We start from the raw sequence: 56931 nt of genomic DNA on the forward strand, positions 1-56931 counted from the left end.
GGATTGTTGGTTCGACGTCACGGGTGCCTCCCGTGGGCATTCCCGCGCGAGCGCGCGAGAACCGACACCCTCGTTCTACCCCTGCCCCCGGGCGGAGCACCAGTGGGACGAGCGTGGCCCGGCGGAACCCGCCGGGCCATCGCTGCTCGTCGCCGGTGTCAGGTCAGCTTGATCTGCCGGTTGACGTCCTTGTACAGCAGGTAGCGGAACTTGCCCGGACCGCCCGCGTAGCAGGCCTGCGGGCAGAAGGCGCGCAGCCACATGAAGTCGCCGGCCTCGACCTCGACCCAGTCGTCGTTGAGGCGGTACACCGCCTTGCCCTCGAGGACGTAGAGCCCGTGCTCCATCACGTGCGTCTCGGCGAACGGGATCACGGCACCGGGCTCGAACGTCACGATGTTGACGTGCATGTCGTGCGACATGTCGTTCGGGTCGACGAACCGGGTCGTCGCCCAGGCGCCGTTGGTGTCGGGCATCGGCGTCGGCTCGAGCTCCTGTTCCTGCAGCGCGAACGCCTTGGGCGTCGGGTAGCCCGCCACCGGCTCGTAGGCCTTGCGCACCCACTGGAAGGTCGCCACCGCGTCGGACTCGTTGGCCACCGACCAGCTGCCGCCCGCCGGGAGGTAGGCGTACCCACCCGCCGTGAGGACGTGCTTCTCGCCCTCGATGACGACGTTCAGCGTGCCGGTGAGCAGGAACAGCACCGACTCGACGCCGCTCTCCGGCTCCGGCTCGGTGCTGCCGCCGCCGGGCGCGACCTCGACGATGTACTGCGCGAACGTGGTGGCGAACCCGGCGATCGGCTTGGCGAGGATCCACGCGCGGGTGTTGATCCACCCGGGCAGGTTGCTGGTGACGATGTCCCGCAGCACGCCACGAGGGATGACGGTGTACGCCTCCTTCACCACGGCCCGGTCGGTCAGCAGAGTGCTCTGCGACGGCAGGCCGCCCTCTGGGGCGTAGTACGTCGGCTCGCTCAAGTTGAAACTCCTGTCTTGATCGACGTTCACACGCTGCCGTGCAGTGCTTGCCGGGTGCGCCGCGGGGGCCAGCGATGTGTGACGTGGACAGCGTAAGGCCCCGGAACCCACCGGGACAGCCGTCCGAGGTCTACGTATACATCACATCCGGACTTCGCTGAACCGCGCTGAATCGGTTTGGCGGGGAGTCACTCCGGTCGCGGGCCGAAGCGCGCCCGGACGTCCTCGCGGTCGGCGAGGCGGGCGGGGAACCCGGGGCCGAGCTCTTTGGTGACGGAACCGGCCGTGAGCGGTTGCGCGCAGTGCTCGCAGACGACGACGCCGTGGGTGGCCTGCCCGCAGGTGTGCCGGGTGATCACCGGCGGCCCGGACTCGCCGGCCAGCCAGCGGTCGCCCCAGGCCATGATGGCCGCGAGCACCGGGTAGAAGTCCTCGCCCTTCTCGGTGAGGACGTATTCGTACCGGTCGGGCCGCTGCTGGTAACGCACGCGGTCGAGCAGGCCCTCCTCGACCAGTCGCTGCAGCCGGGCGTTGAGGGTGTTGCGGGCCAGGCCCAAGGACTCCTGGAAGTCGTCGAACCGCCGGATTCCGGCGAACGCCTCGCGCAGCACGAGCGGGGTCCACCAGTCGCCGATCAGGTCCATGGTCCGGGCGATGGAGCAGGGCCAGTTCGCCAGCGAAGTCCGCTTCATGCCGCCGATCGTAGTGGGTTGTCCTACTGGACGGACGTTGCTACGTTCCCAGTCAGTTGTTCTAGAGGACTAACTCGGAGCGGAGGACCGGATGAGCGCGGACGCCGAGCCCGGCGAGGTCACGATGCGGATCGATGGTCGGGTCGCGATCATCACCGTGGTCAACGAGGCCAAGAAGAACTCCTACACGCCGGCGATGATGGAGCAGCTGAGCGCGCACCTCACGGCGTTCGACGACGATGACGAGCTCTGGGCGGCGGTGTTCTGCTCGGCGGGCGAGCACACCACGGCCGGGCTGGACATGCCGAAGTTCTTCGGGCCGAACGCCACGGCGAAGCCGCGCCGGGAGGACCAGGTCGACCCCTTCGGGCTCGGCCGCCGGTGCCGGAAACCGGTCGTGGCGGCGGTGCAGGGCATCACCTACACCGTCGGGATCGAGCTGATGCTGGCCGCGGACATCGTGGTCGCCGCGGACACCGCCCGGTTCGGGCAGATCGAGGCCAAGCGGGGCATCGCGCCGCTGGGCGGCGCGCACTTCCGGTACCTGACCAGGACCGGCTGGGGCAACGCGATGTACCACCTGTTCCTGTGCGAGGAGTTCGACGCGCAGCGCGCCCTGCAGATCGGGTTCGTGCAGGAGGTCGTGCCGTTCGGCGAGCACGTCGACCGCGCGATCGAGCTGGCGAAGCTGATCTGCCGGAACGCGCCGCTGGGCATCCGGGCGACCAAGGAGGCGGCGCTGACCTTCGTCGATGCGGCCGAGCGGGCAGCGATCGCCGAAATCCCGCGAATTCGTGAGAAGGTGTTCGCAACCGAGGACTTCCGGGAGGGCATCCAGTCCTTCGTGGAGCGGCGCGCGGCCGAATTCCAGGGCCGTTGAGCCGAAGAGAACGACGCACTACCAGAAAGCGGGTCTGCTGCATGTCCACCGAGTACGCCCTCGACGGTCCCGTCGCGATCATCCGAATCGAGAACCCACCGGTCAACGGGCTCGGGCACGCCGTGCGCGAGGGGATCGTGCGGGATCTGCGCCGCGCCCTGGAATCCGCCGACGTCGAAGCCGTCGTGCTGACCGGCCGTCCGGGCTTCTTCTCGGCGGGCGCCGACATCACCGAGTTCGGGACGCCCAAGTCCGCGGCGGAACCGACGCTCGTGGACGTCATCGCCGCGCTGGACGCCGCCGGCAAGCCGGTCGTGGCGGCCATCGACGGCACCTGCTTCGGCGGCGGGCTGGAACTCGCGCTGGGCGCGCACTACCGGGTCGCCACGGCCGCCAGCAAGCTCGGGCTCCCGGAGGTGACGCTCGGGCTCGTCCCCGGTGCCGGCGGCACCCAGCGGCTGCCGCGCGCGGTGGGTCCGGCGGTGGCGGCCGAGATGATCACCGGCGGCAAGCCGCGTACCGCCAAGGCGCTCGCGGGCGTCGAAGGCCAGCGGTTGCTCGACCGGGTCGTGGACGGCGACGTGGTGGCGGCCGCGACGGCGTTCGCCCGCGAGATCGCCGCGGTGCGGCCGCTGCCGAGGGTCCGCGACCTCGCCGTCGGCGGCGTGGACGAGGTGAGCGCGATGCGCGAGCCGCTGCGCCGCCGCAGCCGCGGGTTCGAGGCGCCGCTGGCCGCCCTCAAGCTGGTGGAGCTGTCCGGGACCGCGCCGTTCGACGAGGCGCTGGCCGAAGAGCGCCGGACGTTCCTGGAGCTGATGGGCGGCACGCAGTCCGCCGCGCTGCGGCACGCGTTCTTCGCCGAGCGGGCCGCCCGCAAGATCCCCGATGTGCCGCGCGAGACGCAGCCGCGCCCGGTCGAGAAGGTGTCCGTCATCGGCGCCGGCACCATGGGCGGCGGGATCGCGATGAACTTCCTCAACGCGGGCATCCCGGTCGTCATCGTGGAAACCGGCCAGGAGGCGCTGGATCGCGGGCTGGGCATCATCCGCCGGAACTACCAGGCCCAGGTGGACAAGGGGAAGCTCGCGGCGGAGGTGCTCGAACGGCGGATGGCGCTGCTGACGCCGAGCCTCGACTACGCCGACGTGTCCGACAGCGACCTGGTCATCGAAGCGGTCTTCGAGGACATGGGCGTCAAGCGCGAGGTGTTCACCAAGCTGGACGCGGCGGCCAAGCCCGGCGCGATCCTGGCGTCGAACACCTCGACCCTCGACGTCGACGCGATCGCCGCGGTCACCGGGCGGCCCGGCGACGTGGTGGGCATGCACTTCTTCAGCCCCGCCAACGTGATGAAGCTGCTGGAGGTCGTGCGCGGCGCCGAGACCGCCGACGACGTGCTGGTCACGGCGATGTCGGTGGGGCAGCGGGTCGGCAAGACCGCCGTGGTGTCCGGGGTGTGCGACGGCTTCATCGGCAACCGGATGCTGGCCGAGTACCGGGATGCCGCGATGGCGCTGCTGCGCGCCGGGGCGTCGCCGGCCGAGGTCGACTCGGCGATCGAGGGCTTCGGCTTCGCGATGGGCCCGTTCCGGATGGGCGACCTGGCGGGCAACGACATCAGCTGGGCGATCCGCAAGCGCCGCTACGCGGAGCACCCCGACTCGCCGCGCGACGAGATCTCCGACGCGCTGTGCGAGCTGGGGCGGTTCGGCCAGAAGACCGGGGCGGGTTGGTACGACTACAAGTCCGGCAGCCGGGAGGCGATCCCGAGCCCGGTCGTCGACGAGCTGCTGACGTCGTACCACGAGAAGCACGGCACCCAGCGCCGCACCTTCGAGGCGGAGGAGATCGTGCAGCGCCTGGTCTTCGCGCTGGTGGACGAGGGCGCGCGGATCCTCGACGAGGGAATCGCGCTGCGCGCCTCGGACATCGACGTGGTGTACCTGGCGGGCTACGGATTCCCCCGGCACCGCGGCGGGCCGATGCACTACGCGAACACCGTGGGCACGGCGAACGTGCTGGCCGCACTGCGGAAGTTCCACGACGACGGCTGGGAGCCGGCGCCGCTGCTGGTCCGGCTGGCCGATGAGTCCGCGAACTTCGGCTGACGGCAGGTGACCAGGTGGGCCACTGTGGACTCGTCCACAGTGGCCCACCTGCTTTCAGCTCGCCTTGGCGAGGGGGAAGCCGGTTCCGGTCAGTTCCTCGGACAGCGTCCACAGCTTCTTCGCCGCAGCGGAGTCGCTGGCCGCGGCCGACCGGCTCACCAGCGTCGGACCGCCGCGCACCTCGAACAGGCCGTCTGGGCCAAGGTAGCTCGCGCCGGGCAGGTCCTGGGTCGCGGCGTAGAGCGTCGGCAGCGCGCCTGCCTCCGCGTCCTGCGCGACGATCCGGTTGCCGACGCGCATGAGCAGGCGTAGTGCCGCGCTCGGGGAATGGTTCTGCAGGTTCGTGGCCGCGTAGCCGGGGTGCGCGGCGAATGCCCGCACGGGCGAACCGGCCTCGGTGAGCCGCCGCTGCAGCTCCAGCACGAACAGCAGGTTCGCCAGCTTCGACTGGCCGTAGGCGCGCTGCGCGTTGTAGGCGCCGGTGAAGTTCGGGTTGTCGAAGTTGATACCCCGGACGTACCGGTGCGCCGTGGAAGCCACGGTCACCACGCGGTCGGTGACGCGCGGGAGCAGCAGGTTCGTGAGCGCGAAGTGGCCGAGGTGATTGGTGCCGAACTGCGTCTCGAACCCGTCCTTGGTGCGCCCCTCCGGCGGGATCATCACCCCGGCGTTGTTGATCAGCAGGTCGACGTCGCCGTCCCAGGAGTCGGCGAACTCCCGCACCGAGGCGAGGTCGGCGAGGTCGAGGCGGCGGACCTCGTGGCTGCCGGGGAGCGCGGCCGCCGCCTCCGCGCCCTTGGTGACGTCCCGGACGGCGAGCACCACGTGCGCGCCGGCCCTGGTCAGTGCGCGGGCCGTGTGGACGCCCAGGCCGCTGTTGGCGCCGGTGATGATCGCGGTGCGGCCGGTCAGGTCGGGGATCCGATCGATGCTCCAAGCAGGCATGGGCGCCAATGTAGTCACCGACAACAAAGTTGACAATGGCAACAATGCTGCCGGTGTCAACATCCACGGTAGGCTGCCGGTCATGGCTGGAGGTCGTTATCACCACGGGGACCTTCGCGCCGCGTTGCTGGACTCCGCCACCACCGCGCTGCGCACGCGCGGGGTCGACGCCCTGTCCCTGCGGGAACTCGCGCGGGACATCGGCGTCAGCCACGCCGCGCCGCGACGGCACTTCAAGGACAAGCGGGCGCTGCTGAACGCGCTCGCCCTGCGCGGGTTCGAGCGCCTGACCGCCGAGCTCGACGCTGCCGCGGCCACCGAGGGCCCGTTCCGCCGCAGGCTGACCGCGCTGGCCCGGGCCTACGTCTGCTTCGCCGTGCACGACGCGGAACTGCTCGAGCTGATGTTCGTCCGGAAGCACGCGCCGGACGCCTCCGAGGAGCTGGTCGCGGCGGGGCACCGGCTGGGAACGTCGATGCTCGCGGTCATCGTGGACGGTCAGCGCAGCGGCGACGTGCACGCCGGCGGGGCCGATGGCATCGGCCTGTCGGTGTTCGCCGGGCTGCACGGCTTCGCCAGCCTGGCGGCCAGCGGCATGGTCCCGGAAGAGGGCTCGGACGCCGCGCTCGACATCCTCCTCGGCGAGCTCCTCAACGGCATCGCGCCCCGCTGAACGGGGGCTACGATCACCGCATGAGGTTCGCGATCTCGATCCCGCAGTTCTTCGCAGACGGCGAGTTCGACGCCGCCGGCTTCGCCGGTTACCTGAGGCGGGTCGAGGAACTCGGCTTCGAAAGCGCGTGGACCCAGGAGCAGGTGCTGGGCACCATGCCGCAGCTGAGCCCGATCGAGACGATGACCTTCGCGGCGGCCTGCACCGACCGGCTGCGGCTGGGCTGCGCCGTGCTGGTGACCACCCTGCACAACCCGGTGCACCTCGCGAAGAGCCTGAGCACGCTGGACCAGATGTCCCGGGGGCGGCTGGAGATCGGCGTCGGCACGGGCGGCCGCGGCCGGATGTTCGCCGCATTCGGCGTCGAGCCGGAGCGTTTCGTCGGGCGGTTCACCGAGGGCCTCGAGCTGATGAAGCAGCTGTGGACGCGGTCGCGGGTGACCTTCGACGGCCGGTTCTGGCAGCTCGAAGACGCCGCGATGGAGCCCAAGCCATTCCGGAAGCCGCATCCGCCGATCTGGTTCGGCGGCAACAGCCCGGCGGCGCTGCGGCGCGCGGTCCGCCATGGCAACGGCTTCTTCGGCGCCGGATCGTCGCCCACCGAGCGGTTCGCCGACCAGGTCCGAACCGTGGCGGCCGCGCTAGCCGAGCAGGAACGGGACCCGGCCGACTTCCCGATCGCCAAGCGCGTGTACATCGCGGTCGACGACTCGCCGGAGCGCGGTCGGGAGCGGATGAACACCGAGCTGGAGCGCCTCTACGGCCGCCGCTCCGAAACCATCGAGGCCGCCGCAGTCGTTGGCGCCCCGGAGGATTGCGAGCGAGAGCTACGCGCGGTCGCGGCCGCCGGTGCGCAGCGCATCCTGCTCAGCCCGATGTTCGACCACGCCGAGCAGACCGAGCGCCTGGCGGCCGAGGTCCTGCCCCGGCTCGGCTGACGTCCCCGGTCACGACGCGGCGCGCACCAGGCGGAGCTGGCCGATCTCGGCGGCGTTCTTCATCAGTTCCGCGTTGACCCAGCCGACCGTGTGCGCCACGGTCATCTCGGGGTCGTTCTGCCAGGGGAACGACGCGACGGCGTCCAGGTCGGCGTCGGTGAACTCGTCCAGCACGGCGAGCCAGTCCGCGCGCAACCCGCGCAGCCAGTCGATGGCCGGCTGTCCGGCGCCGGGCCACTCGATCTCGGTCCGGTCGCGCGGCGGCACGCCCCGCGCGTGGTCGATGGTCACGCTCCACCACCAGCCGATGTGCCAGGTGATCCAGCCGATGGTGGGCACCGGGATGGGATCGGGCTCGGCGTCGGCCCAGTCCGGCACCCACGCCCCGTCCTCGCCCCGGCGCATCGTCCAGCAGTGCTTCGCGGGCTCCCAGCGGAAGTCCTCGGGGTCCAGCCGTTCCAGGTGGAACTCGAACAGCGACCAGGTCAGGTCGAACTGCCAGCGCAGCAGTTCGCGGCGGGATGCGGGCATGGGATGATCTTCGCATTACGCCCGGTCGGGGCGAAAGCGATTTTCCGATCGTCCACGATGGACGGTCGCTGGTGGTCAGGAGAACGGCGTGTGCGGCTTCTCCTGGAGCTCGCCGTCGATGGTGACCTCCACCCGCTCGTCGTAGAAGCAGGCGAGGCCGGCGACCTTCTGGCTCTCCGGCAGTGGCGTGCGGTAGGCCCAGACGATGTCGGGGTGTTCGGTGCCGTCGACCACCACGTGCCAGTACGTCGCGGTCCCCTTGTAGGGGCACTGGGTCCGCCGTTGCGACGGCCGCAGCAGGTCCATCCGGACATCGGCCAGCGGGAGGTAGTAGCGCGGCGGGAGGCCGGTCTCGAAGAGGATCTGCGGGCGGCGCGAGTCGGCCACCACGACGCCGCCGACGCGCACGACGACGTGCCGCGAGCCGGCCAGGATGTCGACCCGCTTGTACGGGTCGCGCGGGTGGACGTAGACGGGCTCGTCCTCCTCGAACCACTCGTCCATCGCGTCCCAGTCGATCCGCACCAGGCCCTGGGCGGGGGAGGAGTCCGGGAACCGGACGGCAGCGCCCTCGGCGGAAGCTCCGTCGACCAGCACGTCGTGGACGTCTCCGTCGCCCAGCAGGTCGACGTGGCGTGTGCCGCCGGTCGGGCGCAGCTGCGCCTGGACGTCCTCGGCCGGCAGGTAGTAGGTCGGGTAGTAGGGGTGCTCCCACACGAGCATCGGGTGCCTGGAGTCCGCGACGAGCCGCCCGCCGAGATAGGTGCGCACCCGCTTGGGTGATCGCTGGATCTTCGGCTGCTCGCCCGGGTTGTCGGTCATGGCGTCCTCCGATGCTCGCGCGTCTGGTACCTCCCATCCTGGCGCGCGGGCACGGCGCGGGCCACCACGCGTCTGGTCCTCAGTGGATGATCAAGTGGGTTGGACCGTTCGGGCGCAGCCGCCGGGGCCACTGTCCGCAGTCGGCCGGGCGCTCGGCGCAGCGTGCGACGAACGCCCCATTTCGAGGGTGCCCGGAAGGGTTGATCTCCGGCGCCGCCCCGGGCAAGCTGTTCGCGCAGAACGGGCGGGTCGGGGGCTCGGGCGGTCAACGCCGGGCATGCGTCCGAAAGTTGGCGGCACATGCCCTGGAGGCCCGAGGATGCTCACCCCCGACGACGTGCGCAACGTTGCTTTCGCCAGGAGCTGGCGGCGCAACCGCGGCTACGACGAGCGCGAGGTGGACGAACTCCTCGAACGCGTCGAGGCGACGCTGCGCGGGAAGCGGCTGGTGACCGCGCGCGACGTGCTCACGGCGCGGTTCAGCCCGGGCAGGCCCGGACGGTCCTACAAGAAGTCCCAGGTCGCCGAGTTCCTGGACCAGGTCGCGCTGACCCTGATGAAGCGCGAGGTGCGGGAGTCCGAGCGCCGCGAAAAGCAGGGCGGCGCGGTGAGCGAGGAGAAGACCGTGGTCCGGCGCGCGACCCCGGTCGTGGAGCCCGCGCCCCGGCGCGGCGAGGCCGTGCAGCCGGGGCGCGTCGAGGTGTTCAGCAGTTCGGCGGCGCAGCAGAACGTGCTGGACAAGGCCGAGGTCGATGCGTTCATGGATCGCGTCGAGGCCACCCTCCGCGGTGCCGACACGCTGACCGCGCAGGACGTGCTGGGCGCCCGGTTCAACCCGCCCGGGCCGGGCCGGCCGGGCTACCAGGAAGCCAGCGTCTTCGCCTTCCTCGTCATGGTCTCCACGATGATCAAGAACATGACCCCGCGGCAGCGGCCGCAGGCCGTCCCGGCGCAGCGGATGCCGATCGCCCGCGCCTTCCCGCGCGCGCTGGTGGCCGGGACTCCGCAGCTCACCCCGGAGGCGATCGGCAGCGTGGTGCTGCACGGTTCCGCAGGCAACGAGCACGGCTACGACGAGGACGAGGTCGATGACTTCCTGGACCGCGTCGCCGACACCCTGCGCGGCGCCGACACGCTGACCTCGCGCGACGTGCAATCCGTCGCGTTCCGCGCGCAGCCCGAGCCGGGCACCGGCTACGACCGGGCCGAGGTCGACTCGCTGCTGGACCTCATCGCGGAGCGCCTGGACGCCGACGCGCCGGTGAGCGCCCGCCGGAACGAGCGCTCACCGGGCTGATCAGCCGCGCAGCGCCTTGCGGGACAGCAGGTTGCCCAGGTACTGGGCCGCCTGCACCAGCACGATGATGATCAGCACCGCGATCGCGGTGATGCCCCACTCGAAGCGCTGGTAGCCGTAGGTGATGGCGAAGTCCCCGAGCCCGCCGCCGCCGACCGCGCCCGCGACGGCCGTCATGTCGACGACCGCGACGAACACGAAGGTGTAGCCGAGGATCAGCGGCCCGAGCGCCTCCGGCACCAGCAGGCCCACGATGATCCGCAGCGGGCTCGCCCCCATCGCGCGGGCCGCCTCGATGACCCCGGGGTCGATGGTCACCAGGTTCTGCTCGACGATCCGCGAGATGCCGAACGTGGCCGCCACGGTCAGCGCGAACGTGGCCGCGGTGGTGCCCAGCGTGGTGCCGACGACCTGGATCGTCAGCGGGCCGATCGCCGTGATGAAGATGATGAACGGGATCGGTCTGATGATGTTCACCAGCACGTTCAGCACCACGAACACGAAGCGGTTGGCGAGGATCCCGCCCGCCCGCGTGGTGTAGAGCAGGATGCCGAGCACCAGGCCGAGGAAGCCGCCGATCAGCATCGTGGCCAGCACCATCCAGATGGTCTGGCCGATCGAGGTGAGCAGCACCGGCCCGATCGTCGCCCAGTCGATGTTCACGCCACCAGCTCCTGCACCTCGGTGATCTCGCGGAGCTCGGCGATCAGCGCGTCGACGCCGTCGGCCGCGCCGTTGAGCTCCAACGTCAGCCTGCCCAGCGACTCGCCGCCGAGCTCCTTGATCCCGCCGTAGACGATCTCGAACCGGACGCCGTGCCTGCCCAGCGCGTTGGACAGCACGGCGCCGATCCGCCGGTCGTCGCGGATGCTCGCGGTCACCAGCCGGCCGTCGTGCCGGGCGCGCAGCCTGGCGAGGTTCTCGCCGTCGGGCTGGTCGTGCAGCACGGTTTCGACGAACCGGCGGGTGATCGCGGTCTTGGGCGCGGAGAACACGTCCACCACGCTGCCCTGCTCGACGACGCGCCCGGCGTCGAGCACCGCCACCCGGTCGGCGATCTCCCGGACCACCTCCATCTCGTGGGTGATCACCACGATGGTCACCCCGAGCTCGGTGTTGACCCGCTTGAGCAGGCGCAGCACCTCGCCGGTGGTCTCCGGGTCGAGCGCGCTGGTGGACTCGTCGGCGAGCAGGATCTTCGGGTTGGTCGCCAGCGCCCGGGCGATGCCGACCCGCTGCTTCTGCCCGCCGGAGAGCTGGTCGGGGTAGTGCCAGGCCTTGTCGGCGATGCCGACGAACCGCAGCAGCTCCGCGACCCGCTCCTCGCGCCGCCGCTTGTCCCAGCCCGCGATCTTCAGCGGGTAGGCCACGTTGCCGAACACGGTGCGCGAGCGGAGCAGGTTGAACTGCTGGAAGATCATGCCGATGCCGAGCCGGACCTCGCGCAGCCGCCGCTCGGGCAGGCCGGTGATGTCGGTGCCGCCGACGACGACCTGCCCGGCGCTGACCGGCTCCAGCGCGTTGATCAGCCGGACCAGGGTGCTCTTGCCCGCCCCGGAGTAGCCGATGATTGCGAACACCTCGCCGGCGTCGATGGTCAGGTCGACGTCCGCCAGCGCGGTGACCGCGCGGTCGCCGGAGCCGAAGGTCTTGCCGACGCCGCGGAACTCGATGAGCGGGGACCCCGTGCTCACTTGGCGGCCTGCACGGTCTGCGTGAGGTCGGCCAGGATGCCCTCCAGCTCGGCCTGCGGGCGGTCGACGAGCACCGACGTGCCCTTCGAATCGGCCTCGGCCTGCCCGGAGACGCGCTTGTCCCGGTAGATCTCGACGAGCTTGTGGTAGGTCGGGTTGTCCCGGTCCTCGGCGCGGACGACGAACGCGTTGATGTAGGGCGCGGCGGCCGGGCTGTCGGGGTCGTCGCCGAACAGCGCCTTGCTCGGGTCGAGGTCGGCGTCGAGGGCGAAGTTGTTGTTGATGATCGCCGCGTCCACCGACGGCAGCGACGCGACGGTCTGCGCGGCGTCGACCGGGGTGACGGTCACCTTCGAGGCCGCGGTGTCGATGTCGGCCGGGGTGGCGAGCACGGTCCCGCCGTCCCTGAGCTTGATCAGCCCGGCCTGCTGGAGCACCAGCAGCGCCCGCGCCTGGTTGGTGGGGTCGTTCGGGATCGCGACGGTGCCGCCCTGCGGGACGTCGGCGACGCCTGCGTGCTTGCGGGAGTACAGGCTCAGCGGCACGACGTAGGTCGAGCCGATCGGGGTGAGGGTGTCCGAATTGGACGCGTTGTAGTTGGCGAGGAAGAGCAGGTGCTGGAAGAGGTTCACGTCGATCTGCTTCTGCGACAGCGCCGGGTTGGCCTGGTGGTAGTCGCTGAAGTTGACCGTCTCGAGGTCGATGCCCTGGGCGGCGGCGAGGTCCTTGTAGGTCTTCCAGTACGACTTGCCGGCGTCGGTGACGCCGATGCGCACCTTGGTGCGGCCGGCCGCGGTGTCGGTCGAGCCGCCCTGCACCACGACGACCACCGCGACGACGGCGATCACCACCAGCGCGGCCAGGCCCAGCAGGACGCCCCGTCGCTTCTGCTTGGGCTTCTCCGGCAGCCCGAGGGCGTTGTTCTCGGGGGCGTTGTCGTTCTCGGACATGTCTTGCCTTTCGCGGTGTCGGCGCGCGGGAATCCGATGCGTGCGCGCCCTTCGGACGCCACGATGCAGCAGCCGGCCGAGGAACCCGACATCGTTTCATGATCTGGATTTTCGGGGCGCGATTTGCTGTTGGAGCCTGGCCGTGCTAGGCGGCCGCCTCGTCGTGACCCGCATCGCGCAATCGATCGAAAGGCCTGCTCGGGTGTCCTATACAGTCGTACAGTACGTCTGTACCATACGATCGTATGGGCAATGTTGAGAAGATCGAAAGCGGAGCTCGTGCCGCGCGCACGACCCTCGTCAGCGGCGTGGTTCTGGCGCTGATCGGTGCCGTGCTGTGGGCGACGACGGGCGGGGTCGAGCTGCCGGTCGTCTCGCCGAGCAAGGTCGGGGTCGTCCTGCTCGTGGTGGGCGCCATCGAGATCGTGGTGGGTCTGGCCATGGTGATCGGCCGGTCGACGCGCGGTCGGCAGGAGTGACAGCCGGGGACCGCGCCGCCGAGCGGCGAGCGCACCTGATCGGCGCGGTGCTCGACCTGATCGACGGGGGCGGGATCCCGGCCGTCAGCATGCGCGCGGTGGCCACCGCGGCGGGCGTGTCCCTCGCGCAGGTCCAGTACTACTTCCGGAGCAAGGACCAGCTCATCGTCGAGGCGTTCCGCCACATCTGCCGCGATGTGGAGGGGCGCGCGGCGGCGGTGGGTTTCGACGGGCCGGCCCGCTCGGTGCTGCGTGCGCTGATCGACCTCTGGCTGCCGGTCGACGAGCGCCTCAGCCGCGACGCCCGCGTGTGGCTGGCGTTCTCCGCCGAGGCGACCACGCGGCCGTCGCTCATGAGTTTCGCTGCGGAGGTGGACGAGGAGCTCCGCGAGGCGTTCGCGCAGATCCTCCGGCGTGCGAGCGGGAGCGGTGAGCTCAACCCGGCCGCCGACCCGGTGATGGCGGCGGCCGGGCTGCTCGCGGTCATCGACGGGCTCGTCGTGCAGTCGCTGGTCCTCGACGAGTCCGAGCGCGCGGGCTTCCTCTCCCCGCGCGTCGAAGCCCACCTGGACCTGCTCTTCCCGAAGGCGCAACGGAAACCGAAAAGGAGCAAGGGAACATGATCGTGCACCGTACTGGCGCACTCGCGGTGCTCGGGCGCGCCGCGCTCGGTCCGATCGCGATGGCTTTCGCGCTGGGTGTCGCGACGACGGTAGCGCCGGCGAGCGGCGACGACGGATTCGCCATGCGCCTCCTGCCTGCGGTGCTGACCAGTTTGATCGCGGTGCCGGTCGTCGTCCTGCTGTGGCGGCGGCGTGGCGGGCTGCGCGGGCTGGGGCTGACGGCGGACCTGCGCGGGCTTCGTGGCTTCCTGCTCGGGTGCGTCGTGACCGCCGGCAGCGCCGCCCTCGTGTTCGGCGGCGGGACCGCCGCGGGCTGGCTGCGCTGGACTGACCTGGATCCCGGGAGCCTGGCGGTCTTCCTCGCCACCAACGCGATCGTCGCGTTCCTGCTCGAGGCGCTGCCGGAAGAGCTGACGCTGCGCGGGTACGCCTGGTGCACCCTGCGATCGCGGTTCGGACGATGGGCGGCAGCCGTTGGCACCACGGCGATCTTCCTGGTCGTCCCCGCGGCATCTGCCCTCGTCGCGGCAGGAATCGCGGTGCTGGCCGGCGGATCGCCCGGCGCCATCGGTTGGGCGCCCGCGGGCGAGGATCCGGTGTCCTACCTGATCCTGCTCACCGTTTTCGGCATCGCGCTGATCGCCGCGCGCAGCGCCACCGGTTCACTGTGGACGAGCGTCGCGACCCACCTGACGTTCCTCACCGTCCAGCGCATCGTCCTGGACGGCGAACGCCGGGACGCGGGCTGGTCGGCCGAGATGACCACGCCCGACGCCCTGCTGCTCGTGCCCGCCTACCTGCTGCTCGCGGCCGTCGTCTTCCTCGGTGTCCGCCGGCTGGCCCGCCGCGGCCAGGTTTCCCGCCAGGCCGTCTCTGAGACGGTGTAGCGAACGGGGCGGGCCAAGGCCCTCCCTATCCTCCCGTCCGATGTGGACCTCCGGCGCCGGTGCGGAAATCCGTTGCGGCGCCCGGCCGGGTGGTCGTACCGTCTCCGCAACAGCGCACATGTGTGCGGTAATCGAACTTCTAGGAGGCGTGGTGGCTGAGGGTGGCTGGGATCTGATCGTGGTCGGGGCCGGTTCCGCGGGGTCCGCCCTGGCAGTCCGGGCCGCGGAGCAGGGGAGGCGGGTGCTGCTCCTGGAGGCCGGCCCGGACTACCGCTCTGCCGAGATGCCGGAGGTGTGGCGGTCGCCGAACCCGATGCGCGCGCTGCTGGATCCCGACGCCGGGCGGCACCTCGTGTGGCAGGGGCTCACCGCGGCGCGGACCGAGAAGCAGGCCCCGGAGCCGTTCTGGCGCGGCCGAGGGGTCGGCGGCAGTTCGGCGATCAACGGGCAGATCGCGATCCGCCCGCCGATGGCGGACTTCGAGGACTGGGCCTGCGCGGGATGCGACGGCTGGGCTCCCCGGGACGTGCTGCCGTACTTCGCGAAGCTGGAGGACGACGAGGAGTTCGGCGACGCCCCGTACCACGGGCGCGGCGGCCCGGTCCCGGTCTACCGGACGCCCCAGGCGGAGTGGGGAGCGGTGGACGCGGCGCTGCACCGGGCCGCGCTGGCGGCGGGGCACGGGTGGGCCGCCGATGTGAACGCCCCTGGTGCGACGGGGATTTCGCCGTATCCGATCAACTCGCGGCTCGGCCGCCGGGTGTCCACCAACGACGCCTACCTCGAACCGGCCAGGGCGCTGGCCGGCCTCGTGATCCGAGGCGACGCCGTCGTGGACCGGGTCATCGTGTCCGGCGGGCGAGCGGTCGGCGTGGAGATCCTCGTCGACGGGACGATGAGCCGCGAGCACGCGGACCAGGTCGTGCTGAGCGCCGGTGCGATCCACACGCCGGCGATCCTGCTGCGATCCGGCATCGGCCCGGCCGCCCACCTGCGCTCGCTGGGCATCGACGTGCTGCGGGACCTGCCGGTCGGCCAGGGCCTGCAGGACCACCCGGTGGTCTTCGTCGGCATCCCGCTGAACGAGGAGTCGGCGGTGCGCACGCCCGACGACCGGCACACGAACGTCTGCATCCGCTACACCAGCGACCACCCGGCGGCCCAGGCCGACGACATGATGGTCATCGCGGCCAACCAGAGCGTGCTCGCGATGGAGATCGCCGACGTCCGCTTCGGCGCGGGGTCCTTCGGCGTGTGGAACAACCAGGTCTACTCGCGCGGATCGGTCGGCCTGACCTCGACCGACCCGACGGCGCAGCCGGAGGTGCGCGAACGCATGCTCTCCGACGAGCGGGATCTGGCGCGGCTGCGCAGCGGCATCCGCCACCTGGTCGAGCTGGTGCGCGGCGACGAGGTCGCGGCGATCACGGCGTTCTCGCCGGACCGGCTCAACGAGACGTTGCTCGCGGCCGTCGACGACGACGCGGAGCTGGACGACTACCTGCTCGCGACGGCGGCCGACGCGCAGCACGCGACCAGCACGTGCCGGATGGGAAGCCCGTCGGATCCGGCGACGGTGGTCGATCCCGGCTGCCGGGTGCTGGGCGTGGAGGGGCTCCGCGTGGTCGACGCGTCGATCTTCCCGACGGTTCCCCGCGCGAACACCAACCTCGCGGCGATCATGGCGGGCGAGCTCATGGCCGACCGCCTCGGCTGACGGTGCGGCGGCTCAGATGAGCTGGGCGTGCAGCTCGTCGGCCGCCTCCTGCAGCAGCGCCAGGACGTCGCCGTGCATGGTCTCGGGCGAGATCCGCTCGATGTTGCACCCGACGTGCAGCGCCGCGATCACCCGCCCGTCCCACCGGCGCAGGGGCACGGCGATCGAATGGGCGCCCGGCTCCACGTCGTTCGCGACGTAGCAGTACCCGACGCGCTCGATCCCGGCGAGGGCATCGGCCCGGGCCCCGGCCGCGTCGAGCGCGCCGGGGCGCTCCTGCTCCGGCAGGTGCGCGAGGAGGACCTTGCCGAGGGAGGAGATGCTCGCCGGAGTCCGGAAGCCGATGCCGCTGCCCACCTGGATCAGCTGGTTCGGCACCGCGCGGGCGATCACGACCGCGTCCGCTCCGTCGAGCACGGCGACGGAGCACGCTTCCTGCAGCCGCGCACAGATCCGGTCGCACACCGGCTGCATGACCGCGCCGGTGACGTTCGAGGTCAGGTATCCGGCCGCGAGCCGCAGGATTCGCGGGCTGAGTTCGTACGCGCGGCCTTCGGCGCGGACGTAGCCGAGGTGTTCGAGGGTCAGCACGGCGCGCCGCACGGTGGCGCGGGACAGGTCGAGCTTGCGCGCCAGGTCGGCCTGCGTCAGTCGCCGGTTCTCGCCGTCGAAGGCCGCGAGCACGGCCAAGCCCCGGGCCAGCGCCTCGGAGAAGTCCGCCGCGTTCGGTGCGCCGGCGAGCTGCCGTTGCTTCCGGGCGGCGCTGTCGGCGTCCGCGAGTCGTCCCAAGGTGCCATTCCCGTTCGGCGGCGGTGGTTTTCCGGCAACGTAATCGCCGAACTTCCGTGCGTCAATCGAACTGCGCGGCGGGGATGGCAAGATGGGGCCGTTATGCTCGACTTCCCCGATCTTCCCGTGCGTGCCGTGCTCGACGACGTCACCCGTGCTCTCGCGGAGCACGGCACGGCGGTCCTGGTGGCGCCTCCCGGCACCGGGAAGACGACGCTCGTGCCGTTGGCGTTGGCGGAGCAGGGGTTTCGCGTCGTGGTGGCGGAGCCACGGCGGCTGGCCACCCGGGCCGCGGCGGAGCGCATGGCGAGCCTGCTCGGCGAAGAGGTCGGGCAGCGCGTGGGCTACTCGGTGCGGGGTGAGCGCCGTCGCGGCGCGGCGACGGTCGTCGAGGTGGTGACCTCCGGCCTGCTGGTGCGGCGGCTGCAATCGGATCCCGAGCTGACCGGCGTCGACGTCGTGATGCTCGACGAATGCCACGAGCGGCACCTGGACGCGGACCTCCTGCTGGCGCTGCTGCTGGACGCCCGGGGCGGGCTGCGCCCGGACCTGCGGGTGCTGGCGACGTCGGCCACGGTGGCGGCCGGTCGGGCCGCGGAGCTGCTCGGCGGCGCACCGGTGCTGGAGGCGCACGCGCGGACCCATCCGGTCCGGACCTCGTACCTGCCGCCGACACGTGGGGAGCGGATCGAGGCGTGCGTGGCGCGGGCGGTGCGCACCGCGCTGGCCGAGCAGGACGGCGACGTGCTGGCGTTCCTGCCCGGTGCCGGCGAGATCCGCCGCGTCGCGAACCAGCTGGGCGAGTCCGATGTGGACGTTCTGCCGCTGCACGGACGACTGCCGCACGCGCAGCAGGATTCGGCTCTGCGAATGGGGAAGCGGCGCCGCGTGGTGCTGGCCACGGCGGTCGCCGAGTCGAGTCTGACCGTGCCCGGGGTGCGCGCCGTCGTCGACTCGGGCCTGTCCCGGGTGTCGCGGGTGGACAACCGGCGCGGCCTGGCCGGGCTGGCCACGGTCCGGGTGTCGGCGGCGGTCGCCGACCAGCGAGCGGGCCGCGCCGGTCGGCAGGGGCCCGGCGTGGTGTACCGGTGCTGGCCGGAGCACGAGCACAGCACGCTGCCCGCATACCCGGAACCGGAGATCCGGACGGCCGATCTGACCCGGCTCGCCTTGGAGCTGGCGTGCTGGGGAACGCCGGACGGGTCGGCGCTGGCGTGGTGGGACGAGCCGCCCGCCGGTGCGCTGGCCGCGGGCCGCGACGTGCTGTGCGGGCTCGGTGCGCTGGACGACGACGCGGTCACGGCCCGGGGCCGCCGGATGGCGGAGCTCGGTCTGCACCCGAGGCTGGCCCGGGCCCTGCTCGACGGCCGCGAACTGGCCGGCACCGACATCACCACCGAGGTCGTGGCCCTGCTCGACAACGATGCGCTGACCAGCGAAGTCGACGTCACCACGGCGCTTTCCCGGCTGCGCCGGGGCGCGCCGGGCAGCGATCGGTGGCGGCGGGAGGTCCGCAGGCTGCGCGGTTCTGTGCAGCCGCATCCCGGCACCTCCGCGCGCGACGATGCGGCGCTCGTCGTCGCGCTGGCGCAGCCCGAGAGGTTGGCGCGGCGCCGGGGTTCCGGTTCCGCGGTGTACCTGATGGCGTCCGGGACGGCGGTGGAGTTGCCGGGCAACTCCGGGTTGCGCGAATCGGAATGGCTCGCCGTGGCCGTCGCGGACCGGGCGCCGGGAAGCGCTTCCGGGGTCGTCCGGCTGGCCGCACCCGCGGACGAGGCGCTGGCCCGCAGTGCGGCGCCCGCGCTGGTGACGACCAGCGACGAGATCGGCTGGGCGGACGGCGATGTGCGGGCGGTCCGCGTCGAGCGGCTCGGCGCGATCACCTTGAGCAGCAGGCAGATCCGCGACCCGGACGCCGCCGAGGTCCGGCGGGCGCTGCTGGCCGGCCTGCGCGCCGAGGGACTGGAACTGCTGTCCTGGAACGACGACGCGCGACGCCTGCGGCAGCGGCTGGGGTTCCTGCACGCTGCTCTCGGCGATCCCTGGCCCGCCATCGACGACGGAACACTGCTGTCCATAGTGGACCAATGGTTGGAACCGGAGCTCTCGGCCGCGCGGCGGCGGGCCGACCTGCGGATCCCGGCAGGCGCCGCGCTGCGGCGGCTGATCCCGTGGTCCGCGGCGGGACGCCTGGACGAGCTCGCGCCGGACCGGATCGAGGTCCCCTCCGGCTCCCGGATCAAGGTGGATTACCAGGGCGACGGGCCCGCCCTGCCGGTGAAGCTGCAGGAGGTCTTCGGCTGGCAGGACGTGCCGCGCATCGCCGACGGCCGGGTGCCGGTGGTGCTGCACCTGCTCTCGCCGGCCGGGCGCCCGGCGGCGGTCACGGCCGATCTCGATTCGTTCTGGCGCAACGGTTACCGGCAGGTCCGCGCGGAACTGCGCGGGCGCTACCCGAAGCACCCGTGGCCGGAGGACCCGGCCACGGCGACGCCGACCCGCCGCACCCGGCACAGCCCCGCGAGCTGACCGTGACGGCCGCCGTCGCCCGATCGTGGGTCGCGGCCGAGGGGCGAACACCCTTCGTGCTGTGATGCGCTCGAAGGGTCATTTCGCCTGGTGATCTAGAGTTTGGCCGTAGCGTGGAGGGCGGCCCGCCGAGGTTCTCCGCGACGTGGCCGACAGCCCGAATCCCGAGCATTGGGGAGGCCGCACATGTCCTTCATCCCCGGCCCGCGCACCGAACGCGGCACCAATGACCACGCGTCCGGAGTGCTGCGACTGCGCACCACGAGCCCCGCTCCCGGCGTCGTCGTCCTGGAAACGGCCGGAATCCTGGACATGAACAGCGCCACGAACTTCGCCGACGCGGTGCGTGCGCACCTCTCGGCCGCCACCGGCACCGCCGTCCTGGACCTGTCCAGGCTTTCCTTCCTGTCCACCCACGGCGCGGTCGTGCTGCTGGAGGCCGCGCACCGCGCCCTGATGCGCGGGGTGCACCTGGTTCTGCTCTCCCAGAACAGGGTCGTGGACCGCCTGCTGGAGATGCTCGACGTCGCCGACCGGTTCACCTACGCGACCACGGTCGAGGAGGCCGTCGGCCCCTCGGGCGCGACCGTCCTGCGTTAGCCCGAGTCGGTTCAGGACTGCGACGCCGCAACCGTTTCCCGGCTGCGCAGGGGAATCAGGGCAGCGCGCCGCGCCTCCGGGCGGCGACGACCGCCTCGTGCCGGGTGTGCACGTCCAGCTTGCGCATGGCGCTGCGCAGATACGCCTTGACGGTCTCGGGTTTCAGCGAGAGCCTCCGCGCCGTTTCCGCGTTGCTGCAGCCGAGCGCGATCTGCGAGAGCACGTCCAGCTCGCGCGGCGACAACGCGGGCGGATCTCCGGCGTCCCGGGCGTCGGTGAGGTGCGCCAGCCGCTCGCACGCCCGATGCAGCCGGTCGCGCAGGACCGCGTCGTCGAGTCCCTGGGCGATGGCTCGGAACTCGGCGTGCAGCTCGCGAACCTCCTCGATCGCCACGCCGTCGCGAAGCGCCGTGCGGTCGGCGTCCGCCACGTCCAGCAGTTGCAGCCGCCGGTCCACCTCGTCGCGGACGGCGAGTTCCCCGGCCAGCCGGCGGGTCGCGTCGACCATGGTGTCGAGCACCCGGTCGCCGAGCGGGACCACGCCGCGCGCCGCGCAGTAAAGCACCCCGCGAACGGAGCCGTGCACCGTCACCGGCGCGGCGGCCACCGAGCAGATGCCCTCGGCGAGCACGGGCGCGTCGTAGTCGTGGCTGATCGTCACCGCGGACCCGTAGTCGCTCACCGCGCCCGGGCGCCGGGAGGTCATGACCTGCCCGCCGAGACCCGCCGCGGCGCGCACCTGGAGGCCCTTCAGCGCGGCCGTGCGCACGCCGGCGAACTCCGAGAGGTGCAGAGAACCCGCCGCGACCTGCCCGCCGAAGGCGACCGGCACGTCGGCCCGCTGCCGCACCACCCGCACGGCCTGCCGGAAGGCGTTCCCGTCATCCGGGCGCAAGTACACGATCCCTTCACCCCTTTCCGGGGGTATCGCGGACTGATGTGTGGCGCGGAGCATAACGCCCGGCTACGCCGCGGCAAAGGAGCATGCGGCGGGAAGGGGCATTCGTGAGCATCGAGCCGACCGCCGCACCAGGGACGACACCGCCGCCGCAACGGGTCGCCGAGCTGCTCGCCAGGTTCGGCTCGCCGGACGCGTGCGCGGCGGACCTGCTGTGCGACGACCACCCCGCGGACGCCGTGGCCTGCACCGTCGTCGAGGCCGATCTGACCAGCCGGGATCTCACCTACGGCGAGCTGCGCCGCGACTCGGCGCGCTTCGCCGCCGCGCTCGCCGACCTGGGCGTCGAGCCGGGCGACGCGGTCGCGGTGCTGATGGGCAAGTCGGCCGACCTGGTCGTGGCGCTGCTGGGCATCTGGCGCCGCGGCGCGGTGCACGTGCCGCTGTTCACCGCCTTCGCGCCGCCCGCCATCGCCCTGCGGCTCAACGCCAGCGGCGCGAAGGTCGTCGTGGTCGACCAGGACCAGCGCGCCAAGCTGGAGCCGGGCGAGGACATCCCAGCCGACGCGCCGTGGCGGATCGTCGTCGCCGGGGACGCCACCGACGAGCCGACCGTCGCCGGGCTGCTCGGCCGGTACAGCGGCGACGAGCCGACCGCGCAACCCGTCCGGCTGGGTGGGGACGGCATCCTGGTCCAGCTGTTCACCTCGGGCACCACCGGAACCCCGAAGGCCGTTCCGGTGCCGATCAAGGCCCTCGCCTCGTTCCAGGCGTACCTGGAGTTCGGCCTCGACGTCCGGGCCGACGACGTGTTCTGGAACGCCGCCGACCCGGGCTGGGCGTACGGCCTGTACTACGCGATCCTCGGGCCGCTGGCGGCCGGTCGCCGGAGCATCCTGCTGCACGCGGGGTTCTCGGCCGCGCTGACCTGGCAGGTCATCCGCGAGTTCGGCGTCACCAACTTCGCCGCCGCGCCAACGGTCTACCGCAGCCTGCGCACCGATCCGGCGGGCGTGCCCGAGGGAATCAGGCTCCGCCGCGCGTCCTCGGCGGGCGAACCGCTGACGCCGGAGGTCGTGTCCTGGTCCGAGGAGCGGCTGGGCGTGGCGGTGCGCGACCACTACGGGCAGACCGAGCACGGCATGGTCATCGTCAACGCCTGGGCCGATGGCGTTCGCGAGCCGGTCAAGCCCGGCTCGATGGGCGCCGTCCTGCCTGGCTGGTCCGCCGAGGTGCTGCACGACGACCGGGACGAGCCCGCGCCCGCGGGCACCGCGGGGCGCATCGCGTTCCACGTCGCCGACAGCCCGCTGATGTGGTTCACCGGCTACGCCGCCGCGCCGGAGAAGACCGCCGAGCGCTTCTCCGCCGATGGCCGCTGGTACCTCACCGGGGACGCCGGGACGCGGGACGCCGACGGCTCCTTCTTCTTCTCCTCCCGCGACGACGACGTGATCATCATGGCCGGTTACCGCATCGGGCCGTTCGACGTCGAAAGCGTCCTGGTGCGCCACGATGCGGTGGCCGAGGCGGCCGTCATCGGCGTGCCCGACGAGCTGCGCGGCGAGGTCCTGGAGGCCTACGTCGTCCTCCGCGCGGGACGGACCGGCGACGAGGAGCTGGTCGCGGACCTCCAGCAGCTGGTGAAGCGCAGGTTCGCCGCGCACGCCTATCCGCGCTCGGTGCACTTCGTCGAGCAGCTCCCGAAAACGCCGAGCGGCAAGATCCAGCGCTTCCTGCTCCGCGAGCGGCACCGCGCCGCCCGCTGACGGGCCCCGGATCCGCTGCCGGGCGGCCGCACGCGGTCCATCATGGGAACCGCTTCGGCAACCGACCGGATCCAGGGGGAAACATGGAAATGCCACTGGTGAACAACTGCACGGCCGAGAACTGCGCGTTCAACCACGACCACAACTGCCACGCCCTGGCCATCACCATCGGGGAACCGGCCCACGCGCAGTGCGACACCTTCGTCGGCGGCGAGTTCGACGGCGGCGATCCGAACGCCATCGGCCACGTCGGGGCGTGCAAGATGGCCGACTGCCGGTACAACGACCACCTCGAATGCCAGGCGCCGGGCATCTCCGTCGGATACCAGCAGGACATCGTCGACTGCCTGACCTACCAACCCGCTTAGCGGGGGCCGGCGGGCGCGCGGGTCCTACGATGTGGACGGCCTCGACGCTCAGTTCGGTTGGCGAGACGCTGGGTGACGAAGCCGTTGCAGTCGAGGAGACGTGATGAGTTCTCCAACCGGACACGAGCTCGATCCCACCTTCTACCGCAGCCCGGGCGACGCCATCGCCGCGCCCGCCGAACGCCTGGCCTACGTCGTCGCGTTCGACCGGTCCGGACAGCAGCCGGACGCGCTCACGGTCATCGACACCGATCCGGGGTCGGCGAGCTTCGGCCGGGTGGTCGGCTGGGCCGACCTGCCGACCCGCGGCGACGAACTGCACCACTTCGGCTGGAACGCGTGCAGCAGCGCGTTCGCCCACGCTGGACACCACACGGACGGCCTGCAGCGCCGCTACCTGCTGCTACCCGGGTTGCGGTCGTCGAACGTGCACATCTACGACACCCATCCCGACCCGCGGCAGCCGAGGCTGGTGCGGACCGTGACGGCCGAGGAGCTCGCGGCCGGGGCCGGTTACTCCCGGCCGCACACACTGCACTGCGGCCCGGACGGGATCTACCTCTCCTGCCTCGGCGGCGCGAACGGGGACGACGGACCCGGCGGCATCGCGGTGCTCGACCACGACACGTTCGACGTCCTGCGCGCGTGGGAGACCGACCGAGGGCCGCAGCGCCTGGCCTACGACGCCTGGTGGCACCTCAACCAGAACACCCTGATCACCAGCGAGTGGGGCACGCCCTCGATGATCGAGGACGGGGTCGTCCCGGAGCTGCTGCTGAACAACGAGTACGGCCACGCCCTGCACTTCTGGGACCTGGCGGAGGGCCGCCACCGGCAGCGCGTGGACCTCGGCGCGCAGCACCAGATGGTGCTGGAGCTGCGGCCGTCGCACGACCCCGGTGCGACCTGGGGCTTCGTCGGCGTGGTGGTCAGCACCGAGGACCTGTCGGCGTCGGTCTGGCGCTGGCACCGCGAGAACGGCGACTGGCAGGCCGACAAGGTGATCACCATTCCCGCCGAGCCGGCGCCGGCCGAGGAGCTCCCGCCCGCGCTGCAGCCCTTCGGCGCGGTGCCGCCGCTGGTCACCGACATCAACCTGTCCGTCGACGACCGGTTTCTGTACGTCTCGTGCTGGGGCACCGGCGAGCTGAAGCAGTACGACGTCAGCGATCCGGCGCGGCCCCGCGAGACCGGCTCGGTCCGCCTCGGCGGGATCACCGGCCGCGTGCCGCACCCGGCCGAGCCGGACCGGCCGCTGGCCGGCGGGCCGCAGATGGTGGAGGTCAGCCGCGACGGCCGGCGCATCTACCTGACGAACTCGCTGTACGGGTCGTGGGACGACCAGTTCTACCCCGACGGCGTGGGCTCGTGGTTCGCCAAGATCGACACCGACCCGGACGCGGGCGGCGGACTGGCGGTCGACGAGAGCTTCTTCCCGCACGGCCCGGAATTCCGCGGCCGGCGGGTCCACCAGGTACGCCTGCAGGGCGGCGACGCCTCTTCCGATTCCTACTGCTACCCATGACCCGATACCGGACAAGGATGTTGACCCGAAGATGACCTCCGCTTTCGCCGTCACCTGGGACTACCGCTGCCCGTTCGCCCGCAACGCGCACGAGCACCTGCTCACCGGCCTGGCCGCCGGCGCCGACTGGCAGGTCCGCTACCTGCCGTTCTCCCTCGGCCAGGCGCACGTCGAGGAGGGCCAGCCCAGCGTCTGGGAGAAACCCGAGCAGGACAGCGGGATCCTCGCCCTGCAGGCCGGTGTGGTGGTCCGGGACGAGTTCCCGGACCGGTTCCCGGCCGTGCACCGCGCCCTGTTCGAGGCGCGGCACGACGAGGGACTGCACCTCGAGGACCGCGCGGTCGTCCAACGCGTCCTCGCCGACCACGGCGTTCCCGCCGACGCGGTGTTCGCGCGCATCGACGACGGGTCCGCGCTCGGGCAGGTGCGCACCGAGCACGAGGCCTTCGTTTCCTCGCACAGCGTTTGGGGCGTGCCGACCTTCATCGTCGACGAGCAGGCCGTGTTCGTCCGCCTGATGAACCGCGCCCCGCAGGGCGCCGACCCGGCGGCGTCCATCACGACCGTCGAACGCGTGGTGGACCTGCTGGGCTGGACCGACCTCAACGAGTTCAAGCACACCGCCATCCCGCGCTGACGTCCACAGTGGAGAGGCGCCTCGTCAGCCCGGCTGCGGGGCGCCCTTCCGGCGGCGGACCTCGTAGCCGACGAGCACGACCGCGAGCGTGACGAGGCTGAGCCAGAACTGCGACCGGGTGTCGGGCAGCACCGCCATCGCCGCGATCACCACGACCATCAGCGCGATGGTCAGGTAGCTCAGCCACGGGAACAGCCACATCCGCAGCGCGAGCTGCGATTCGCCGTCCGGGCCGAGGCGCTTGCGCAGGCGCACCTGCGAGACCGCGATGATCAGGTAGACGAACAGCGCCACCGCGCCGTAGGAGTTGACCAGGAAGGCGAAGATCAGGTCGGGCGAGACGTACGCGGCGATCACCGACAGGTAGCCGACGACGGTGCCGGCGAGCAGCGCCCGGCGGGGCACACCGCTGCGGCTGAGCTTGGTCAGGCCGCGCGGAGCATCGCCCCGGCGCGTCAGCGCGAACAGCATCCGCGACGACGTGTAGAGCGCGGAGTTCAGGCAGGACAGCACCGCCGTGAGCACGATGACGTTCATGATCGTGCCCGCGCCCGGGATCTTCAGCGCCTGCAGCACCGCAGCGTAGGGGCTCACCTCGATGGCCGGGGAGTTCCAGGGCAGCACGGCCACGACGACGAGCACCGACAGCACGTAGAACGCCACCACGCGCAGGATGATCGACTTCATCGCGTTCGCCACGGCGCGGCGCGGTTCGGCGGACTCCGCCGCCGCGATGGTGACGATCTCTGCCCCGGTGTAGAAGCCGACGCAGGGCACCACGGCCACGAGCACGGCGGCGACGCCGTGCGGGGCGAACCCGCCGTGCGCGGTGAGATTGCCCAGCCCGCCGGGCGAATCCGGCCACCAGCCGAGGATGGCGATCGCGCCCAGGAACAGGAAGACGACGATGGCGGCGACCTTGATGGAGGAGAACCAGTACTCGAACTCGCCGTAGGAGCGGGCCGAAACCAGGTTGGTCAGGGCGAGCGTCGTGAGCAGCACGAGATTCACCGCCCACAGCGGGACCTCCGGCAGCCACAGCTGCACGAGCTTGCCGCCGGCCACCGCCTCGATGGCGACGACGATGACGAAGAAGTACCAGTACAGCCAGCCGACCACGAACCCGGCGCGCTCGCCCAGCGCCTCCCTGGCGTAGGCGTAGAACGACCCGAGCGCGGGCCGCGCGACGGTCATCTCGGCGAGCATCCGCATGATGAGGATCGTCAGCACGCCCGCGATCAGGAAGGAGATCACCGCGGCCGGCCCGGTGGAGCCGATCACCACGCCGCTGCCGACGAACAGGCCGGCACCGATCACCCCGCCCAGCGCGATGAGGCTCATGTGCCGCCGCTTGAGGCCCTGGGCCAGGCCTCCGGTGGTCTCGGTGGTCGTGTCGGAGTCGTCGCGCGTCGCGTCTGTGGCTGGCATCGGAGTTCTTCCAGTTCGCTGAGCGCGCAGGCGGCAGCGGCCCGCGCGGCACCGGTGGGGGAGGCGAGTGCGGTCAGCCGCGACAGGCGGCGCTGCTGATCCGGCACGTGTCGACGTGCCGGCGCGCGACCAGGAGCACCGAACCGGAATCCATGGCTGGGCATGTTACGCAGCCGCGGCCACGAAGTAGAGCGATCTCACATGCCGAAAACCACGAGGCCGCAGCCTCGTGTCCGATGTGGACCGTGTTGTCCGGTGGGCGCCGGTGAGCACCGAGCGTGTTCGAATCGGCGCGAACGACGTAAATCACTGCGCTTCGGGCGTGATCTGCGATCGCGGTCATAGCGCCGCGGCGCCTTCGACGCGATGCTGTTGCCGCCATGTGCTTCCCCGAGCAGCAAGCCCAGCCCCCCGCGCGAACCCGCTTCGCCGACGCCGAATACCCCGAGGCCCCGTATCCCGGTGCGCGGCCGGACTTCTCGTTCGTCCAGCTCGACGGCATCGGTCATCCGCTCGCCCCGGACGGCACCGCGCCGTCGGGCTGGTGCGTGCACACCGCCGCGGCGCAACCATGCGTCGACCGGTGGCTGGCGGAATGCGGTGCGGCTCCGCTCCGCGATCGGCGGCCGGTGCTGGCCTACGGCTCGAACGCCTGCCCCTCGAAGATCACCTGGTTGCGGGAGAACCTGGGGCTGACCGGGCCGGCGGTCGTGCTGCGCGCCCGCTGCACCGGCCTCGCGGCCGTCTGGGCGACGGGGCTGCGGGCCAGGGGAGACGGCCAGCGCCCGGCGGTGCTGGCCACCGCGCCGGACGTCGTCGAACACCACGCGGTGTGGCTCGCAACACCCGAACAGCGCCGGGTGCTCGACGAGTGCGAAGGACGCGGTGCCCGTTACCGCCTGGTGTGCCTGCACGGTCCAGAGCGGATCGGGCTGGAGGACGGCAGTGAACTTCGGCACGTCCTGGCCTACGCGGGCGCGTCCCGCGAGCGCGCGCCGCTGCTGGTCGAGGGCCGCCCGGTGCGGTGCGCCGAAGTGGGCCAGCGCGCCGCGCTGGGCCTTTCCGGTGTTCCGGCCGCCGGCGACGGATTGGTGTGCGCGGAAATCACCGGCGAGCCGCCTGCCGCCCGCTGCGCGGATCGATGAGTCCGGCGAGGCGGGAGTCGTTTGACAAACCCTTGAGCCGGTTTCAGAATGTGGTCACGCCGGGTTTGACCGACACGATGCGCCACAACGGCGCGAGCGCTGGCTGAGAGGCGCTGCAACGGACTTTCGTCCGCCACGCTCAGCCGAGCCGCTTGAAGACCACGGTAAGGGCGCCTCCTACGGGAGGTGCTTTTTTTGTGCGCGGCTTGAGATTGCGGCCCGGAGCCGATCCCTCGCGGTCGGCGGCGGCCTGACGCCGCACCGAATCCGACCGGCGAGATCTCGCGGTTGCGCGCCCGAGTTCAGTAGCAGATCGGGCCATCTCGGCGTTCCACTTTGGATGTTCAGATCAGTAGTCCTGCAAGGGGAAGGTAGCGATGAGCGTCAAGTTGCAGAAGGTCGGCGGTCTGGAGTTCGCTGTCCGGGATTTGTCGTTGGCCGAGGCCGGGCGGCATCAGATCCGGTTGGCCGAGCACGAGATGCCCGGGCTGATGGCGACTCGTGAGGAGTATGCGGATTCGCAGCCGTTGAAGGGTGCGCGGGTTGCGGGTTCGTTGCACATGACGGTGCAGACGGCGGTGCTGATCGAGACCTTGGTGGCGTTGGGTGCCGAGGTCCGGTGGGTGTCGTGCAACATCTTCTCGACGCAGGATGAGGCTGCGGCGGCGGTCGTGGTGGGCCCGAACGGGACGCCGGAGGCGCCTGCGGGTGTGCCGGTGTTCGCGTGGAAGGGTGAGTCGCTGGAGGAGTACTGGTGGTGCACCGACCAGTTGTTCCAGTTCGGTGATGGCCAGGGTCCGAACATGATCCTCGACGATGGTGGCGACGCCACGTTGTTGGTGCACAAGGGCGTCGAGTTCGAGGCGGCCGGTGTGGTGCCGAACGCGGGCGAGGACGACCCGGAGGAGTACAAGGTCATCCTGGAGACCCTGCGGAAGTCGCTGGCTGCCGACAAGGGCCGGTTCACCCGGATCGCCGCGGGCATCAAGGGTGTCACCGAGGAGACCACCACCGGCGTGCACCGGCTGTACGAGCTGGCGAAGGCCGGGGAGTTGCTGTTCCCGGCGATCAACGTCAACGACTCGGTGACGAAGTCGAAGTTCGACAACAAGTACGGTTGCCGGCACTCGTTGATCGACGGCATCAACCGGGCTACCGACGTGCTCATCGGCGGCAAGGTCGCCGTGGTGTGCGGTTACGGCGATGTGGGCAAGGGCTCGGCGGAGTCGTTGCGGGGTCAGGGTGCGCGGGTGATCGTCACCGAGGTCGACCCGATCTGCGCGCTGCAGGCGGCGATGGACGGCTACCAGGTCACGACCCTGGAAGAGGTCGTCGGGATCGCGGACATCTTCGTGACCACGACGGGCAACTTCAACATCATCACCGCGGAGCACATGGCGGAGATGAAGCACCAGGCGATCGTGGGCAACATCGGTCACTTCGACAACGAGATCGACATGGCGGGCCTGGAGAAGGTGCCGGGCGTCCGCAAGCAGGAGATCAAGCCGCAGGTGCACGAGTACGTGTTCGAGGATGGGCACTCGATCATCGTGCTGTCGGAGGGGCGTCTGCTGAACCTGGGCAACGCGACCGGGCACCCGAGCTTCGTGATGTCGAACTCGTTCGCGAACCAGACGATCGCGCAGATCGAGCTGTTCACGAAGCCGGGGGAGTACGAGAAGCAGGTGTATGTGCTGCCGAAGCACCTTGATGAGAAGGTCGCGCGCCTGCACTTGGATGCGTTGGGTGTGAAGTTGACCAAGCTCACCAAGGAGCAGGCCGCCTACATCGGCGTCGACGTCAACGGCCCGTACAAGCCCGACCACTACCGCTACTGATCGAACCAGACCTGGAGCCCGCCGCGACGCGCCCGCGGCGGGCTCCAGCCCTTTGCGCGCTCATCGAAGATTGCGGTCACTATTACTTCAGTGCCAAATGAAATTGACTCCCGGTGCGGACCTGCACCGGCCGGGAGGCGGCGGTCGTTACGCTGCTCGCATGACGCCGCAGGAGCTCAAGAACGCATGCCTCGCGCTCACCGGTGCGCGTGAAGAGTTCCCATTCGACGACACCAACAGCGTTTTCAAGGTCACCGGCAAGATCTTCGCCATCAGCAGGCTGGGCGGAGACCCGCTGCGGGTCAGCCTCAAGTGCGAGCCGGAGCTGGCGGTTCAGCTGCGCGCGACGTACCCGGCCATCACGCCCGGCTACCACCTCAACAAGCGGCACTGGAACACGGTCGTCCTGGACGGCACCGTGCCCGATCCGCTCGTGCTGGACATGATCGAGGACTCCTACGACCTCGTCGTCGCCGCGTTGCCCAAGCGCGAGCGGGAAAAGCTGCACTGGAACGCGCTCAGCCGCGAGGAGTGAGGCCGCCGCCCGGTCCAGCGACAGGATTGCGCCCGAGGTAGGCGACGAGGCGTTCGCCCGGCGCGGCCTGCCGGGACCACGCCACGGGCGGCCGGAACAGGAACGGGCGGGTGGCCTCGGTGACGACCATCGGTGCCAGCCGGACCAGCGCCGTCGCGAGGCCGTCCGGAATGGGGGAGTCCCGGCCGCACGCCCGGGCGATGTCCCAGCCGTGCACGGCGATCTCCAGCGCACCGGTCGCGGCGGCGATCCGGCCGTCCAGGGGCAACCCGCCGACGTGGACGTCGTCCGGGTGCGCGAGGCAGGTTTCCAGCAGCACCCTGGCGCGGTTGCGCAAGGTTTCGACCGGGTCGGCGGAATCCTCGCCGTCATCCGGAACGCGGGACACGAGCGTGTCGGCGACAACGGCCAGCGAATCGTTGACGTGGGCGACGAGCATCCGGAGGTCCCAGCCGGTGCACGGAGTGGCGTTGGCCAGCCTCGCGGTGGTGACAGCGGCCGCGGCGCCGAGGACGTAGCAGGTGGCGCGCTCCAACAGCGTTGCGGCATCGCCGAAGAGCCCCGGCTCGATCGCGGTTCGCTCGTCCACCGGATGGTCCTCCTCGCTGTTCGCCTGAGGTGCTTCCCGGTTAGACGCGGGGGTCGGCGAAAACTCATCGCACGCTCGGGCAGCGAATTCCGCCGCCCGCCGCGCGGGGTTCATCCGCAGTGCCCGCTCAGGTCAGGTCGCGGCGGTTGGATCCAGGGCACTTCGAACATGGGAGGCATGGGTGGATCTGCTGAGCAGGCGCGGTTTCCTGGCCGCGGGAGGAGTCATCGCGGCGGCGAACCTGCTGCCGGGCGTGGCCTTCGCCGAGCAGGCCGCGGGCGCGGAGACCCGCACCGTCACCGGCACCTTCGGGCCGAGCATCGAAGACTGGTTCTACCTGCCGGTCGAGGTGCCGCGCGGGGTGGCCGAGATCGAGGTGGCCTACTCCTACGACAAGCCCGCGGTCCCGCCCGGGACCCGCGGAAACGCCTGCGACATCGGCATCTTCGGCCCGGAGGGGCACGAGCTGGGCAACGCGCGCGGCTTCCGCGGCTGGTCGGGCGGGTTCCGCGACCGCTTCACCATCAGCGCCGCCGGCGCCACCCCGGGCTACCTGCCGGGCCCGGTCGCACCAGGCACCTGGCACGTCGTCCTCGGCCCCTACACCGTGGCGCCGCAGGGGATGAACTACCGCGTCGACATCACGCTGCGATTCGGCCCGGCCGGTGCGCCGGCCCGCCCCAACCCCGCTCCCGAGACCGCGCCGGCCCGGGAGCGGGGCCGCGCGTGGTACCGCGGGGACTGCCACCTGCACACCGTGCACTCCGACGGCCGCCGGACACCCGCGGAGCTGGTTGCGGCCGCCCGCGCCGCCGGCCTGGACTTCATCACCTCCACCGAGCACAACACCTCGTCGGCGTCGTTGCAGTGGGGCGAGCACGCGACCGACGACCTGCTGATCCTCAACGGCGAAGAGGTCACGACGCGCTCCGGGCACTGGCCTGCGATCGGATTGCCGCCCGGGACCTGGATCGACTGGCGCTACCGCGCCGACGACCCGCGCAGCTTCCGGCGCTTCGTCGACCAGGTGCACCAGGCGGGCGGCCTGGTCACCGCCGCGCACCCGTTCGCCAGTTGCTTCGGCTGCACCTACGAGTTCGCCTACGAGCTGGCGGATCTCGTCGAGGTGTGGAACCAGGGCTGGACCGACGAGGAGGAAGCGGCGGTCAACCACTGGGACGGGTTGCTGCGCACCGGCCACTGGATTCCGCTGATCGGCAACTCCGACGCGCACAACCCGGAACACGTCGTCGGAAGCCCGCAAACCGTGGTGCTCGCGGACGGCCTGCGGCGGGAGGAGTTGCTCGCCGGCCTGCGTGCGGGGCGCTCATGGCTCGCCGAATCGTCTGCCGTTCAGCTGGATTTCACGGCGACCGAAGGTCGGCGCACCGCAGGCATCGGGGAGGGGCTCGCCGCCGACAGGGGTACACCCGTGACGTTCGAGCTGACCGTCAGCGGCGTGCCCGGCACGACCGTGCGGCTGCTGGACCAGGTGGGGCCGGAGCACACCGCTGAAGTCCCAGCCGCCGGCTCGCTCACCACGCGCTGGACGACCTACCCGCGCTACACGCGCTGGGCGCGTGCGGAGGTTCGCCGGGCCGGTCGGATGGTGGCGATGACGAACCCGATCTTCCTCACCAGGTAGCGACGTGCGGGCCGTTGAGCGTTTTGGGGCGCCATAGCGCCCCAAAACGCTCACGGACCTCAGACGAACGGCCAGACCGCCGCGGTCAGCGCGAATCCCGTCACGCCCATCACCGTCGTCAGGGTCGTCCAGGTGCGCAGCGCGCTGCCGACCTCCAGGCCGACGAGCTTCGCGAACATCCAGTACCCGGCGTCGTTGACGTGCGAGAGGCCGAGCGCGCCGGCTCCCATGGCCAGCGAGACCAGCGCCAGCAGCGCCATCCCCACCGCGCCGATGCCCAGCAGCACGGCAGGGCTCATCGTTGCGCCTCCTTCGGCGAGAGGAGCGTGACGACGCTGGAGTCGTCGGAGCCGCCCAGCCCGGCGCGCTCGCCCAGCAGGTAGAGCTGCTGGGCGGCCGAGGCCAGCGGCGTCGGGACGTGCGCCTGCTTGGCGATGCCGGCGACGATCCCCATGTCCTTGACGAAGATGTCCAGCCGGGACCGGACTTCCGCGCCGTCGCCGTAGGCCTCGATCATGCGGGGCCCGCGGTCGGCGAGCATGAACGATCCGGCGGCGCCTTTGCCCAGCGAGTCGATGACGGTGGCCGGGTCCAGGCCGAGCGCCCGGGCCATCGCCACGGCTTCGGCGGCCGCGGCGATGTGCACGCCGGCGAGCAGCTGGTTGATCGCCTTGAGCGCCTGCGCGTCGCCGGGCTCCCGGCCGATCTCGGTGAGAGTGGAGGCGAGGCGGTCGAGCACCGGGCGGGCCACGTCGAGGCTGTCCTCGTCGCCGCTGATGACGATCAGCAGGTCGCCGTTGCCCGCGCGGTTGGGGCCGCCGCTGACCGGGGCATCGACGAGGCGGGCACCGGATTCGGCGAGCCTGGCGGCGGTTTCGCGGGCCGCGTCGGGCCCGACGGTGCTGGTGAGCACCACGACGGCGCCGGGGTTCAGCGCTTCGGCGGCGCCGTTCTCGCCGAACAGCGCGGCTTCGACCTGTTGCTGGTCGCGGACCGCGAGCAGCACGACGTCGGCGTTCCCGGCGGCTTGCGCAGGAGTGGTCGCTTCCGTCGCGCCTGCGGCGGCGAGCTGGGCGCGGCGCCCGGCGTCGATGTCGAAGACGGTCACCGGGAATGCGGGCGCGAGGTGGGTGGCCATCGGCAGGCCCATGGCGCCGAGGCCGATCACGGCGACGCGGGTGGCGGAGGTTTCAGGCATTCGTCTTTCCCCGTTCTGCGGTGCGGAGGTTGATCGTGCGGACGGCACAGGAGCGCTGCGCGGCCGCCCGGGACGGTGCGATGAGGTCCGAAGTGGACAGATGAGAACTGTTGAACATCAACGATGTGTGTGGCCGCGCAGCGAGGCGACGACGTCGGCGAGTGCTCGCCGGTCGCCGACGTTGCCCGGGAACACGACGTACGGGATGCCCGCGAACTCGCCGGAGACCGGCTCCCACAGCGAGACGATGCCCGGCAGCATCGTGCCTCGCACCATCGCGCGGCGGATGTCGAGGCTGGCGGTGGCGATGTCGCTGGAGGTGATGCCGCCCTTGGCTACGACGAACGCCGGGCGGTGCGCGCGGACGGCCGCGCGGACGGTGTCGACCAGGCCGGCGGACACGGCGCGCGCGATGGCCAGGCTGGCGTCCGGGTCGGCGCCGGTGACCAGCGTGCGGCTGGTGCGGATCACCACGTCGGCGTCGGACATCGCCCGCGCGGCGGCCTGCGCGACCGCTTCGACGTGGGCGTCGCGGGTGGCCGGGTCGAGCAGCGCCGGCACGTCGAGCTCCAGCTCGGTGATGCCGCCGAGCTCGCGCAGCCCGTCGAGCTGGCTGGTGGTAAGGCCGACGTGCGAGCCGACGGCGATCAGGCCGTGCCCGTCGCCGGTGCCCATGCCGCGCAGCACCTCGCCGTCCAGCGGCGGCGCGCCGGCCTGACCGGCGCGGGAGCGGACGAAGGCCGGGCCGACCCGGTAGAGCAGCCGCTTGCCCCCGGACTCGGCGTGCAGCAGCGCGAGCGCCAGCACGCGGATGTCGTCGTCGCAGGCCGCGTCCACGACGACCGGCTGCTGGTCCTGCACGGTGTCGAGGAGCTGGGCGACCCGCTCCGGGCCGCCTTCCCGGAGATCGGCGGCGGTGATGGCCAGGACGCGGTCTGCCGGCACCCGGCCGCCGGTCTTCTCGGCCACCCAGTCCCGCAGGTCCGAGCTGCGGTAGCCGAAGGTGGCGTCCTTGGCGAACTCCGTGCGCCCGGCCGGGAGCATGCCGTCGGCGGTGCGGGTCCAGTGCACCGAGTCGATCGTGAACCGGCCCGCGTCGGGGAAGGCGGGGACGATGATGACGCCGTCGATCGGTTTGCCGCGCTGCGCCAGCTCTTCGGCCAGCAGATCGGTTTCGCGCGGGAAGTGGCCGCGCAGCGTCGAGTCGCTCCGGCTGGCCACCACGAAGTCGGCGCCTTCGGCGTCCGCAGCGCGGGCGAGCGCGTCGATCACCTCGCGGTTGCGGGCGTCGGCGTCGTCGGCCGACAGGCTGCGGGTGTTGGTGAGCACGAAGAAGGTGCTGCTGGGCTGGGTCAGCGCCCAGCGCAGGTCGTCGACGCCCCAGGTGGTCAGCACCGGGACGTCGGCGACGGTCTGGGTGCCGGTGGGGTCGTCGTCGAGCACGGCCAGGCGCGGCCCGCCGGCCATGCGCTCGGCGATCTCGGCCGGGGCGACGGGGCGGACGGCGGGCAGTCCGGCGAGGAGTTCTTCCGCGGAGATCGGGCGGTCCTGGGGCAGATCGGGCATGGCGCTGCTTCCTGTAGGCGTGCGGAGGTGCCCACGCGACGCGTGGGTCGGGAGAGCCGGTCAGTTGTCGGAGAGCACGTGGGTGCGGAGGTCGTCGGCGGTCTGGGCCATGTGGTCCGCCATCGCCTGGCGCGCGAGCGCCGGGTCGGCCGCTTCGAGCGCGCGCAGGATCTTGGTGTGGTGCGCGAGGGCGTTGGCCCGGATCTCGGGCACCGCGGAGGTCTCGCGGCGGCCTTCGACCAGCAACCGGCCGAAGGGCTCGAACATCAGCGGGATGAAAGCGTTGCCGCTGGCGCGCATGATCGCGTCGTGGAAGGCGATGTCGGCCTCCACGAACAGCTCGACGTCGTCGGTGTCGACGGCGTCGCGCATGTCCTGCAGCAGGCTCCGCAGCTGCGCCAGGTCGTCGTCGGTGCGCTTGCCCGTGGCCAGCTCGACGGCGCCGACCTCGATCAGCCGCCGGGCCTCGATGAGGCTCTCCGAGATCGCCGCGCTCGACCGGGGAGTGGCCGCGGCGGCCCGGATCAGCGGGTCCAGCGCGGTCCACTGCGCGGGCGGGTTGACGTAGGTGCCGCGGCCGCGCTGGATGCGCACGATGTTCTGCACGCGCAGCGCCTTGATCGCTTCGCGGACGGTGAGGCGGCTGACCACGTACTGCTCGGCGAGCTCGCCTTCCGGCGGCAGCGCGCTGCCGGGGGCGTGCGTGCCGTCGATGATCGCGCTGAGCAGCCGCTCGGCGAGTTGGTCGGACAGCGACATTGCTGCGGATCCTCCTCTAGATCAGACGTCAGATGTCTGATGGCAGCAGACGATAAGGCCCGGGCCGAACCCCGTCAACCGGTCGGTTGGCGCTGGATCGATGCAGGTCGTGGCGCCCGTCCACATAGGGCGGTCCGGTGCGCGAATTGCCCGGGGTGCTCCCGTTTCGCTTGACGCCCGCGTTGCGCCGCGGTTAATGTCTCCGCCACGACAGGCATAGACGAAGAGCCACTGTCAGCGGTCTTCGTCGTGCCTTTTTTCGTTTCGCCGGATCGCTGCCAGTGCCTTCCCTCGAAAAGGTGGCGATCTGTGGCCTCACCTTCGAACGCGGTGGCAGGGACGGTCTCCGGCCCCTCCGACGTGGTGGCGTTGATCAACAAGCTGGAACGGCTGCCGAGCAAGGCCAGCTTCCTCTGGTACCTCATCCTCGGCGGGTTGTTCCTCGACGCCTACTCCAACGCCGCGCTGAGCGCCGGGCTTTCGCCGATGGTGAAGGAACTGACGCTGACGCCCGGGCAGGTCGGGCTGCTCACCGCCACGGCGCCGGCCGTGGCGATCCTGTTCAACCCGGCCAGCGGTTGGCTGGCCGCCCGGATCGGGCGGGTCAAGCCGCTGCTGCTGGCCAAGATCATCGGCGTCGCGGGCGCGCTGCTCACCGCGTACGCGGGCAGCTTCGAGACCGTGTGGGCCGGCCGCGCGCTGGTCGGCGTCGCCTACGGCATCGACTTCGCGGTGGCGATGGCGATGCTCGCCGAGTACACGCCCGCCAAGCTCAAGGGCCGGCTGAACCTGTGGCAGTGCGTCTGGTACATCGCCACCACCTCCAACCTCGCGCTGACGCTGATCTGCTACAAGCTCGGCATCGGCGCGGAGATCTGGCGCTGGTCGGTCGGCTCGGCCGCGGTCATCGCCGGGGCGCTGTTCGTGCTGCAGATGGTGTTCCTGGTGGAGAGCCCGTCGTGGCTGGCATCCCGCGGGCGGCTCGCGGACGCCGCGCAAAGCCTCCGCCGGATCTACGGGTTCGACGCCGTCCCGGGCGATCGGGCCGACGCGCCCGCCGAGGTGCAGCAGTCGATCGGCTTCCGCCAGTCGGGCGTGCTGTTCCGCAAGCCCTACCTGCCGCGGACGATGCTGTCGACGCTCATCTCGCTGACCCAGTCGATGCAGTACTTCGCGATCGGCTGGTACCTGCCGGTGATCAGCCTCGCGATCTTCGGCGAGCAGTTCGAGAAGGCCACCGTCGGATCGATGATCTTCAACGCGGCCGGCATCATCGGCGGCGCCGTCTCCGCCTACGCGGGCCGCCGGATGGGCCTGCGGATGAGCTCGGCGGTCGGCTACGCGATGGCGTTCGCGCTGCTGCTGGTGCTGGGACTCGGGTTCGGCAGCCTGCCGACCGTGCTGGCCTTCACCGTGCCGTTCCTGTTCATCTTCTTCCACTCCGCGGGCCCCGGCGCCAACGGCAAGTCGATCGCGGCGCTGTCCTACCGCAGCGACATCCGCACCCTCGGCACCGGCATCACGGGCATGCTCGGCAGCTTCGGCAGCGTCGTCGGGCTCTACGTGTTCCCGCTGATCAAGGAGTCGATCGGCCTCGGCCCGACGATCGCGGCGCTGGCCGTCGTCCCGCTGCTCGGGCTCATCACCTGCGTTGTCATCAAGTGGGACCCGACGCGCAGCGGCATCGACCCCGACGACGAGGTCATCGACCTGCTGCCGGCACCGGTGCCGGCCACCCGCTGACGGCGCAGAAAGGCACCAGCATGAGCAGTTCGCAACGAGGCGTGCTGTCGATCGACGAAGGCTCGACCGGCACGCGCGCGGCCGTGGTCACGGCGGACGGATCGAGCGGGCCGTCGTTCTACCGGCCGATCGCGGTGGTCCACCCCGACCCGCTGCGGGTCGAGCAGGACGCCGGCGAGCTCTGGCGGCACACCCTGGAGGTGGCGCGGCAGGCCGTGGCGTGGGCCGCGGACAGCAGCGTCGAGATCGTCGGGGTAGCGCTGTGCACGCAGCGCGCGACCGCGGTCCTGTGGGACCGGGTCACCGGGCAGCCGCTGGCGCCCGCCGTGGTCTGGCAGGACCGCCGGTACGCGGCGGAACTCGAAGCGCTGGCGCAGCAGTGGGACCCGGTCCTGCTGCCGCGCACCGGCCGGCCGGTCGGCAGCCGGTCGCCGTTCCTGTGGGCCGCCAGGCAGATCGCGGAGAACCCGGAGGCGCGGGCGGCCGCGGACGCCGGACGGCTGCTGTTCGGCTCGATCGACACCTGGCTGAGCTGGAACCTCAACGGCGGCACCGTGCACGCCGTCTCCGCCAGCAACGCGGCGGCGCTCGGCGGCTACCTGCTGCGCGAGCACGCGTGGGATCCGGGCTGGCTCGCCGCGGTCGGCTACCCGCAGGAACTGGCGCCGCCGCTGTCCGACGACGACGGCGACTTCGGGCACACCGACCCCGAGGTGCTCGGCATCCGGGTGCCCATCGCCGCGGCGATGGGGGACCAGCACGCGTCGCTGATCGCCCTGGGCGCGCTGGAACCCGGCCAGGGCATGTGCATGCACGGCACCGGCACCTTCGTCGGGGCCCTCACCGGCGACGAGCCGGCCGACGCCGCCAACGCCGTCGACGGCGTGCTCGCGCTGGTCGGCTGGCGCTCCGGCGGCCGCAGCCGATTCAGCCTGGAGGCCTACACGTCGACGACGGGTTCGGCGCTGCGCTGGCTGGTCGAGGACCTGCAGCTGTTCGACTCCGCCGAGCGGATCAGCGAACTCGCCGCCACGCACCCGCGCGACCGGGACACGTGGTTCGTGCCCACGCTCGCCGGGCTGCGGACGCCGCTGGCGGTGCCCGGCGCCCGGGCATGCCTGACCGGCCTGAGCCTGGCCACCACCCGCGCCGCCATCGCCCGCGCCGTCCTGGAAGGCATCGCGCACTCCGTGTGCGACACCGCCGACGGGCTCCGGTCCACGATGGACGAACCGCTGACCCGGCTGCGCGTCGGCGGTGGGCTGGCGGCCAGCGACGCGCTGATGCAGAGCCAGGCCGACCTCTCCGGCATCCCCATCGAGCGGGTGGCCGACTCCGCCACCGCGAGCCTGCGCGGCGTCGCGTACCTCGCCGGCGTCCGGCTCGGCCTGTGGGGATCGCTCGACGAGGTCGTCGGCGCGCGCCCCGTCGGCCGCACCTTCGAACCCGCGACCACCGAACACGAACGGCAGGAGCTGCGCGCCGAATGGCAGCGGGAGCTCCGGAAGTCACTGCCCTGAACGAAGAAGGAACATCATGATGAAACTGCCGTCCCGACGGCCCAACTCGGCCGCGGCGAAGGCCACCCCCGGCGCTCCGGTGATCCTGGACCGCCGGCGGGCGCTGCGGCGACTCGCCGACGCGGAATTCGACGTGCTGGTGATCGGCGGCGGGATCACCGGCGCCTACACCGCGCTCGACGCGGTCTCCCGCGGATTCTCCGTGGCGCTGGTGGAACGCGACGACTTCGCCTCCGGCACGTCGTCGAAGTCGTCGAAGATGGTGCACGGCGGGCTGCGCTACATCGAGCAGGGCAACGTGAACCTGGTCCGGCACTCGCTGCTGGAGCGGCACCGGTTCCGCCGCAACGCGCCGCACCTGGTGCAGCGCCTGCCGTTCCTGTTCCCGATCCTGGAGCAGGAAGGCGTTTTCGACCCCCGCATCGCGAAGGCCTTCGAGGGTCTGCTGTGGACCTACGACCTGGTCGGCGGCTGGCGGATCGGGCGCCTGCACCAGCGGCTCACCCCCAACGAGGTGCTCTCCCACGCGCCGACGCTGCGCGCGGAGCAACTAAAGGGCGGCCTCATGTACTACGACAGCCGCACCGACGACGCCCGCCTCACCCTCACCGTCGTGCGCACCGCCGCCCACCTCGGCGCGGTCGTCGCCAACGGCGCGAAGGTCGAGCGGCTGCTCAAGGACGGCGGCCGGGTGCGCGGCGCCGTCGTCCACGCCGACGGCGAGGACATCGACGTACGCGCCCGAGTCGTGGTGAACGCGACCGGCGTGTGGACCGACGAGCTCGACGTGCTGGCCGACGACGCGCACCGCCCGCAGGTCCGCCCGGCCAAGGGCGTGCACATCGTGGTGCCCTGGTCGAAGATCCGCAACGACTGCACGGTCACGGTGCCGATCCCGGGCCGCGCCCGCCGCGCGACCTGCACCCGCTGGGGCGATGTCGTCGTCCTCGGCACCACCGACACCGACTACGACGGCTCCGTCGACGACGTGCACTGCACGCGCGAGGAGATGGAGTTCCTCCTCGACGGCGCCAACGTCGCCTTCAACAGCGGCATCACCGCCGACGACGTGCTCGGCAGCTTCGGCGGGCTGCGCCCGCTGGTCGGCGGCAAGGAGGGCGCCACCCTCGACATGCGGCGCGACCACCACATCAGCGTGGGCGGCGGCGGCATGGTCACGGTGACCGGCGGCAAGCTCACCACCAGCCGCCACATGGGCGAGCTCGTGGTGGACAAGGTCGCCGGGCTGCTCGGGCGGAAGACCCGCAGCCGCACCACGAAGCTCCCGCTGCTCGGCGGCGCCGGCTACGACCCGGAGGCGGTCACCGCCTCCGGCGGCACGGCCGCGCACCTCGGCGGGCGCTACGGCACCGAGTCGCGCTTCGTGAGCGCGCTGATCGCCGAGGACCCCGCGCTCGCCGAGCCGCTGGTGGACGGCCAACCGCACCTGAAGGCCGAAGTCGTCTACGCGGCCCGGTGCGAGATGGCGCGCTCGGTCGACGACGTGCTCTCCCGCCGCACCCGGCTGCGGTTGTTCGCCCGCGACGCCTCCGCGGCAGCCGCGCCGGTCGTCGGTGAACTCCTCGGCACCGAGCTCGGGCTCAGCGCCGACACCATCGCCGGACAAGTAAGCAGCTACCGGGCGGACATCGCCCGCGAGAAGTCGATCCTGTTGGGAGAGAAGGCATGATCAGCCGCCAGACCATCACCCACCCGTTCAACCGCGGCAAGTACGTCGTCGGAGCCCCGACCCCGCCCCGCTACGGCGCGGGCACCCCGGTCGGCAAGGGCGCGGCGTCGCTGCAGACCACCGCGGTCGAGGTCCCGGGCGCGGTCGTGGAATCGCTGCGCGGCATCGCCGACGCCGTGCACACCGACCGCGACGAGGTCGTGCTGCGCACCCGCGACTGGTGGGCGGGTTCGATGATCGGCGAGACCGCCGACAGCCCGGCCACCCCGGACGCGGTGATCGTCGAGGTCAGCACCGTCGAGCAGATCCAGGCCGTGACCCGGCTGTGCAACGAGCACACCCTGCCGCTGACCGTCTCCGCCGGCCGCAGCAACGTCACCGGCGCGGCCCTGCCGGTCTTCGGCGGCGTCGTGCTCGACGTCTGCGGCCTCACCGGCATCGTCTCCTTCGACGCGGAATCGCAGGTCGTCGAGGTCCGGGCCGGCATGTTCGGCGACGTCTTCGAGAAGGAGCTGCAGGAGGTCCACGGCGCCACCACCGGGCACTGGCCGTCGGCGTTCGCGATCTCCACCGTCGGCGGCTGGGTCGCCTGCCGCGGCGCCGGCCAGCTGTCCACCCGCTACGGCAAGATCGAGGACATGGTCGTCGGGCTCGACGTGGTCCTCGCCGACGGCACGCTGGCGACCTTCGGCGATTACCCGCGCGCCGCGACCGGCCCCGACCTGCGGCAGCTGTTCGTCGGCTCGGAAGGCACCCTGGGCATCATCACCTCGGTCCGGCTGCGCACCCACCCGCTGCCCGAGTACGCCAAGGCCATCGCCTACGGCTTCGACACCTTCGCCGAGGGGCTGGAGGCCTGCCGGCTGATCATGCAGCGCGGCGCGACCCCGGCCGCGATGCGCCTCTACGACAAGCTGGAGAGCGGCACCCACTTCGGGCACCCCGACACGAACCTGCTGCTGATCGCCGACGAAGGCGACCCGGTGATCGTGGACGCGAGCATCGCGGTCAGCGCCGAGGTGTGCGCGGAGCACGGCATCGAGCTCGACGGCCAGGCGGTGTTCGAGCGCTGGCTGGACGAGCGGATGCTGGTCGGCAAGTCCGCGGACGGCTTCACCCCCGGCCCCGGGTTCGTCGCCGACACCCTCGAGATGGCCGGGCCGTGGGCGAAGCTGCCCGCCATCTACGACGAGGTGGTGGCCGCGATCTGCGCGGTGCCCGGCACGCTGGCGTCCTCGGCGCACCAGTCGCACGCCTACACCGACGGCGCCTGCCTGTACTTCTCGCTGCGCGGCGAGGTCGAGCCGGAGCAGCGGCGGCAGTGGTACCGCGCGGCGTGGGACGCGGCCAACGCGGTGCTGATCCGGCACGGCGCGGCGCTGAGCCACCACCACGGGTCCGGGCTGCTGCGCGGCCCGTACCTGGCCGACGCGCTCGGCTCCGGGTTCCCGGCGTTCGAGGCGGTCAAGAACGCGCTCGACCCGCGCGGCGTGCTCAACCCGGGCAAGCTGGGCCTGCCCACGTCGTTCGGCACCGGGCCGCTCGACTGAACCACCGGGCGGGTAAGAGTAACGGGCATGAGTGAACCTTCCACGCGTCCGCGCCGACCGCTGAACCCGCTGATCGAGGCGGCTTTCGCGGACGTCCCGGTGTGCGCCTCGGTGGTCGGTGCGGCGCGGGTCAAGGACTTCGCCGCCGCACCGACCGCGGTCGGCGTCCTGGCGTCGATCCCGGTGGGCGAGCTGCCGAAGGTCGTCCGGGTGCTGGTGCACCTGAAGAAGACCGTGTTCGTCAACATCGACGCCTGCCCCGGCCTCGCCCAGGACCGCGGCGCGATCGACTTCCTGACCGAGATCGGCGCGCAGGGCGTGGTCAGCACCCGGGCCGCGCTGATCGACCGGGCCGGGGCGCTGGACATGCTGACGATGCAGAAGGTCTTCGTCACCGACCGGTCGAACCTCAACCGGAGCCTGGAAGGCGTCGGCCGGAGCAACCCGGACCTGGTCGAGGTGATGCCCGCCCCGATCATCCCGTGGATGCCCGAGGAGGCCCGCCGCGTGCTGTCGCCGTTCGTCGCGGCGGGCTTCGTCACCGACGTGGCCGGGGTGGCGCACTCGCTGGCGATGGGCGCGGTCGCGGCGGCCACCTCGGACCCCGGGCTCTGGTCGCTGACCCGCGATCGGCTGCGGGCCGGGAAATGACCCGTGTGCACTTTCCGCCGCTATAGCAACAAAAAGTGCACACGGGGCCAGACCAGGCAGAACGCCTAGGACGAACGGAGAGCCATGAGTTTCGTTGTGATCGCACGGTACGTCACCAACCCCGGCAAGCGGGACGAGGTGCTGGACCTGCTGGCGCCGATGGCGGCGGCGTCGCTGGCCGAGCCGGGCTGTCGCCGCTACGGCCTGCACGCCGGCACCGACGACGACGTCGTCGCCATCGTCGAGGAGTACGACACCGAGGCGGACTTCGCCGCGCACTGCGAATCCGAGCACTTCAAGCGGATCGTGCTCGGCCAGGTCGTGCCGCTGCTGGCCGAGCGCGTGGTCACCCGCTGCGTGCCGGTCGCCGGGGCGGGCGCGTGATGCGGGTCCGCGCGGCAGTCCTGCGGGAATCCGGCCGCGAAGCGCCCTACGCGGCGTCGCGGCCCATCGACGTCACGACGCTGGAGCTCGACCCGCCGGGGCCCGGCGAACTGCTGGTGCGCGTCCGGGCCGCCGGGTTGTGCCACTCCGACCTGTCGGTGATCAACGGCTCGCGGCGCAGGCCGCTGCCGATGGCGCTCGGGCACGAGGCGGCCGGCGAGGTCGTCGAGGCCGGCGCGGGCAGCGGTTTCGATCCCGGCGACCACGTGGTGCTCGCCTTCGTGCCGTCCTGCGGCGACTGCGAGCGCTGCGTGGCCGGCCGCCCCGCCCTGTGCGGCCCGGGGGCCGCGGCGAACGAGCAGGGCGCCCTGCTCGGCGGCGGTATGCGGTGGCGGGCCGACGACGGCTCGCGGCCGTACCACCACCTCGGCGTGTCGGCGTTCGCCGAGCACATCGTCGTGTCGGCCCGCTCGGCGGTGAAGGTCGACGCCGACCTCCCCTTCGAGATCGCCGCCCTGTTCGGCTGCGCCGTCCTGACCGGTGCGGGCGCGGCACTGCACTCGACGCAGATCCAGGCGGGGGAGAGCGTCGCGGTGTTCGGCCTCGGCGGCGTCGGCCTCGCGGCACTGCTGATGGCGAAGGCGTCCGGAGCGTCCACATTGGTCGCCGTCGACGTCGTCGAGCACAAGCGGGAGCTGGCCGCCCGGCTCGGCGCGACCCACGCAGTGGCGGGCGGCCCGGAGGCCGTCGAGCGGATCCGCGAGATCACCGGCGGTGGCGCCGAGAAGGTGATCGACACGACCGGCGTCGCGCCCGTCCTGCGGCAGGCCTACGACGCGACCCGCAGCGGCGGCACCACGGTCACCGTCGGCCTGCCGGACCCCGAGGCGCAGCTCTCCCTGCCAGCGCTGAGCCTGGTCGCGGAGGAGAAGACGCTGCGGGGCAGCTACCTCGGATCGTGCGTGCCGAGGCGGGACGTGCCGCGCTTCATCGAGCTGTACCGGTCGGGCGCGCTCCCCGTCGACGCGCTGCTGTCCCACCGGCTCACCCTCGACGAGATCAACGAGGGGTTCGACCGCCTGGCCGACGGCACCGCCATCCGCCAAGTCGTCGTCCTCTGACTGCCGGCGCCGCCCGGGACCAGCGAGAACCGCCGGTCCCGGGCGGCTCGCGCGGTGCGGCCGGTGTTCAGTTTCTGAACAGTTGCGCGGGCACGCCGAACCTAAGGTGATCGTCGCCACACTCGGTGTCGAGAGGACGACGATGACTTCGCACCGCGCACTCCGCGCCACCACGCGGCCACCGGACGAACCCGGGCTCACCGGGCGCCGGCGCTTCCTCGGCTACCTGCTGGCCGCTCCCACGCTGGTCGCCGCGGGCAGGCTGGCGGGCCCGACGGCCGCCGAGGCGGCCGTGCCCAGTCCGGGGCTCACCGACGCCTACGACCTGTCCGACGCGCTGACCCATGCCGCCCTGCCCACCTCGAACCTGATCACGGTGGCGGTGAACCCCGACGGAACGGTGTCCTTCGCGCTGCACCGCGCCGAAGTCGGGCAGGGCATCACGACCGCGGTCGCGATGCTCATCGCCGAGGAGATGTCGCTACCGCTGGAGAAGGTCCGCATCACGCTCGCCGACGCGCGCTCCGAGCTGGTGTTCAACCAGCTCACCGGCGGATCGAACACCATCCACGCGATCTACACCCCGGTGCGCCTCGCGGCGGCGGTCGCGCGCGAGCGGATGAAGCTCACCGCGGCGCAGCAATGGCACGTCCCGGTCGCCGAACTCGACCTCGCCGACGGCGTCATCACGCACCGGTCCGGGAAGCGGGCGACCTACGGCTCGCTGGCGAAGACCGCGGCCAGCTCGACGACCCGGGAATTCACCCCGGCGCTCAAGCCCGCCTCCGAATTCACGATCATCGGCAGGCCGCAGAACCGCATCGACGCGCTCGCCGCCGTCACCGGCCGCAAGCAGTTCGCGATGGACCTCGACGTGCCGGGCGCCAAGCCCACCATGGTCCGCCGGGCGCCGACGATCAACGGCACCGCGCGCTCGATCCGCAACGTCGACCAGGTGCTGACCATGCCGGGCATCACCGACGTCGCGATCATCTCCACCGGCGTCGCGGTGCGCGGCGAGACCTTCGGCCAGTGCATCGACGCCGTCCGCGCCCTCGACGTGACCTGGGCACCGGGCACTGTGGACGGTGAATCCGACGAGACGTTGCTGCGCAAGCTCAAGGCCGCGACGCCGCCGGTCAAGCCGGCGCTGCCGCTGACGACCGCGGTCGACGCCGAATTCACCTTCGCCTTCGCCAGCAACACGCCGCTGGAGACCAACTGCGCGGTCGCCGACGTACGGAAGGACCGGGCGGAGATCTGGTCCAGCCTCAAGGTCCCGATCATCGCCAAGCAGCAGATCGCCCAGCGCCTCGGGCTGCCGGAAACCGCGGTCACCGTGCACGTGGTGGAAGGCGGCGGATCCTTCGGCCGCCACCTCTTCCACGACGCGGCGATGGAGGCCGCCGAGGCGTCCCGGGCGTTCGGCAAACCGGTCCGGCTGATGTGGCACCGCACCGACGACTTCCGGCACGGCCGGGCGCACCCGATGTGCTTCTCCAGGATCCGGGCGACCTGCGCCGCCGGCGAGGTGCTGAGCTTCGAGCAGTACCACACCAGCGTGAAAACCGATTTCGGGCACGGTTTCGGCGAGCTCATCACCGGCACCGTCACGGAACCGGAACTCGGCAACTACTCGGTCGCGCAGACGATCTTCCTGCTGTCCCAGCACAGCCCGTACGCCTTCGGCGTCACCACGCAGCTGCTCAACGAGGTTCCGCTGGAGTTCCACACCGGCAGCATGCGCAACGTCTACTCGCCCAACGTGCGGTGCGCGCAGGAACTCGTCGTCGACCGGCTGGCCGCCGAGATGGGCAAGGACCCGTTGGCGTTCCGCCGGGAATTCGCCAGGGAGGAGCGCTACCGGAAGGTGCTGGACGTCCTGGCGGAGAAGGGGAGGTGGGGCCGGTCCCTGCCCGCCGGCGTGGCGCAGGGCGTGGCGCTCGCGCACGAGTACAAGGCGGTCGCCGGCGCGCTGGTCGAGATCGACGCGCGGCCGGAAACGGTCGGACGGGAGGTGCCGGTGCACGAGGGCGTGACCGGGCCACGCGTCACCCGGGTGACGTTCGTGGTGGATCCGGGCCTGTGCATCAACCCGCGGGGCCTCGAAGCGCAGATGCTCGGCGGGATCAACGACGGCATCGCCACCGCCCTGACCTTCGGCCTGCACATCGAGGGCGGCCTGCCGCTGGAAGGCAGCTGGGACAACGGTTTCTACACGCGGCAGTGGAACGTGCCGCCGGAAGTCGAGATCATCATCATGCCCGATTCCGGCGACGATCCCGGCGGCGCGGGGGAACTGGCGGTCGCGCCCACGATGGCCGCGGTGGCCTGCGCGTACGCCAGGGCGACCGGCACGATGCCCACCACTTTCCCGATCAACCACCACGACCCGCTGCGCTTCGCGCCGCTGCCGCGCGAACCGTCCATCCCGCAGTCGCCCACCGACGGCCTGGACAAGGCGTTCTGAGGAGCCTTCATGCCAAAGCACACTTTCAAGCTCAACGGCGAACAGGTCACCGTGGACGTCCCCGGCGAGGTGCGGCTGCTGTGGGTGCTGCGCGACGTCCTCGGCGTGCGCGGACCGAAGTACGGCTGCGGGCTCGGGGTCTGCCAGGCCTGCACCTGCCACATCAACGGCAAGGCCTTCAACCCGTGCTCCGTCCCCGTCTCGGAGATCGGGCCCGACGACGAGATCACCACGATCGAGGGCTTACCGGCGACCGTCGGCAAGGACCTGCACCCGATGCAGCAGGCCTGGCTGGACCGGGACGTCCCGCAGTGCGGCTACTGCCAGCCGGGCCAGATCATGACGGCGGTCGCGACGGTCCGCAAGGTCCGCGAGGAGGGCCGCGAGATCGGCGACGAGGACCTCGACGAGATCCGCAACGTCTGCCGCTGCGGCACCTACCAGCGAATCCGGGAGGCGATCAGGGCAGGCGCCGACGCGACCGAGTAGACCGGGGAATCGCCGGTGGGCGGCACGACCGCCCACCGGGCGGTGCGAAACCCCCCGAATCTCTTTGCGGAGCAGGTAAAATCGATCAGGTTGACCGCTTTCGCGATCGGGGAGGTCGTTGGTGGAGAGGGACGTCCGGACGATGGACGACGTAATGCGCATGCTCGACCGGATGCTCGAGACGGACGCCCGCAACACCCCGGACTGGTGGGACCGGTTCTACTCGGACCGCGCCAAGCCGATTCCCTTCTTCGCCGCCAAACCGGACGAGAACCTGGTGTCCTGCCTGGAGCACGGCGTGCTCGCTCCGGGGCGCGCGCTCGACCTGGGTTGCGGGCCGGGGCGCAACGCGGTGCACCTCGCGTCGCTGGGTTTCGAGGTCGACGCCGTCGACCTCTCGCCGGAAGCCGTGTCCTGGGGCGAGGAGCGCGCCCGCGAGGCCGGGGTCGAGGTCCGCTTCCACTGCGCCGACATGTTCTCCGCGGATCTGCGGCTGGGCCGGTACGACCTGGTCTACGACTCCGGCTGCCTGCACCACCTGCCGCCGCACCGCCGGGCGAGCTACCTGGACCTGCTCGACCGGGTGCTGGTCCCCGGCGGTCACTTCGGCCTGACCTGCTTCGCCGCCGGCGAAATGGGATCGGAGCTCGCCGACGAGGAGTTCTACCGCCAGGGCGACCTGGACGGTGGGATGGCCTTCGACCCGGACTCGCTGCGCTGGATCTTCTCGGACTACACCGAGATCGAGCTGCGGCGCATGGTGGAGCAGCCGCCGGACGCGCCGCACTACGGCGTCCCCTTCCTGCTGGCCGCGCTGTTCCGCCGCCCGGCGGCTCGTTGACCACCTCGTACTACTGGCGGTGCGTGCGTTTGGAGGTATTGCACCCGCACGGCTGCTTGCTTCGGTGGTGGGGGTCACAGATAATCCGACGTTAACTTTCGTTAACGCAGCGTCGGATGCATGACCGGGCGGGGCCGGGAGGAAGCGGTGAATCCGAGCGGGAACCAGGTAGTGCGTCCCGAGATCGCCTCGTCCTGGCGGCGCACCAGCATGAGCGGGCTCCGCCCGGAGTCGGCGCTGGACCGGTTGCACATCGCCGAGTTCGACACCGCCAGCCGGCTCATGCGCGCCGCCGGACCGGTGCTGGACGAACTCGCCACGCGCCTGGTGGACACCACGTTCTGCATCGCGCTCGCCGACAGCTCCTGCCGGATCGTGGACCGCCGGTTCACCGACCTGCGCACCGAGCTCGCGCTGAACCGGATCAGCGCCGTGCCCGGCGCGCAGTTCACCGAGGAACACGCGGGCACCAACGCGCTCGGCACGCCGTTCGAGGTCATGCGCGGGGTCGCGGTGCACGGCGCGGAGCACTTCGTCGAGGCGCTCAAGGCGTTCAGCTGCTACGGCCACCCGATCCGCCATCCCGTGACCCGCCGGATCGAAGGCGTCCTGGACATCACCGGCCTGGCCAGCGAGGCCAATCCGCTGTTTGCGCCGCTGCTGCAGCGCGCCGTCGAAGACATCGAGCAGCGGCTGTGGGAAGGCGCACGGCAATCGGAGAAGCGCCTGCTGCGGGCGTTCCAGCACGCCTCCCGCAGCCCGTGCCGGGCCGTGGTGGCGATCGGCGGCGAGCTCGTGCTGACCAACCGGGCCGCGCTCGACCTGCTGGAACCCCCGGACCACGCGGTGCTGCGCGACTTCGTCTCCGGCGTGACCGGATCCGCCTCCCGCGACCTGGTGCTGGGTTCGGGCGCGGCCGTGCACCTGCGGGCCGAGAAGGTCACCGGCACCGCCGACGGCTTCCTGGTCGAGCTGACGCCCCGCGCCCGCACGCGGGTCCCGGTGCCGCGCGGCCGGGTGGCCGAGAACCGGCGGACCGGGCTGGACCAGCAGCTGGCCGAGCTGAGCAGGGGAGCGGGGCCAGTGCTCATCGCCGGCGAACCCGGCTCCGGGCGCACCTCCGCGGCACGCGCCATCGCCGGCCCGCGGACCGTGCAAGTGCTCGACGCCGCGGACGTGGTCGTCGTCGGCGAACAGGAGTGGGCCAAGCGGCTCCGCTCGCCGAACCCGGGCGCGGAAGTCCTCGTCGTCGAAGGGATCGAGCTGCTGTCCGACGCGCTGTGCGCGGGTCTGGCGCGAATGCTCGCGGACGAACCGGGCGTGCGCCTCGTGCTCACCTCGGCGCCGCGATCCGAGCTGCCACCCCGGGTGCTGAGCCTCGCGGCGACCTGCCCGTCCCGCGTGGAACTGCCGGCGCTGCGCAACCGGACCGACGAGTTCGCGGCGATCGCGCGCACCATGCTCGCCGAACTCCGGGCCGACCTGCGCATCGCGCCGAGCGCACTCGAGGCGCTGATCGCCCAGCAGTGGCCCGGGAACCTCCGGGAACTGGCCGGGGTGCTCCGCGGCATCACCGAGCGGCGCACGGCCGGTGACATCACCGTCGCGGACCTTCCGGTCGGCTACCGCGACGCCGGCCGCACCGCCAGGCTGAGCAGGAGGGAGCGGGCCGAACGCGACGCCATCACCGAGGCCTTGCGCGACACCGGCGGCAACAAGGTGCAGGCGGCGCAGCGCCTGGGCATCAGCCGCACCACGCTGTACAGCAGGATGCGTGCGCTCGGGGTGTCCCGTTGAGGTGTTCAGTTCTTGAACAGTTACCGCCCGCGCGCGGCCGCGAACATGGTCCCCGTCACAACGACGTGAGGAGGCCGAGTGACTGCGGTGGATGAGTTCCCGGTGCTGACGACGGTCCGGGATTTCCTGTCCGGCCCGAAGAAGCTGCTGATCGGCGGCGAATGGGTGGACGCGGCGTCGGGGCGCACCTTCGCCACGCACGACCCGGCGACCGGCGAGCGGCTGACCGAGGTGGCGCACGGGCAGGCCGAGGACGTGGACCGGGCGGTCGCCGCCGCGCGTCGCGCGTTCGAGGACGGCCCGTGGGCGCGCATGAAGCCCAACGAGCGCGAGCGGCTGATCTGGCGCGTCGGCGACGTCCTCAGCGAGCGGGCGGCGGAATTCGGTCAGCTCGAAGCACTCGACAACGGCAAGTCCGCGGCGATCGCGCAGGCGGTGGACACCGGCTGGGCGGCCGATGTGTTCCGCTACTACGCCGGATGGGCGACGAAGATCCACGGCAGCACGGTGAACGTGTCGATGCCGTTCGTGCCCGGCGGCGAGTTCCACGCCTACACGCTGCGCGAACCGGTCGGCGTCTGCGGCCAGATCATCCCGTGGAACTTCCCGCTGCTGATGGCGTCCTGGAAGCTGGCGCCCGCGCTCGCGGCCGGCAACACCGTGGTGCTCAAGCCCGCCGAGCAGACGCCGCTGACCGCGCTGCTGCTCGGCGAGGTCTTCCAGGAAGCCGGCTTCCCGCCCGGCGTGGTCAACATCATCACCGGCTACGGCGACGCCGGTGCGGCGATCGCCGCGCACGACGACGTGGACAAGGTCGCGTTCACCGGATCCACCGAGGTGGGCAAGAAGATCGTCGCCGCGGCGCAGGGCAACCTGAAGAAGGTGTCGCTGGAACTCGGCGGCAAGAGCCCGAACGTGGTGTTCGCCGACGCCGACTTCGAGACGGCGGTGCCCGGCTCGCTGAACGCCTGGCTGTTCAACCACGGGCAGTGCTGCGTCGCGGGCACCCGGCTGTTCGTCGAGGACGCCATCTTCGACGAGTTCACCGCCGCGGTCGCCGAGGCCGCGAGCCAGGTCAAGATCGGACCGGGCCTGGACCCCGCCACCCAGCTCGGCCCGCTGGTCTCGCAGGAGCAGTTCGACCGCGTCACCGGCTACGTCACGGCGGGCCTGTCGGACGGCGCGCGGGCACTGACCGGCGGGAAGCGTTGGGGTGACAGCGGATTCTTCGTGGAGCCGACCGTGCTGGTGGACGTGCAGCCGGAGTTCAGCGTGGTGCGCGAGGAGATCTTCGGTCCGGTGGTGGCCGCGCTGCCGTTCAGCGCCGAACAGGGCGTGGCGCCGGCCGCCAACGAGAGCGTGTACGGGCTCGCCGCGGGCGTGTGGACCCGCGACATCTCCAAGGCGCACCGGGTCGCCAAGCAGCTCAAGGCCGGTTCGGTGTGGATCAACCAGTACAACGGCTTCGACACCGCGCTTCCCTTCGGCGGTTACAAGCAGTCGGGCTGGGGACGGGAACTGGGCGCGGACGCGATCGATCTCTACACCCAGACCAAGGCAGTCAACGTCGCCCTGTGATTCGGAGGTAGTCGCACGTGAAGACCAAGGCAGCAGTTCTGCGCGAAGTGGGCAAGCCGTTCGAGATCGTCGAACTCGACCTGGACGGCCCGGGCCCGGGAGAAGTCCTCATCAAGTACGCCGCGGCCGGGCTGTGCCACTCGGACCTGCACCTCACCGACGGCGACCTGCCGCCGCGCTTCCCGATCGTCGGCGGGCACGAGGGCGCCGGGATCATCGAGGAGGTCGGGCCCGGCGTCACCAAGGTCAAGCCCGGCGACCACGTGGTGTGCAGCTTCATCCCCAACTGCGGCACCTGCCGCTACTGCTCGACCGGCCGGCAGAACCTGTGCGACATGGGCGCCACCATCCTGGCCGGCTCCATGCCCGACGGGACGTTCCGGTTCCACGGCGAGGGCGAAGACATCGGCGCCATGTGCATGCTGGGCACCTTCTCCGAGCGGGCGACGATCTCGCAGCACTCGGTGGTCAAGGTCGACGACTGGCTGCCCTTGGAGACCGCGGTCGTCGTCGGCTGCGGGGTGCCCAGCGGGTGGGGCACAGCGGTCAACGCCGGCAACGTCCGGGCCGGTGACACCGTGATCATCTACGGCATCGGCGGCCTCGGCATCAACGCCGTGCAGGGCGCACTGCAGGCGGGCGCCAAGTACGTCGTCGTCGTCGATCCGCTCGAGTTCAAGCGGGAAACGGCGCTGAAGTTCGGTGCCACGCACGCCTTCGCCGATGCCGACGAGGCCCAGGCGAAGGTCACCGAACTGACCTGGGGCCAGGGCGCGGACGCCGCGCTGATCCTGGTCGGGACCGTCGACGAGACCGTGGTGTCCAAGGCGACCGCGGCGATCGGCAAGGGCGGCACCGTGGTGATCACCGGGCTCGCCGATCCGGCCAAGCTCACCGTGCACGTCTCCGGCGCGGACCTGACGCTCAACGAGAAGACCATCAAGGGCACGCTGTTCGGCTCGTCCAACCCGCAGTACGACATCGTGCGGCTGCTGCGCCTCTACGACGCGGGCAAGCTCAAGCTCGACGAGCTGGTGACGACGCGCTACAGCCTGGAGGAGGTCAACCAGGGCTACCAGGACCTGCGCGACGGCAAGAACATCCGCGGCGTGATCGTGTACGACTGATCCACGGGCCGGGAGCTCCGGGGCGCCACCGCACCCCGGAGCTCCAGGGCTAGCCCGAGGCGAACGTCTCGACGATCTTGGCGTTGAAAGCGGGCAGATCGCGGGGGCTGCGACTGGTGACGAGCCCGCGGTCGACCACCACTTCCTCGTCGACGACCTCGCCGCCGGCGTTGCGGATGTCGGTGCGGATGCTGTGGAACGAGGTCAGCTTGCGGTCCCGCACCACGTCCGCCTCCACGAGCGTCCAGGGCCCGTGGCAGATCGCCCCGACCGGCTTGCCCGAGTCCACGAAGCTCCGGACGAACTCCACCGCACGCGCGTCGCGCCGGAGGTTGTCCGGGTTGATCGTGCCGCCGGGCAGGATCAACGCGTCGTAGTCGTCGGCCGACGCATCGGAGATCTCGCGGTCCACGGTGAACCGGTCGCCCGGGTTGATGTCGTGGTTCATCGCCTGGATCTGACCGGAGTGCACCGAGACCAGCTCCGCCTCGGCCCCGGCCTGCTCCACGGCCTGGCGCGGCTGTTCGAGCTCGACCTGCTCGACACCGTCCGCGGCGAGGATCGCCACCCGGCGGCCGCGCAGTTCGTTCGCCATGTCCGATCACCTTCCCCGATCTGGTTTGCCGCGCTGCGTCCGGACAGTTCCAGGGTGCGCCCCCGCGTTCCCGATGCAACTCGGCGGCACTCGGAACTCCCACCGGACGGCCGTCCCTAGCGGGACTCGTTCCAGACCGGGTGCGGTGACTCGCGGACCTGCCCGTCGGACCGGAACACCAGGAACCGGTCGAAGGACCTGGCGAACCAGCGGTCGTGGGTGACCGCGACGACGGTGCCCTCGAAGTCGTCCAAACCGGACTGCAGCGCGTCCGCCGAGACCAGGTCCAGGTTGTCCGTGGGCTCGTCGAGCAGCAGCAGGTTGGCGCCTTCCAGCTCCAGCAGCAGGATCTGGAACCTCGCCTGCTGCCCACCGGAGAGCGTGTCGAACGGCCGCTGCGCGGCCTGCACGATGTCGTAGCGCGCCAACGCGCGGCTGGCTTCCTCGCGCGTCATGCCCGACCGGCGCTTGCCGCCGCCCATGAGCAACTCCAGCAGCGTCCGCCCGGCGAACTCGGGATGCTCGTGCGTCTGCGCGAACATCCCCGGCACCACCCGCGCGCCCAGGCGCGCGAGGCCGGTGTGCCGGACCGGGGTCAGCGCCTCCTGGTCCAGGTCGGACACGTGGTCGTCGCTGCCGCCCCGGGCGAGCAGCCGCAGGAAGTGCGACTTGCCGCTCCCGTTGGCGCCCAGCACCGCGATCCGCTCGCCGTAGCGGAACTCCGCGTTGAACGGCTTGGTGAGCCCGTCCAGGGCGAGGTCCTCGCAGATGACCGCGCGTTTGCCGGTGCGACCGCCGGGCAGGCGAACCTGCACCCGCTGCTCGCGCGGAACCGCCTCCGGCGGCCCGGCCTCCTCGAACTTGCGCAGCCGCGTCTGCGCCGCCTGGTAGCGCGTCGCCATGCCGTCGTTGTAGCTCGCCTTCTGCTTCAGGTCGTTCACCAGCCGCACGAGCTTGGCCCGGTCCTCGTCCCACCTGCGGCGGAGCTCGTCCAGCCGGGACATCCGCTCCTCGCGGGCCTCGTCGTAGCCGGCGAACCCGCCGCCGTGCACCCAGATGCGGTTGCCCGCCGCGCCGAGCTCCACCGTCACGATGCGGTTGGCGGTGCGGTGCAGCAGCTCGCGGTCGTGCGTGACGAACAGGACGGATTTCGGCGTCTCCCGGATCTGCTCCTCCAGCCACTGCTTGCCGGGCACGTCGAGGTAGTTGTCCGGCTCGTCGAGCAGCAGCACCTCGTCCGGCCCGCGCAGCAGCGATTCGAGGGCGAGCCGCTTCTGCTGGCCGCCCGAGAGCTTGCGCAGCTCCCGGTACCGGATCCGGTCGAACGGCTGGCCGATCGCGGCCGTGCAGCACCGGTCCCAGTGCACCTCGGCGTCGTACCCGCCGGCATCGGTGTACTCGGAAATCGCCTCGGCGTAGGCGATCTGCGCGGCATCGTCGTCGTGCTCGATCAGCCGCTCCTCGGCCAGGTCGAGCGCTTTCGCCGCGGCGCGCAGCCGGGGCGGGGCCAGCGAGATCAGCAGGTCCCGCACCGTCGAGTCGTCCCGGGCGTGGCCGATGAACTGGCGCATCACCCCGAGCCCGCCGGAACGGGTCACGCTGCCCTCGTGCGGCGCGAGATCGCCCGCGATCAACCGGAGCAGCGTCGTCTTCCCGGCGCCGTTCGGGCCCACCAGCGCGGCCTTGACCCCGTCTCCCACGCGGAACGACACGTCATCGAGCAGCACCCGGCCGTCCGGCAGGACGTAGTGCGCTTTCTGCAACTCGACATGCCCCACGGTTGTTGGCTCCTCACAGTGCTCAGAAGTTTTCGTTGCCGCGCCGCCGGATTCGGCGAGGGTTATGCCGGGATCAGGTCCGCGACGTGGCGGCGCAGCACCTCGGCGACGAGCGAGGCATCGGCCGACCCGTGCGGGTAGACCAGCTCGAAGGTCAAGCCCCCGACGACCGCGGTCAGGCGCTCCGCCTCCAGCTCGGCCTCGCGGACGCCCGCCGCCTGCAGCGCTTCCCGGAAGACGGCCCGAAGATCGGTGCCCATCCGGGTCGCCAGCGGCCGGAACTCCGGCCGCAGCCGCGCGGCGGTGATCAGCTCGGCCAGCACGATCAGCTCGGCCCGGTCGTCGTCCGCGACGGGCAGCACGGCGTGGCACACGGCCTCGATCAGCGCGCGGCGGCCCGGCACGTCGAGCGGGGAATCCGTCGCCGGCATCGCGCGTTCGAGCCTCCGCGCCATGCGGGCGCCCACCTCTTCGGCCGCGGCGACCATCAGCCCCTCGTGGCTGCCGAAGTGGTGCCGCACGGAACCGATGTTGATGCCCGACTCGTCGGCGACCTTCCGCAGCGAGGCCGCGCCGACCCCGCCGTGCGCGACGAGCCGGAAAACGGCGTCGACGATGCGGTTCTTGGCGGCCGCGGTCGCGGCATCACGGGCTGTCACGAGATGAAACTATCACATGTGTGATAGTCATTTTCGGACTCCGGTTCCGCCCGGGCCAGCGCCCACTGGAAGGTGGCCGGGCCTTCGGGCTCCCGCATGGTGACGATCTCGTCGATCAGCAGGGCGAAACCGGCCTCTTCGAGCAGCTCGCGGTTCCGCTGCGCGTCGAAGCTGCTGAAGAACATCGGCACGCCGAGCCAGTCGTCGACGGTGCCGTCCGTCTCGCCGCAGCCCAGCGTCGCGAGGAAGTGGCCTCCCGGCCGAAGCCACCGCGCGATGCGGGCGAAGAGCGCGGCGTGCTCATCGCGGGGCAGGTGCGTGATGGAGTAGAAGGCGGTGACCGCGTCCACGCTGCCGGGATCGAGCCGGAGTCGCGTGACGTCCTCGCGCATGAACCGTGCACGCGGGACGTTCTGCCGCGCCAGCTCGATTTGCGCTACCGAGATGTCGACACCGAGGACGTCGTGGTGCTCGGCGAGAATGGCCGTGCACGGCTTGCCCGAACCGCAGCCGAGGTCCACAGCGGAGGCCGCCGCGGGCAGCCGGTTCGTCAGTTCGGTGAGGAAGCGCAGCCTCGGATCGCCGTGGATCTCCTCGATCCACTCCGCGTAGCGGTGCGCGATGCGGTCGTACCCCTTCTCCACCACGCGCCTGGGGTCGGATTCCATGCGTGCGACCGTAAATCACCAACGGTCCGGGGAACGAGCGATTTTCCCGCACCGCCCGAGCCGGTGCCTGCCGGACGTCGGTTAACGTGCAGATGTGACTGCTACGAAGCCGAGCGGCTTGATCAGCATCGAAGACATCGAGGCCGCGGCCGACAGCATCGCCGGGCACGTCGTGCGAACGCCGACGGTGCCCAGCCCGGGGCTCACCGAGCTGCTCGGGGCACCGGTCACCGCGA

General features: G+C 71.4%; 54 protein-coding genes (2 of these 54 running past the window's edge). 33 read left to right on the forward strand and 21 right to left on the reverse strand.

All coding sequences use genetic code 11. From position 1 onward, the window contains the following. The 3 genes from E1288_RS02485 to E1288_RS02495 form a co-directional block, all read right to left on the reverse strand. Positions 1-21, reverse strand: partial view of a glycoside hydrolase family 15 protein gene (locus E1288_RS02485; protein ID WP_132480010.1) — the beginning only. 1797 nt of this gene lie to the left of the window's left edge; the window shows 21 of its 1818 coding nt (coding positions 1-21); its start codon is at positions 19-21; the stop codon falls past the left edge of the window. A 137-nt stretch (positions 22-158) separates the two neighbouring features. Further along, the gene (locus tag E1288_RS02490; RefSeq protein ID WP_132480013.1) at positions 159-980 is read right to left on the reverse strand and encodes a bifunctional allantoicase/(S)-ureidoglycine aminohydrolase; all 822 of its coding nucleotides are present in this window, start codon (positions 978-980) and stop codon (positions 159-161) included. Positions 981-1168: 188 nt separating this feature from the next. After that, positions 1169-1672 carry a winged helix-turn-helix transcriptional regulator gene (locus E1288_RS02495; protein ID WP_093276024.1) on the reverse strand — a complete coding sequence of 168 codons (504 nt, stop codon included), beginning with the start codon at positions 1670-1672 and terminating at the stop codon, positions 1169-1171. Between the two features lie 91 nt (positions 1673-1763). On the opposite strand from E1288_RS02495, the gene E1288_RS02500 reads away from it, so the two are divergent. Further along, the gene (locus E1288_RS02500; RefSeq protein WP_132480016.1) at positions 1764-2552 is read left to right on the forward strand and encodes a crotonase/enoyl-CoA hydratase family protein; all 789 of its coding nucleotides are present in this window, start codon (positions 1764-1766) and stop codon (positions 2550-2552) included. A gap of 41 nt (positions 2553-2593) precedes the next feature. Continuing rightward, entirely contained in the window at positions 2594-4660 is a 2067-nt protein-coding gene (locus E1288_RS02505; RefSeq protein ID WP_132480019.1) for a 3-hydroxyacyl-CoA dehydrogenase NAD-binding domain-containing protein, read from the forward strand. A 54-nt stretch (positions 4661-4714) separates the two neighbouring features. Here the strand turns inward: E1288_RS02505 and E1288_RS02510 are convergent, their stop codons facing one another. After that, positions 4715-5605, reverse strand: coding sequence for an oxidoreductase (locus E1288_RS02510; protein WP_132480022.1), 891 nt, complete (start codon positions 5603-5605; stop codon positions 4715-4717). A gap of 82 nt (positions 5606-5687) precedes the next feature. Here E1288_RS02510 and E1288_RS02515 point away from each other — a divergent pair, with 82 nt between their 5' ends. Both E1288_RS02515 and E1288_RS02520 read left to right on the forward strand, forming a co-directional pair. Beyond that, a complete protein-coding gene (locus E1288_RS02515; protein WP_132480025.1) occupies positions 5688-6278 on the forward strand; it encodes a TetR/AcrR family transcriptional regulator in 591 nt (196 codons plus the stop codon). 20 nt (positions 6279-6298) lie between these two features. Further along, complete coding sequence (locus tag E1288_RS02520; RefSeq protein WP_132480028.1) at positions 6299-7216, forward strand: LLM class flavin-dependent oxidoreductase; 918 nt, start codon at positions 6299-6301, stop codon at positions 7214-7216. Positions 7217-7225: 9 nt separating this feature from the next. Here E1288_RS02520 and E1288_RS02525 read toward each other — a convergent pair whose 3' ends face one another. Further along, positions 7226-7747 carry a DinB family protein gene (locus E1288_RS02525; RefSeq protein ID WP_132480030.1) on the reverse strand — a complete coding sequence of 174 codons (522 nt, stop codon included), beginning with the start codon at positions 7745-7747 and terminating at the stop codon, positions 7226-7228. Positions 7748-7822: 75 nt separating this feature from the next. Continuing rightward, entirely contained in the window at positions 7823-8569 is a 747-nt protein-coding gene (locus E1288_RS02530) for a DUF427 domain-containing protein (RefSeq protein ID WP_132480033.1), read from the reverse strand. A gap of 319 nt (positions 8570-8888) precedes the next feature. Between E1288_RS02530 and E1288_RS02535 the strand changes: the two genes are divergently transcribed. Then, a complete protein-coding gene (locus E1288_RS02535) occupies positions 8889-9866 on the forward strand; it encodes a DivIVA domain-containing protein (protein WP_165967950.1) in 978 nt (325 codons plus the stop codon). Here E1288_RS02535 and E1288_RS02540 read toward each other — a convergent pair whose 3' ends face one another. The 3 genes from E1288_RS02540 to E1288_RS47855 are packed head-to-tail and all read right to left on the reverse strand — an operon-like array spanning position 9867 to position 12510. Continuing rightward, entirely contained in the window at positions 9867-10529 is a 663-nt protein-coding gene (locus E1288_RS02540; RefSeq protein ID WP_132480038.1) for a methionine ABC transporter permease, read from the reverse strand. Then, the gene (locus tag E1288_RS47850; RefSeq protein ID WP_207954133.1) at positions 10526-11560 is read right to left on the reverse strand and encodes a methionine ABC transporter ATP-binding protein; all 1035 of its coding nucleotides are present in this window, start codon (positions 11558-11560) and stop codon (positions 10526-10528) included. Before E1288_RS47850 ends, E1288_RS02540 begins: the two co-directional genes overlap by 4 nt. Then, positions 11557-12510, reverse strand: coding sequence for a MetQ/NlpA family ABC transporter substrate-binding protein (locus E1288_RS47855; RefSeq protein WP_207954134.1), 954 nt, complete (start codon positions 12508-12510; stop codon positions 11557-11559). Before E1288_RS47855 ends, E1288_RS47850 begins: the two co-directional genes overlap by 4 nt. 245 nt (positions 12511-12755) lie before the next feature. On the opposite strand from E1288_RS47855, the gene E1288_RS02550 reads away from it, so the two are divergent. The 4 genes from E1288_RS02550 (at position 12756) to E1288_RS02565 (ending at position 16216) form a co-directional block, all read left to right on the forward strand. Continuing rightward, positions 12756-12989, forward strand: coding sequence for a DUF5708 family protein (locus E1288_RS02550; protein WP_207954135.1), 234 nt, complete (start codon positions 12756-12758; stop codon positions 12987-12989). Then, complete coding sequence (locus tag E1288_RS02555) at positions 12986-13612, forward strand: TetR/AcrR family transcriptional regulator (RefSeq protein WP_132480040.1); 627 nt, start codon at positions 12986-12988, stop codon at positions 13610-13612. Before E1288_RS02550 ends, E1288_RS02555 begins: the two co-directional genes overlap by 4 nt. After that, the gene (locus tag E1288_RS02560) at positions 13609-14499 is read left to right on the forward strand and encodes a CPBP family glutamic-type intramembrane protease (RefSeq protein WP_132480042.1); all 891 of its coding nucleotides are present in this window, start codon (positions 13609-13611) and stop codon (positions 14497-14499) included. Before E1288_RS02555 ends, E1288_RS02560 begins: the two co-directional genes overlap by 4 nt. Positions 14500-14650: 151 nt before the next feature. Next, the gene (locus E1288_RS02565) at positions 14651-16216 is read left to right on the forward strand and encodes a GMC family oxidoreductase (RefSeq protein WP_235883290.1); all 1566 of its coding nucleotides are present in this window, start codon (positions 14651-14653) and stop codon (positions 16214-16216) included. Positions 16217-16228: 12 nt separating this feature from the next. Here E1288_RS02565 and E1288_RS02570 read toward each other — a convergent pair whose 3' ends face one another. Continuing rightward, positions 16229-17005, reverse strand: coding sequence for an IclR family transcriptional regulator domain-containing protein (locus E1288_RS02570; RefSeq protein WP_165967951.1), 777 nt, complete (start codon positions 17003-17005; stop codon positions 16229-16231). A 102-nt stretch (positions 17006-17107) separates the two neighbouring features. Between E1288_RS02570 and hrpB the strand changes: the two genes are divergently transcribed. Together hrpB and E1288_RS02580 are read left to right on the forward strand one after the other, a co-directional pair. Further along, on the forward strand, positions 17108-19534 hold the full coding sequence (hrpB, locus tag E1288_RS02575; RefSeq protein ID WP_132480048.1) for an ATP-dependent helicase HrpB: 2427 nt from the start codon (positions 17108-17110) through the stop codon (positions 19532-19534). A 186-nt stretch (positions 19535-19720) separates the two neighbouring features. After that, entirely contained in the window at positions 19721-20134 is a 414-nt protein-coding gene (locus E1288_RS02580) for an STAS domain-containing protein (RefSeq protein WP_132480050.1), read from the forward strand. A 55-nt stretch (positions 20135-20189) separates the two neighbouring features. Here the strand turns inward: E1288_RS02580 and E1288_RS02585 are convergent, their stop codons facing one another. Continuing rightward, positions 20190-21035 carry a helix-turn-helix transcriptional regulator gene (locus E1288_RS02585; RefSeq protein WP_235883291.1) on the reverse strand — a complete coding sequence of 282 codons (846 nt, stop codon included), beginning with the start codon at positions 21033-21035 and terminating at the stop codon, positions 20190-20192. A 104-nt stretch (positions 21036-21139) separates the two neighbouring features. Here E1288_RS02585 and E1288_RS02590 point away from each other — a divergent pair, with 104 nt between their 5' ends. The 4 genes from E1288_RS02590 to E1288_RS02605 all read left to right on the forward strand — a co-directional run bounded on the left by E1288_RS02590 (position 21140) and on the right by E1288_RS02605 (position 25331). Next, a complete protein-coding gene (locus E1288_RS02590; protein ID WP_235883292.1) occupies positions 21140-22801 on the forward strand; it encodes an AMP-binding protein in 1662 nt (553 codons plus the stop codon). Between the two features lie 83 nt (positions 22802-22884). After that, positions 22885-23169 (forward strand): DUF1540 domain-containing protein, encoded by a 285-nt coding sequence (locus E1288_RS02595; RefSeq protein WP_132480059.1) that lies wholly within the window; start codon positions 22885-22887, stop codon positions 23167-23169. A gap of 103 nt (positions 23170-23272) precedes the next feature. Further along, positions 23273-24694, forward strand: coding sequence for a selenium-binding protein SBP56-related protein (locus E1288_RS02600; protein WP_132480062.1), 1422 nt, complete (start codon positions 23273-23275; stop codon positions 24692-24694). Positions 24695-24725: 31 nt separating this feature from the next. Next, positions 24726-25331 (forward strand): DsbA family oxidoreductase, encoded by a 606-nt coding sequence (locus E1288_RS02605; RefSeq protein WP_132480065.1) that lies wholly within the window; start codon positions 24726-24728, stop codon positions 25329-25331. A 24-nt stretch (positions 25332-25355) separates the two neighbouring features. Here the strand turns inward: E1288_RS02605 and E1288_RS02610 are convergent, their stop codons facing one another. Beyond that, complete coding sequence (locus E1288_RS02610) at positions 25356-26672, reverse strand: amino acid permease (RefSeq protein WP_132480360.1); 1317 nt, start codon at positions 26670-26672, stop codon at positions 25356-25358. Positions 26673-27139: 467 nt separating this feature from the next. On the opposite strand from E1288_RS02610, the gene E1288_RS02620 reads away from it, so the two are divergent. The 3 genes from E1288_RS02620 to E1288_RS02630 all read left to right on the forward strand — a co-directional run bounded on the left by E1288_RS02620 (position 27140) and on the right by E1288_RS02630 (position 30277). Beyond that, a complete protein-coding gene (locus tag E1288_RS02620; protein WP_132480071.1) occupies positions 27140-27904 on the forward strand; it encodes a gamma-glutamylcyclotransferase family protein in 765 nt (254 codons plus the stop codon). Between the two features lie 377 nt (positions 27905-28281). Then, on the forward strand, positions 28282-29742 hold the full coding sequence (gene ahcY, locus E1288_RS02625) for an adenosylhomocysteinase (RefSeq protein WP_132480074.1): 1461 nt from the start codon (positions 28282-28284) through the stop codon (positions 29740-29742). Positions 29743-29902: 160 nt separating this feature from the next. Further along, entirely contained in the window at positions 29903-30277 is a 375-nt protein-coding gene (locus tag E1288_RS02630; protein WP_132480077.1) for an MmcQ/YjbR family DNA-binding protein, read from the forward strand. Here the strand turns inward: E1288_RS02630 and E1288_RS02635 are convergent. Next, positions 30261-30866 (reverse strand): TIGR03086 family metal-binding protein, encoded by a 606-nt coding sequence (locus tag E1288_RS02635; RefSeq protein ID WP_165967952.1) that lies wholly within the window; start codon positions 30864-30866, stop codon positions 30261-30263. The genes E1288_RS02630 and E1288_RS02635 overlap by 17 nt on opposite strands. Positions 30867-31056: 190 nt before the next feature. Between E1288_RS02635 and E1288_RS02640 the strand changes: the two genes are divergently transcribed. Continuing rightward, positions 31057-32511: a CehA/McbA family metallohydrolase gene (locus E1288_RS02640; protein WP_165967959.1), complete on the forward strand. Its 1455-nt coding sequence runs from the start codon at positions 31057-31059 to the stop codon at positions 32509-32511. Between the two features lie 59 nt (positions 32512-32570). On the opposite strand, the gene E1288_RS02645 is transcribed toward E1288_RS02640, so the two are convergent. The 4 genes from E1288_RS02645 to E1288_RS02660 all read right to left on the reverse strand — a co-directional run bounded on the left by E1288_RS02645 (position 32571) and on the right by E1288_RS02660 (position 36034). Continuing rightward, positions 32571-32810, reverse strand: a complete 240-nt coding sequence (locus E1288_RS02645) for a GntT/GntP/DsdX family permease (protein WP_132480086.1) — start codon at positions 32808-32810, stop codon at positions 32571-32573. Then, on the reverse strand, positions 32807-33709 hold the full coding sequence (locus E1288_RS02650) for an NAD(P)-dependent oxidoreductase (RefSeq protein WP_132480089.1): 903 nt from the start codon (positions 33707-33709) through the stop codon (positions 32807-32809). Before E1288_RS02650 ends, E1288_RS02645 begins: the two co-directional genes overlap by 4 nt. 117 nt (positions 33710-33826) lie before the next feature. Further along, positions 33827-35275 carry a four-carbon acid sugar kinase family protein gene (locus E1288_RS02655; protein WP_132480092.1) on the reverse strand — a complete coding sequence of 483 codons (1449 nt, stop codon included), beginning with the start codon at positions 35273-35275 and terminating at the stop codon, positions 33827-33829. A gap of 60 nt (positions 35276-35335) precedes the next feature. Further along, a complete protein-coding gene (locus E1288_RS02660; RefSeq protein WP_132480095.1) occupies positions 35336-36034 on the reverse strand; it encodes a FadR/GntR family transcriptional regulator in 699 nt (232 codons plus the stop codon). A 309-nt stretch (positions 36035-36343) separates the two neighbouring features. Here E1288_RS02660 and E1288_RS02665 point away from each other — a divergent pair, with 309 nt between their 5' ends. The 13 genes from E1288_RS02665 to E1288_RS02725 all read left to right on the forward strand — a co-directional run bounded on the left by E1288_RS02665 (position 36344) and on the right by E1288_RS02725 (position 52995). Continuing rightward, positions 36344-37777 (forward strand): MFS transporter, encoded by a 1434-nt coding sequence (locus tag E1288_RS02665; protein WP_207954136.1) that lies wholly within the window; start codon positions 36344-36346, stop codon positions 37775-37777. A gap of 20 nt (positions 37778-37797) precedes the next feature. Continuing rightward, positions 37798-39297: an FGGY family carbohydrate kinase gene (locus E1288_RS02670; protein WP_132480098.1), complete on the forward strand. Its 1500-nt coding sequence runs from the start codon at positions 37798-37800 to the stop codon at positions 39295-39297. A gap of 19 nt (positions 39298-39316) precedes the next feature. Then, positions 39317-40987 carry a glycerol-3-phosphate dehydrogenase/oxidase gene (locus E1288_RS02675; protein ID WP_235883293.1) on the forward strand — a complete coding sequence of 557 codons (1671 nt, stop codon included), beginning with the start codon at positions 39317-39319 and terminating at the stop codon, positions 40985-40987. Next, positions 40984-42537, forward strand: coding sequence for an FAD-binding oxidoreductase (locus tag E1288_RS02680; protein WP_132480104.1), 1554 nt, complete (start codon positions 40984-40986; stop codon positions 42535-42537). The genes E1288_RS02675 and E1288_RS02680 overlap by 4 nt, the downstream gene beginning before the upstream one ends. A 27-nt stretch (positions 42538-42564) precedes the next feature. After that, the gene (locus E1288_RS02685) at positions 42565-43188 is read left to right on the forward strand and encodes a glycerol-3-phosphate responsive antiterminator (RefSeq protein ID WP_132480107.1); all 624 of its coding nucleotides are present in this window, start codon (positions 42565-42567) and stop codon (positions 43186-43188) included. Positions 43189-43272: 84 nt separating this feature from the next. Then, positions 43273-43572: a putative quinol monooxygenase gene (locus E1288_RS02690; RefSeq protein ID WP_132480110.1), complete on the forward strand. Its 300-nt coding sequence runs from the start codon at positions 43273-43275 to the stop codon at positions 43570-43572. Next, positions 43572-44693, forward strand: coding sequence for a zinc-dependent alcohol dehydrogenase family protein (locus E1288_RS02695; protein WP_132480366.1), 1122 nt, complete (start codon positions 43572-43574; stop codon positions 44691-44693). Before E1288_RS02690 ends, E1288_RS02695 begins: the two co-directional genes overlap by 1 nt. Before the next feature lie 142 nt (positions 44694-44835). Continuing rightward, the gene (locus E1288_RS02700) at positions 44836-47163 is read left to right on the forward strand and encodes a molybdopterin cofactor-binding domain-containing protein (RefSeq protein ID WP_132480113.1); all 2328 of its coding nucleotides are present in this window, start codon (positions 44836-44838) and stop codon (positions 47161-47163) included. 9 nt (positions 47164-47172) lie between these two features. Further along, entirely contained in the window at positions 47173-47652 is a 480-nt protein-coding gene (locus E1288_RS02705; protein ID WP_132480116.1) for a (2Fe-2S)-binding protein, read from the forward strand. Between the two features lie 121 nt (positions 47653-47773). Beyond that, positions 47774-48493 carry a class I SAM-dependent methyltransferase gene (locus tag E1288_RS02710; RefSeq protein ID WP_132480119.1) on the forward strand — a complete coding sequence of 240 codons (720 nt, stop codon included), beginning with the start codon at positions 47774-47776 and terminating at the stop codon, positions 48491-48493. Between the two features lie 120 nt (positions 48494-48613). Further along, positions 48614-50290 (forward strand): sigma-54-dependent Fis family transcriptional regulator, encoded by a 1677-nt coding sequence (locus E1288_RS02715; RefSeq protein ID WP_207954137.1) that lies wholly within the window; start codon positions 48614-48616, stop codon positions 50288-50290. Positions 50291-50368: 78 nt separating this feature from the next. Next, positions 50369-51868 (forward strand): aldehyde dehydrogenase family protein, encoded by a 1500-nt coding sequence (locus E1288_RS02720; protein ID WP_132480122.1) that lies wholly within the window; start codon positions 50369-50371, stop codon positions 51866-51868. A 17-nt stretch (positions 51869-51885) separates the two neighbouring features. Beyond that, positions 51886-52995, forward strand: coding sequence for an NDMA-dependent alcohol dehydrogenase (locus E1288_RS02725; protein WP_132480125.1), 1110 nt, complete (start codon positions 51886-51888; stop codon positions 52993-52995). A 49-nt stretch (positions 52996-53044) separates the two neighbouring features. On the opposite strand, the gene E1288_RS02730 is transcribed toward E1288_RS02725, so the two are convergent. The 4 genes from E1288_RS02730 to E1288_RS02745 all read right to left on the reverse strand — a co-directional run bounded on the left by E1288_RS02730 (position 53045) and on the right by E1288_RS02745 (position 56695). Continuing rightward, positions 53045-53590: a type 1 glutamine amidotransferase domain-containing protein gene (locus E1288_RS02730; protein ID WP_132480128.1), complete on the reverse strand. Its 546-nt coding sequence runs from the start codon at positions 53588-53590 to the stop codon at positions 53045-53047. Between the two features lie 116 nt (positions 53591-53706). Next, positions 53707-55368 carry an ABC-F family ATP-binding cassette domain-containing protein gene (locus E1288_RS02735; RefSeq protein ID WP_132480131.1) on the reverse strand — a complete coding sequence of 554 codons (1662 nt, stop codon included), beginning with the start codon at positions 55366-55368 and terminating at the stop codon, positions 53707-53709. 62 nt (positions 55369-55430) lie between these two features. Then, a complete protein-coding gene (locus E1288_RS02740; RefSeq protein ID WP_132480134.1) occupies positions 55431-56027 on the reverse strand; it encodes a TetR/AcrR family transcriptional regulator in 597 nt (198 codons plus the stop codon). Then, positions 56024-56695, reverse strand: a complete 672-nt coding sequence (locus E1288_RS02745; protein WP_132480137.1) for a class I SAM-dependent methyltransferase — start codon at positions 56693-56695, stop codon at positions 56024-56026. The genes E1288_RS02740 and E1288_RS02745 overlap by 4 nt, the downstream gene beginning before the upstream one ends. A 94-nt stretch (positions 56696-56789) precedes the next feature. Between E1288_RS02745 and E1288_RS02750 the strand changes: the two genes are divergently transcribed. Beyond that, positions 56790-56931, forward strand: the start of a protein-coding gene (locus E1288_RS02750) for a threonine/serine dehydratase (protein WP_235883294.1). 842 nt of this gene lie beyond the right edge of the window; the window shows 142 of its 984 coding nt (coding positions 1-142); its start codon is at positions 56790-56792; the stop codon falls past the right edge of the window.

The organism is Saccharopolyspora elongata, from assembly GCF_004348985.1.
Classification (GTDB): domain Bacteria; phylum Actinomycetota; class Actinomycetes; order Mycobacteriales; family Pseudonocardiaceae; genus Saccharopolyspora; species Saccharopolyspora elongata.

Coding starts and splice junctions, on each gene's coding strand:
- E1288_RS02595 (WP_132480059.1), top strand. CDS start 22,885: ATGGAAATGCCACTGGTGAACAACTGCACGGCCGAGAACTGCGCGTTC.
- E1288_RS02675 (WP_235883293.1), top strand. CDS start 39,317: ATGAAACTGCCGTCCCGACGGCCCAACTCGGCCGCGGCGAAGGCCACC.
- E1288_RS02495 (WP_093276024.1), bottom strand. CDS start 1,672: ATGAAGCGGACTTCGCTGGCGAACTGGCCCTGCTCCATCGCCCGGACC.
- E1288_RS02530 (WP_132480033.1), bottom strand. CDS start 8,569: ATGACCGACAACCCGGGCGAGCAGCCGAAGATCCAGCGATCACCCAAG.
- E1288_RS02600 (WP_132480062.1), top strand. CDS start 23,273: ATGAGTTCTCCAACCGGACACGAGCTCGATCCCACCTTCTACCGCAGC.
- E1288_RS02605 (WP_132480065.1), top strand. CDS start 24,726: ATGACCTCCGCTTTCGCCGTCACCTGGGACTACCGCTGCCCGTTCGCC.
- E1288_RS02520 (WP_132480028.1), top strand. CDS start 6,299: ATGAGGTTCGCGATCTCGATCCCGCAGTTCTTCGCAGACGGCGAGTTC.
- E1288_RS02580 (WP_132480050.1), top strand. CDS start 19,721: ATGTCCTTCATCCCCGGCCCGCGCACCGAACGCGGCACCAATGACCAC.
- E1288_RS02525 (WP_132480030.1), bottom strand. CDS start 7,747: ATGCCCGCATCCCGCCGCGAACTGCTGCGCTGGCAGTTCGACCTGACC.
- E1288_RS02655 (WP_132480092.1), bottom strand. CDS start 35,275: ATGCCCGATCTGCCCCAGGACCGCCCGATCTCCGCGGAAGAACTCCTC.
- E1288_RS02510 (WP_132480022.1), bottom strand. CDS start 5,605: ATGCCTGCTTGGAGCATCGATCGGATCCCCGACCTGACCGGCCGCACC.
- E1288_RS02620 (WP_132480071.1), top strand. CDS start 27,140: ATGTGCTTCCCCGAGCAGCAAGCCCAGCCCCCCGCGCGAACCCGCTTC.
- E1288_RS02660 (WP_132480095.1), bottom strand. CDS start 36,034: ATGTCGCTGTCCGACCAACTCGCCGAGCGGCTGCTCAGCGCGATCATC.
- E1288_RS02610 (WP_132480360.1), bottom strand. CDS start 26,672: ATGAGCCTCATCGCGCTGGGCGGGGTGATCGGTGCCGGCCTGTTCGTC.
- E1288_RS02550 (WP_207954135.1), top strand. CDS start 12,756: ATGGGCAATGTTGAGAAGATCGAAAGCGGAGCTCGTGCCGCGCGCACG.
- E1288_RS02505 (WP_132480019.1), top strand. CDS start 2,594: ATGTCCACCGAGTACGCCCTCGACGGTCCCGTCGCGATCATCCGAATC.
- E1288_RS02650 (WP_132480089.1), bottom strand. CDS start 33,709: ATGCCTGAAACCTCCGCCACCCGCGTCGCCGTGATCGGCCTCGGCGCC.
- E1288_RS02515 (WP_132480025.1), top strand. CDS start 5,688: ATGGCTGGAGGTCGTTATCACCACGGGGACCTTCGCGCCGCGTTGCTG.
- E1288_RS02745 (WP_132480137.1), bottom strand. CDS start 56,695: ATGGAATCCGACCCCAGGCGCGTGGTGGAGAAGGGGTACGACCGCATC.
- E1288_RS02680 (WP_132480104.1), top strand. CDS start 40,984: ATGATCAGCCGCCAGACCATCACCCACCCGTTCAACCGCGGCAAGTAC.
- E1288_RS02560 (WP_132480042.1), top strand. CDS start 13,609: ATGATCGTGCACCGTACTGGCGCACTCGCGGTGCTCGGGCGCGCCGCG.
- E1288_RS02705 (WP_132480116.1), top strand. CDS start 47,173: ATGCCAAAGCACACTTTCAAGCTCAACGGCGAACAGGTCACCGTGGAC.
- E1288_RS02500 (WP_132480016.1), top strand. CDS start 1,764: ATGAGCGCGGACGCCGAGCCCGGCGAGGTCACGATGCGGATCGATGGT.
- E1288_RS47855 (WP_207954134.1), bottom strand. CDS start 12,510: ATGTCCGAGAACGACAACGCCCCCGAGAACAACGCCCTCGGGCTGCCG.
- ahcY (WP_132480074.1), top strand. CDS start 28,282: ATGAGCGTCAAGTTGCAGAAGGTCGGCGGTCTGGAGTTCGCTGTCCGG.
- E1288_RS02630 (WP_132480077.1), top strand. CDS start 29,903: ATGACGCCGCAGGAGCTCAAGAACGCATGCCTCGCGCTCACCGGTGCG.
- E1288_RS02685 (WP_132480107.1), top strand. CDS start 42,565: ATGAGTGAACCTTCCACGCGTCCGCGCCGACCGCTGAACCCGCTGATC.
- E1288_RS02645 (WP_132480086.1), bottom strand. CDS start 32,810: ATGAGCCCTGCCGTGCTGCTGGGCATCGGCGCGGTGGGGATGGCGCTG.
- E1288_RS02730 (WP_132480128.1), bottom strand. CDS start 53,590: ATGGCGAACGAACTGCGCGGCCGCCGGGTGGCGATCCTCGCCGCGGAC.
- hrpB (WP_132480048.1), top strand. CDS start 17,108: ATGCTCGACTTCCCCGATCTTCCCGTGCGTGCCGTGCTCGACGACGTC.
- E1288_RS02695 (WP_132480366.1), top strand. CDS start 43,572: ATGCGGGTCCGCGCGGCAGTCCTGCGGGAATCCGGCCGCGAAGCGCCC.
- E1288_RS02700 (WP_132480113.1), top strand. CDS start 44,836: ATGACTTCGCACCGCGCACTCCGCGCCACCACGCGGCCACCGGACGAA.
- E1288_RS02715 (WP_207954137.1), top strand. CDS start 48,614: ATGACCGGGCGGGGCCGGGAGGAAGCGGTGAATCCGAGCGGGAACCAG.
- E1288_RS02690 (WP_132480110.1), top strand. CDS start 43,273: ATGAGTTTCGTTGTGATCGCACGGTACGTCACCAACCCCGGCAAGCGG.
- E1288_RS02670 (WP_132480098.1), top strand. CDS start 37,798: ATGAGCAGTTCGCAACGAGGCGTGCTGTCGATCGACGAAGGCTCGACC.
- E1288_RS02535 (WP_165967950.1), top strand. CDS start 8,889: ATGCTCACCCCCGACGACGTGCGCAACGTTGCTTTCGCCAGGAGCTGG.